General features: G+C 72.3%; 52 protein-coding genes, 1 tRNA gene and 1 pseudogene (2 of these 54 running past the window's edge). 24 read left to right on the forward strand and 30 right to left on the reverse strand.

The annotated features are described in order from the left end of the window. Positions 1 to 287, forward strand: partial view of a sulfite exporter TauE/SafE family protein gene (locus O7605_RS01920; RefSeq protein ID WP_269737616.1) — the end only. It extends 475 nt beyond the left edge of the window; the window shows 287 of its 762 coding nt (coding positions 476-762); its start codon lies off the left edge, out of view; its stop codon occupies positions 285 to 287. 86 nt (positions 288 to 373) lie between these two features. Here O7605_RS01920 and O7605_RS01925 read toward each other — a convergent pair whose 3' ends face one another. The 9 genes and pseudogenes from O7605_RS01925 to O7605_RS01965 form a co-directional block, all read right to left on the reverse strand. Beyond that, positions 374 to 706 carry a transposase gene (locus tag O7605_RS01925; protein ID WP_269737617.1) on the reverse strand — a complete coding sequence of 111 codons (333 nt, stop codon included), beginning with the start codon at positions 704 to 706 and terminating at the stop codon, positions 374 to 376. Between the two features lie 25 nt (positions 707 to 731). Continuing rightward, on the reverse strand, positions 732 to 1,646 hold the full coding sequence (locus tag O7605_RS01930) for an IS3 family transposase (protein WP_332317105.1): 915 nt from the start codon (positions 1,644 to 1,646) through the stop codon (positions 732 to 734). Then, positions 1,619 to 1,918, reverse strand: coding sequence for a transposase (locus tag O7605_RS01935; RefSeq protein WP_269737618.1), 300 nt, complete (start codon positions 1,916 to 1,918; stop codon positions 1,619 to 1,621). Before O7605_RS01935 ends, O7605_RS01930 begins: the two co-directional genes overlap by 28 nt. A 47-nt stretch (positions 1,919 to 1,965) precedes the next feature. Next, a pseudogene (locus O7605_RS01940) lies at positions 1,966 to 2,889 on the reverse strand (ISL3 family transposase); the annotation flags it as partial. A gap of 194 nt (positions 2,890 to 3,083) precedes the next feature. Then, on the reverse strand, positions 3,084 to 4,292 hold the full coding sequence (locus O7605_RS01945) for a bifunctional RNase H/acid phosphatase (RefSeq protein ID WP_269737619.1): 1,209 nt from the start codon (positions 4,290 to 4,292) through the stop codon (positions 3,084 to 3,086). Between the two features lie 3 nt (positions 4,293 to 4,295). Further along, positions 4,296 to 5,033 carry a zinc ribbon domain-containing protein gene (locus tag O7605_RS01950; RefSeq protein ID WP_269737620.1) on the reverse strand — a complete coding sequence of 246 codons (738 nt, stop codon included), beginning with the start codon at positions 5,031 to 5,033 and terminating at the stop codon, positions 4,296 to 4,298. Then, positions 5,023 to 5,925 (reverse strand): Nif3-like dinuclear metal center hexameric protein, encoded by a 903-nt coding sequence (locus tag O7605_RS01955; protein ID WP_269737621.1) that lies wholly within the window; start codon positions 5,923 to 5,925, stop codon positions 5,023 to 5,025. The genes O7605_RS01950 and O7605_RS01955 overlap by 11 nt, the downstream gene beginning before the upstream one ends. A gap of 196 nt (positions 5,926 to 6,121) precedes the next feature. Continuing rightward, positions 6,122 to 6,694, reverse strand: a complete 573-nt coding sequence (locus O7605_RS01960; protein WP_269737622.1) for a flavoprotein — start codon at positions 6,692 to 6,694, stop codon at positions 6,122 to 6,124. A 13-nt stretch (positions 6,695 to 6,707) separates the two neighbouring features. Further along, positions 6,708 to 7,937: a helix-turn-helix domain-containing protein gene (locus O7605_RS01965; protein ID WP_269737623.1), complete on the reverse strand. Its 1,230-nt coding sequence runs from the start codon at positions 7,935 to 7,937 to the stop codon at positions 6,708 to 6,710. Between the two features lie 249 nt (positions 7,938 to 8,186). Between O7605_RS01965 and O7605_RS01970 the strand changes: the two genes are divergently transcribed. Next, positions 8,187 to 8,858 carry a bifunctional DNA primase/polymerase gene (locus O7605_RS01970; protein ID WP_269737624.1) on the forward strand — a complete coding sequence of 224 codons (672 nt, stop codon included), beginning with the start codon at positions 8,187 to 8,189 and terminating at the stop codon, positions 8,856 to 8,858. Between the two features lie 424 nt (positions 8,859 to 9,282). On the opposite strand, the gene O7605_RS01975 is transcribed toward O7605_RS01970, so the two are convergent. Genes O7605_RS01975 through O7605_RS01995 form a run of 5 tightly spaced genes read right to left on the reverse strand, consistent with a single transcriptional unit; the run spans position 9,283 to position 15,521 of the window. After that, the gene (locus O7605_RS01975) at positions 9,283 to 10,008 is read right to left on the reverse strand and encodes an FAD:protein FMN transferase (RefSeq protein ID WP_269738676.1); all 726 of its coding nucleotides are present in this window, start codon (positions 10,006 to 10,008) and stop codon (positions 9,283 to 9,285) included. A gap of 47 nt (positions 10,009 to 10,055) precedes the next feature. Further along, positions 10,056 to 10,664 (reverse strand): FMN-binding protein, encoded by a 609-nt coding sequence (locus O7605_RS01980; protein ID WP_269737625.1) that lies wholly within the window; start codon positions 10,662 to 10,664, stop codon positions 10,056 to 10,058. A 14-nt stretch (positions 10,665 to 10,678) separates the two neighbouring features. Continuing rightward, the gene (locus O7605_RS01985) at positions 10,679 to 12,094 is read right to left on the reverse strand and encodes a ferredoxin reductase family protein (RefSeq protein WP_269737626.1); all 1,416 of its coding nucleotides are present in this window, start codon (positions 12,092 to 12,094) and stop codon (positions 10,679 to 10,681) included. Further along, positions 12,091 to 13,470 carry a DUF1501 domain-containing protein gene (locus O7605_RS01990; RefSeq protein WP_269737627.1) on the reverse strand — a complete coding sequence of 460 codons (1,380 nt, stop codon included), beginning with the start codon at positions 13,468 to 13,470 and terminating at the stop codon, positions 12,091 to 12,093. The genes O7605_RS01985 and O7605_RS01990 overlap by 4 nt, the downstream gene beginning before the upstream one ends. Before the next feature lie 8 nt (positions 13,471 to 13,478). Then, positions 13,479 to 15,521, reverse strand: a complete 2,043-nt coding sequence (locus O7605_RS01995; protein ID WP_269737628.1) for a DUF1800 domain-containing protein — start codon at positions 15,519 to 15,521, stop codon at positions 13,479 to 13,481. A 424-nt stretch (positions 15,522 to 15,945) separates the two neighbouring features. Between O7605_RS01995 and O7605_RS02000 the strand changes: the two genes are divergently transcribed. Then, positions 15,946 to 16,203, forward strand: a complete 258-nt coding sequence (locus tag O7605_RS02000; protein WP_269737629.1) for a DUF3040 domain-containing protein — start codon at positions 15,946 to 15,948, stop codon at positions 16,201 to 16,203. 83 nt (positions 16,204 to 16,286) lie between these two features. Here O7605_RS02000 and O7605_RS02005 read toward each other — a convergent pair whose 3' ends face one another. Both O7605_RS02005 and O7605_RS02010 read right to left on the reverse strand, forming a co-directional pair. Next, positions 16,287 to 17,213 carry an SWIM zinc finger family protein gene (locus O7605_RS02005; RefSeq protein ID WP_269737630.1) on the reverse strand — a complete coding sequence of 309 codons (927 nt, stop codon included), beginning with the start codon at positions 17,211 to 17,213 and terminating at the stop codon, positions 16,287 to 16,289. Beyond that, positions 17,210 to 20,341: a DEAD/DEAH box helicase gene (locus tag O7605_RS02010; RefSeq protein WP_269737631.1), complete on the reverse strand. Its 3,132-nt coding sequence runs from the start codon at positions 20,339 to 20,341 to the stop codon at positions 17,210 to 17,212. Before O7605_RS02010 ends, O7605_RS02005 begins: the two co-directional genes overlap by 4 nt. Positions 20,342 to 20,430: 89 nt before the next feature. On the opposite strand from O7605_RS02010, the gene O7605_RS02015 reads away from it, so the two are divergent. Together O7605_RS02015 and O7605_RS02020 are read left to right on the forward strand one after the other, a co-directional pair. Then, positions 20,431 to 21,300: a carbohydrate kinase family protein gene (locus tag O7605_RS02015; protein WP_269737632.1), complete on the forward strand. Its 870-nt coding sequence runs from the start codon at positions 20,431 to 20,433 to the stop codon at positions 21,298 to 21,300. A 108-nt stretch (positions 21,301 to 21,408) separates the two neighbouring features. Next, a complete protein-coding gene (locus O7605_RS02020) occupies positions 21,409 to 21,615 on the forward strand; it encodes a hypothetical protein (RefSeq protein ID WP_093401294.1) in 207 nt (68 codons plus the stop codon). Positions 21,616 to 21,633: 18 nt separating this feature from the next. Here O7605_RS02020 and O7605_RS02025 read toward each other — a convergent pair whose 3' ends face one another. Beyond that, a complete protein-coding gene (locus O7605_RS02025; RefSeq protein ID WP_269737633.1) occupies positions 21,634 to 22,779 on the reverse strand; it encodes a polysaccharide pyruvyl transferase family protein in 1,146 nt (381 codons plus the stop codon). 372 nt (positions 22,780 to 23,151) lie between these two features. Between O7605_RS02025 and O7605_RS02030 the strand changes: the two genes are divergently transcribed. The 3 genes from O7605_RS02030 (at position 23,152) to O7605_RS02040 (ending at position 25,760) form a co-directional block, all read left to right on the forward strand. After that, positions 23,152 to 23,337, forward strand: coding sequence for a hypothetical protein (locus O7605_RS02030; RefSeq protein ID WP_269737634.1), 186 nt, complete (start codon positions 23,152 to 23,154; stop codon positions 23,335 to 23,337). Beyond that, positions 23,334 to 24,680, forward strand: a complete 1,347-nt coding sequence (locus O7605_RS02035) for a glycosyltransferase (RefSeq protein ID WP_269737635.1) — start codon at positions 23,334 to 23,336, stop codon at positions 24,678 to 24,680. The genes O7605_RS02030 and O7605_RS02035 overlap by 4 nt, the downstream gene beginning before the upstream one ends. Before the next feature lie 141 nt (positions 24,681 to 24,821). Beyond that, positions 24,822 to 25,760, forward strand: coding sequence for a phosphotransferase (locus O7605_RS02040; RefSeq protein ID WP_269737636.1), 939 nt, complete (start codon positions 24,822 to 24,824; stop codon positions 25,758 to 25,760). A gap of 159 nt (positions 25,761 to 25,919) precedes the next feature. Here O7605_RS02040 and O7605_RS02045 read toward each other — a convergent pair whose 3' ends face one another. Further along, positions 25,920 to 26,717 carry an alpha/beta fold hydrolase gene (locus O7605_RS02045; RefSeq protein WP_269737637.1) on the reverse strand — a complete coding sequence of 266 codons (798 nt, stop codon included), beginning with the start codon at positions 26,715 to 26,717 and terminating at the stop codon, positions 25,920 to 25,922. A 144-nt stretch (positions 26,718 to 26,861) separates the two neighbouring features. On the opposite strand from O7605_RS02045, the gene O7605_RS02050 reads away from it, so the two are divergent. Continuing rightward, entirely contained in the window at positions 26,862 to 27,722 is an 861-nt protein-coding gene (locus tag O7605_RS02050; protein WP_269737638.1) for a hypothetical protein, read from the forward strand. Between the two features lie 325 nt (positions 27,723 to 28,047). On the opposite strand, the gene O7605_RS02055 is transcribed toward O7605_RS02050, so the two are convergent. The 6 genes from O7605_RS02055 to O7605_RS02080 form a co-directional block, all read right to left on the reverse strand. Then, the gene (locus O7605_RS02055; protein WP_269737639.1) at positions 28,048 to 28,911 is read right to left on the reverse strand and encodes a hypothetical protein; all 864 of its coding nucleotides are present in this window, start codon (positions 28,909 to 28,911) and stop codon (positions 28,048 to 28,050) included. A gap of 92 nt (positions 28,912 to 29,003) precedes the next feature. Next, positions 29,004 to 29,078, reverse strand: a tRNA-Val gene (locus O7605_RS02060). 86 nt (positions 29,079 to 29,164) lie between these two features. After that, on the reverse strand, positions 29,165 to 29,629 hold the full coding sequence (locus tag O7605_RS02065) for a peroxiredoxin (RefSeq protein ID WP_269737640.1): 465 nt from the start codon (positions 29,627 to 29,629) through the stop codon (positions 29,165 to 29,167). A 53-nt stretch (positions 29,630 to 29,682) separates the two neighbouring features. Next, positions 29,683 to 30,120, reverse strand: coding sequence for a DUF3052 domain-containing protein (locus tag O7605_RS02070; RefSeq protein ID WP_164449321.1), 438 nt, complete (start codon positions 30,118 to 30,120; stop codon positions 29,683 to 29,685). Between the two features lie 109 nt (positions 30,121 to 30,229). Continuing rightward, positions 30,230 to 33,067 carry a thiamine pyrophosphate-dependent enzyme gene (locus O7605_RS02075; RefSeq protein ID WP_269738677.1) on the reverse strand — a complete coding sequence of 946 codons (2,838 nt, stop codon included), beginning with the start codon at positions 33,065 to 33,067 and terminating at the stop codon, positions 30,230 to 30,232. A 37-nt stretch (positions 33,068 to 33,104) separates the two neighbouring features. Continuing rightward, entirely contained in the window at positions 33,105 to 33,596 is a 492-nt protein-coding gene (locus tag O7605_RS02080; protein WP_269737641.1) for a MarR family winged helix-turn-helix transcriptional regulator, read from the reverse strand. A gap of 193 nt (positions 33,597 to 33,789) precedes the next feature. On the opposite strand from O7605_RS02080, the gene O7605_RS02085 reads away from it, so the two are divergent. Further along, entirely contained in the window at positions 33,790 to 35,457 is a 1,668-nt protein-coding gene (locus tag O7605_RS02085; protein ID WP_269737642.1) for an alkaline phosphatase D family protein, read from the forward strand. Between the two features lie 95 nt (positions 35,458 to 35,552). Here the strand turns inward: O7605_RS02085 and O7605_RS02090 are convergent, their stop codons facing one another. Beyond that, the gene (locus O7605_RS02090) at positions 35,553 to 35,957 is read right to left on the reverse strand and encodes a YjbQ family protein (protein ID WP_269737643.1); all 405 of its coding nucleotides are present in this window, start codon (positions 35,955 to 35,957) and stop codon (positions 35,553 to 35,555) included. Between the two features lie 175 nt (positions 35,958 to 36,132). Here O7605_RS02090 and aceE point away from each other — a divergent pair, with 175 nt between their 5' ends. From aceE to O7605_RS02105, 3 genes are all read left to right on the forward strand, one after another. Next, entirely contained in the window at positions 36,133 to 38,877 is a 2,745-nt protein-coding gene (gene aceE / locus O7605_RS02095; protein WP_332317106.1) for a pyruvate dehydrogenase (acetyl-transferring), homodimeric type, read from the forward strand. 297 nt (positions 38,878 to 39,174) lie between these two features. Then, positions 39,175 to 40,464 carry a choice-of-anchor B family protein gene (locus O7605_RS02100; protein WP_269737644.1) on the forward strand — a complete coding sequence of 430 codons (1,290 nt, stop codon included), beginning with the start codon at positions 39,175 to 39,177 and terminating at the stop codon, positions 40,462 to 40,464. After that, entirely contained in the window at positions 40,461 to 41,396 is a 936-nt protein-coding gene (locus tag O7605_RS02105; protein ID WP_269737645.1) for a hypothetical protein, read from the forward strand. Before O7605_RS02100 ends, O7605_RS02105 begins: the two co-directional genes overlap by 4 nt. Before the next feature lie 102 nt (positions 41,397 to 41,498). Here the strand turns inward: O7605_RS02105 and O7605_RS02110 are convergent, their stop codons facing one another. After that, positions 41,499 to 41,945, reverse strand: coding sequence for an SRPBCC family protein (locus tag O7605_RS02110; protein ID WP_093401307.1), 447 nt, complete (start codon positions 41,943 to 41,945; stop codon positions 41,499 to 41,501). Positions 41,946 to 42,130: 185 nt separating this feature from the next. On the opposite strand from O7605_RS02110, the gene O7605_RS02115 reads away from it, so the two are divergent. The 4 genes from O7605_RS02115 (at position 42,131) to O7605_RS02130 (ending at position 47,164) form a co-directional block, all read left to right on the forward strand. Then, entirely contained in the window at positions 42,131 to 43,477 is a 1,347-nt protein-coding gene (locus O7605_RS02115; RefSeq protein ID WP_269737646.1) for a GH1 family beta-glucosidase, read from the forward strand. Continuing rightward, positions 43,474 to 44,745 carry an MFS transporter gene (locus O7605_RS02120; RefSeq protein ID WP_269737647.1) on the forward strand — a complete coding sequence of 424 codons (1,272 nt, stop codon included), beginning with the start codon at positions 43,474 to 43,476 and terminating at the stop codon, positions 44,743 to 44,745. The genes O7605_RS02115 and O7605_RS02120 overlap by 4 nt, the downstream gene beginning before the upstream one ends. A gap of 50 nt (positions 44,746 to 44,795) precedes the next feature. Further along, on the forward strand, positions 44,796 to 46,205 hold the full coding sequence (gene gltX, locus O7605_RS02125) for a glutamate--tRNA ligase (RefSeq protein WP_269737648.1): 1,410 nt from the start codon (positions 44,796 to 44,798) through the stop codon (positions 46,203 to 46,205). A gap of 311 nt (positions 46,206 to 46,516) precedes the next feature. After that, entirely contained in the window at positions 46,517 to 47,164 is a 648-nt protein-coding gene (locus O7605_RS02130; RefSeq protein ID WP_269737649.1) for a hypothetical protein, read from the forward strand. A 66-nt stretch (positions 47,165 to 47,230) separates the two neighbouring features. Here the strand turns inward: O7605_RS02130 and O7605_RS02135 are convergent, their stop codons facing one another. Further along, positions 47,231 to 47,596, reverse strand: a complete 366-nt coding sequence (locus O7605_RS02135) for a hypothetical protein (protein WP_269737650.1) — start codon at positions 47,594 to 47,596, stop codon at positions 47,231 to 47,233. Between the two features lie 71 nt (positions 47,597 to 47,667). Here O7605_RS02135 and O7605_RS02140 point away from each other — a divergent pair, with 71 nt between their 5' ends. From O7605_RS02140 to O7605_RS02165, 6 genes are all read left to right on the forward strand, one after another. Continuing rightward, the gene (locus O7605_RS02140; protein WP_269738679.1) at positions 47,668 to 49,002 is read left to right on the forward strand and encodes a PucR family transcriptional regulator; all 1,335 of its coding nucleotides are present in this window, start codon (positions 47,668 to 47,670) and stop codon (positions 49,000 to 49,002) included. A 78-nt stretch (positions 49,003 to 49,080) separates the two neighbouring features. Beyond that, complete coding sequence (locus O7605_RS02145) at positions 49,081 to 50,061, forward strand: ACP S-malonyltransferase (RefSeq protein ID WP_269737651.1); 981 nt, start codon at positions 49,081 to 49,083, stop codon at positions 50,059 to 50,061. Further along, entirely contained in the window at positions 50,058 to 51,002 is a 945-nt protein-coding gene (locus tag O7605_RS02150; protein WP_269737652.1) for a beta-ketoacyl-ACP synthase III, read from the forward strand. The genes O7605_RS02145 and O7605_RS02150 overlap by 4 nt, the downstream gene beginning before the upstream one ends. A gap of 83 nt (positions 51,003 to 51,085) precedes the next feature. Continuing rightward, the gene (locus O7605_RS02155) at positions 51,086 to 51,325 is read left to right on the forward strand and encodes an acyl carrier protein (protein ID WP_007072348.1); all 240 of its coding nucleotides are present in this window, start codon (positions 51,086 to 51,088) and stop codon (positions 51,323 to 51,325) included. Between the two features lie 2 nt (positions 51,326 to 51,327). Continuing rightward, positions 51,328 to 52,554, forward strand: a complete 1,227-nt coding sequence (gene fabF / locus O7605_RS02160; RefSeq protein ID WP_269737653.1) for a beta-ketoacyl-ACP synthase II — start codon at positions 51,328 to 51,330, stop codon at positions 52,552 to 52,554. 135 nt (positions 52,555 to 52,689) lie between these two features. Next, a complete protein-coding gene (locus O7605_RS02165) occupies positions 52,690 to 53,325 on the forward strand; it encodes a lipoprotein (RefSeq protein WP_269737654.1) in 636 nt (211 codons plus the stop codon). Positions 53,326 to 53,331: 6 nt separating this feature from the next. Here O7605_RS02165 and O7605_RS02170 read toward each other — a convergent pair whose 3' ends face one another. Continuing rightward, the gene (locus tag O7605_RS02170; RefSeq protein ID WP_269737655.1) at positions 53,332 to 55,065 is read right to left on the reverse strand and encodes a glycoside hydrolase family 3 protein; all 1,734 of its coding nucleotides are present in this window, start codon (positions 55,063 to 55,065) and stop codon (positions 53,332 to 53,334) included. A 51-nt stretch (positions 55,066 to 55,116) separates the two neighbouring features. Further along, a complete protein-coding gene (locus O7605_RS02175; RefSeq protein ID WP_164449338.1) occupies positions 55,117 to 55,608 on the reverse strand; it encodes a DUF3145 domain-containing protein in 492 nt (163 codons plus the stop codon). Positions 55,609 to 55,912: 304 nt separating this feature from the next. Here O7605_RS02175 and O7605_RS02180 point away from each other — a divergent pair, with 304 nt between their 5' ends. Then, entirely contained in the window at positions 55,913 to 56,242 is a 330-nt protein-coding gene (locus tag O7605_RS02180) for a hypothetical protein (RefSeq protein WP_269737656.1), read from the forward strand. Positions 56,243 to 56,318: 76 nt separating this feature from the next. Here O7605_RS02180 and O7605_RS02185 read toward each other — a convergent pair whose 3' ends face one another. Further along, a protein-coding gene (locus tag O7605_RS02185) for a carbonic anhydrase (protein ID WP_269737657.1) crosses the window boundary here: on the reverse strand, positions 56,319 to 56,629 show its final stretch. The gene runs 346 nt beyond the window's last position; the window shows 311 of its 657 coding nt (coding positions 347-657); its start codon lies off the right edge, out of view — the gene reads right to left on this strand; its stop codon occupies positions 56,319 to 56,321.

A 56,629-nucleotide genomic window follows, 5' to 3' on the forward strand; every position in this document is an offset into this window, starting at 1 on the left:
TGATGCTTGTCGCCGGGCTGGCCCTGGTGCTGGACGCGACGCTGGCCCGGGTGAGCGCGATCAAGAATTTGCTCTCCGCCGTGATCGGCCTGACCACCGTGGTCGTCTTCGCCGTCGCCGGTCCGGTGAACTGGGCCGGCGTCGCGGTGGTCGCCCCCGCCACGCTCGTCGGCGGTTACGCCGGCGCTCGCCTGGTCCGTCGGCTCCCCTCGGTGATCCTGAAGACCATCATCGTCGTCTTCGGCACCGTGATCGGCACGTACCTCCTCTGGCGCGCCCTCACCTGAACCCGCGATCTTGCATTTCCTGACCCCGCGAACCGGGCATAAGTAACTTCTCGGCGACCAGAAGGCTCTCCGGTCGGGTGTGTGGGTCATGGTCGGCCGGGCAGGGGTAGGTCGTAGCCGCAGAGGTGGAGTCTGACCATGGCGATGAGGGCTTGGGGGTTTTTGAAGCCGAATGCGATGCGGGTCAGTAGTCGGATTTTGGTGTTGGTGGATTCGATGAGTCCGTTGGACAGGCGGTAGGTCAGGGTGTTGGCGATGTCGTCGCGCCAGTAGTGGCGGATGCGGTAGGCCAGTTCCACGAACGGGGTGAGTTGGCTGGTGGTGGCCCAGTCCAGCCAGGCGTCGAGGAGGGTGATGCGGTCGGCGCCTCCGGGGGCGGCGAAGACCTGCCGTAGTTGCTGGTTGAGCAGGTATGTCAATCCCCTGGAATCGTGGAGGGCTCCGTTATGCGGCCTGCGGCTCCAGTGCGCGGGCCGCTGATCGTTCGTAGTCGATGGGGGATCGCCAGTCGCAGACGGAGTGCCGGCGGCGCCGGTTGTAAAAGTCGGTAATCCAGGTGGCAATCTTCAGGCGGGCTTCGGTGCGGGTGCGGAAGTGGCGGCGGTGGACGTACTCGACCTTGATGGTGGAGAAGGTGGCCTCGGCGACGGCGTTGTCGAAGCACGACCCGACCCGGCCCATCGACTGGCGCACCTTCCACCGGGCGCAGGCCCGGGCGAAGTCGGCCGAGCAGTATTCGCTGCCCCTGTCGCTGTGAAAGATCACCCCTTCGACGCTGCCGCCGCGGGTGACGGCGGCCATGTTCAGCGCGGCGACGACCAGCCCGGCGTCGTGGTGGGCGCCCATCGCGTAGCCGAGGATCCGACGGGAGTACAGGTCGATGACGGTGGCGAGGTAGAGCTTGCCCTCGTCGGTGCGGATCTCGGTCATGTCGCCGCACCAGGCGACATCCGGCGCCGGCGCGGTGAACGCCCGCTTGACCAGGTCCGGCGCGGCCGGACGTGTGCCCTGGCGAGTCAGGTTCCGCCGGCGACGCCTGGCCCGGGCGGCCAAGCCCCGCTCGGCCATGAGCTGCGCGATCGTGTTGTCCGACACCTGCCAACCGGACTCACGCAGCTCGATGCCGATGCGCGGGCTGCCGTAGGTGCCGGCCGAGTCGTCGAACACCTTCTGGACCGCGTCCGCCAGCCGGACACGCCGGTCATCGCGGCGCGTCGGCCGCCGGTCACGCCACTTGTAGAACCAGGACTCGGACACCCCCAGGGCCCGACAGGCCACCGCGTGCGGCACGCAATGCTCGGTCCTCTGGGAAGCGATGAACCCGGCCACGCTCACCGGCCCGTCGCTTCCTTGACCCACAGGACCACGGATCGCTTGAGGACATCACGCTCCATCGCCAGCTCCGCGTTCTCCCGCCGCAACCGCGCCAGCTCCGCCCGCTCGTCCTCGGCCAACTGCCCCGCAGCGGCCTCACCGCGCCTCTCGCGGTCCCTCTTCACCCAGTTAGCCAGAGTCCCGCTGTTGACCCCCAGGTCACGAGCAACCTGAGCGATCGACTTACCCGTCTCCCGCACGATGCGCACCGCGCCCGCGCGGAATTCCGGATCGAACTGGCGTCTCGTCTCAGCCATGAACCTCTATCCCTCAAGCTCTGGCCTCCACGCTACGAGGGGAAGGGCAGGTAGGCCCGATACAGCGGCTGGTTGGTGTGTTCGATGGTCGCGAGTTTCGCCTGTTGGGAGGTGGTCAGGTTGGCGGGGTTCTTCCACAGCGCGTAGCGGGCGCCTTTGATGCCCTGGGCCAGGGCCTTCTGTCCTGCCTTGCGGGCGGCGGTGTAGACCTGAGCGCGGACCGCGTCCAGTGCTTTGCCGGCCCACATCACCACGTGGAACGGGTCCAGGCAGATACGGGCCTTCGGGCAGTACCGGCTGACCGCCGAGAAGATCCATTCAGCGCCGTCGGCGGTGACCAGGCTGACCTGGGCGCACCGGTCGGGTCCGAGAAGCTCGAAGAACTGGCTCAGGACGGCACTGTCACGGCCCTCGGCGATCCACAGCAGCCGCCGGGTGTCATGGTCCACGACCACGGTCAGATACTTGTGGCCCCGCCGATAGGACACCTCATCGATACCGATGCGGGTCACCCCGGCGAGGCGGTCCCCGGCCGCGTCGTCGGCGTCAGCGACCACCCGGGTCACGATCTGCCCGACCGTGCGCCATCCCACCCGCACCAGATGACACACCGCGGTCTTCGACATCCGCCGCACCAACCAGCCCACCAGCGCATCGAACTGGCGAGTATGCCCGGCACCGTGCCGCGCCCACGGCACCGCCGCCACCACCACCCCATGCTCACGGCACCGCACCCGGGGCGTATCGGCCTCCAGGAACACCTGCCACACACCCACGTCCAAGCTCCGCCACCGCCGACGCCCACGACCCGCGTCATAACCCGGACACCGCCGCTGACACACCCCGCACCGACCCCGCGCCCGCCGCAACGCACGCACCGACACGACCACCACACCCGCATCGAGACACACCGACTCGACCACCGCCTGCTCGACGCCCAGCAGCCGACCCCATAACCTGACCGAACGCACGCCGTTGCCACCACCTAGAACCGAAGCCTTCAGACAGCTCGGAACCTAGGCCCAGCAACGGCGTGCGCCCGTCAACGACCCACCGACCACCCACACATCAGGCAGAAGAGCCGACCAGAAGTGCAAGATCGGCGGGGCGGGGCGGGGCAGGGCAGGGCGAGGGGGCGAGGCACCACGCGGGAGGGGGAGGCGGGTCAGAGGTCGGAGAGGTGGGCGGTGTCGTTGACGGAGCGGACGGCGACGCCGCCGTCGGGCCAGCGGTCCAGCACCGACACACCGGCCGCGTCGAGGTAGAGGCGGTGCAGGAAGGAGTCGGTGGCGGCGAGCGCGTCGCGCAGCATCAGCTTGATCGGCGAGACGTGCGAGACCACCACGACGGTCTGCCCCGGGTACGCGTCGAGCAGTCGCCGCACCACCCGGGCGCACCGTTCCGCGACCGTGGCGAACGACTCGCCGTCCGGCGGGGCCACCCGGGTGGAGGCGAGCCAGGCGTCGAGTTCGCCGGCCCAGCCCTCGCGTACCTCGGCGAAGGTGCGCCCCTCCCAGGCACCGAAGTCGCATTCGATGAGTTCGTCGTCGCGGCGTACCGGCAGGTCGCCGACGGCGGTGGCGATCGCTTCGGCGGTCGCCACGCAGCGGGACAGCGGTGAGCTGACCACTGCCACGGTGTCCGGCGCGAGCGCGGCCAGCCGCGCGGCGGTGGCCCGCACCTGGGCCTGCCCCTTGCTGCTGAGGGGGATGTCGCCACGCCCGGAGTAGCGGCCCTGCTCGGTGTACTCGGTCTCGCCGTGCCGCACCAGGATGAGCCGGGTGGCGGTGAAGCTGGGCCGGGGCTCCCAGGACACCGGTGCGCTGGTCAGGTCGGCGCCCGGTGCCTCGGCCCGGGCGGCGACCTCGGCGGCACCGCCACCGGCGGGCTCCGGGCCGCCGAGGCGGCGCGGCGGCTCGACCAGGCGGGGTGGCTCGACGGTCGGCGTGGCGACGCCGGAGGCGGCCGCGGCGTCCATCGCGGCGTTGGCGAGGGCGTCGGCGTGGGTGTTGCGGTCCCGGGGGATCCAGCTGAACCGTACGGCAGTGAAGCCGCCGACCAGTTGGGCGGCCTCGGCGGCCAGCGGGCGCAGGCCGGGGTGCTTGATCTGCCAGCGGCCGCACATCTGCTCGACCACCAGCTTGGAGTCCATCCGGACGTCGACCTCGTCGGCACCGAGCTCGGCGGCGGCGGCCAGGCCGGCGATCAGTCCCCGGTACTCGGCGACGTTGTTGGTGGCGGTGCCGATCGCCTCGCTCCGCTCGGCCAGCACTTCGCCGGTGGCGGCGTCGCGCAGCACCGCGCCGTATCCGGCCGGTCCGGGGTTGCCCCGGGATCCACCGTCGGCCTCGACGAGCACCGTCCGGGTGGCCACCGGCTACAGCCCCGACTCGTTGGTGCGGACCATGATCCGGCGACATTCCTCGCAGCGGACCACGTCGTCGGGGTCGGCCTTGCGGATGCGGGCCAGGTCCGCACCGGAGAGCTCAAGCCGGCATCCGCCGCAGCGGCCGGCGGTCAGCAGCGCCGCACCGAGTCCGGTGTCGGTGCGGATCCGGTCGTAGAGCTGCACCAGGTCGGCGGGCAGGTCGTTGGCGAGGGGCTGCCGGGCGGAGCGCTTGAACTCCTCCTCGCGACCGATCTCGGCGAGGCTGTCGTCGCGCCGCTGCTCGGTGGCGGCCCGCCGGTCCCGTACCTCGGCCAGCCGCTGCTCGACGCCGTCCAGCACCGACTGGGCGGTCTCCCGCTGCTCCATCAGCTCCAGCTCGGCGTCCTCCAGGTCGCTCTGCCGGCGGTTGAGGGAGGCCAGCTCGTGCTGGAGCGCCTCCAGTTCACGGGCCGGGCCGGTGCCGGCGGCCAGCCGGTTCTCGTCCTTGGTCTTGCGCGCCCGGACCTGGTCGACGTCCTTCTCCAGCCGGGCGATGTCGCGGTCCAGGTCGTCGACCGCCACCTGGGCGCGGACCCGCTCGTCCTCCAGGGCGGACAACTCCCGGGCGAGGGCCTCCAGTTCGGCCCGCTCGGGCAGGGACCGACGCCGGTGGGCGAGCTGGGCGAGGGCGGTGTCGATCGCCTGGAGATCGAGCAGGCGGCGCTGGACCTGGGGGTCAGCCTTCACGGTCGGGCTCCTTGTCGTCCGCTGCGGGTTCGTCCGGCGTGCGTTCGTCGGGGTGCGGTGCGGCGGCGTGCACGGTCCACGGGTCGGTGTCCAGGTCGGACACCAGGGTCTCGACGCCGGGCGCGGTCCGCAGCAGCGCCGCGAGGTCGTCCAGCCACGGCCGTTCGGTGGCCCAGTGGGTGGCGTCGAGCAACGCCGGCCCCCCGGTGGCGAGGTGTTCGCCGGCCGGGTGGTGGCGCAGATCCGAGGTGAGGTAGGCGTCCACCCCGGCCGCGGTGGCGTCGGCCAGGAAGCTGTCCCCGGCGCCACCGCAGACCGCCAGGGTACGCACCGTGCGGTCCGGGTCGCCCGCGGCACGCACCCCGGCGGCGGTGGCCGGCAGCACGGCGGCGGCCCGGCGGGCCAGTGCGGCCAGGGTCAGCGGCTGCGGAAGCCGGCCGATCCGGCCGGCCCCCCGCCCCTCCCCCTCGGCGGGCGTGCCGGGGCGGGCGGGTCGCAGCGGGCGCAGGTCGAGCAGGCCGAGGCGGGCGGCGAGGGCGTCGGACACACCCGGGGCGGCCACGTCGGCGTTGGTGTGCGCGACGTACAGCGCGACATCGGCCTTGATCAGCTGGTGGACGATGCGGCCCTTGTAGGTGGTCGGCGCCACCGACGACACCCCGCGCAGCAGCAGCGGATGGTGCGCGATGATCATGTCTACACCCGCGTCGAGCGCCTCCGCGACCGTCTCGGGGACCACGTCCACGACGCAGAGGATCCGGCGTACCGGGGCGGACGGCTCACCGAGCACCAGGCCGACCCGGTCCCACTCCTCGGCCCAGACCGGCGGGTAGTGCCGCGCCACCTCGGCCACCACGTCGGCGACGGTCGGCACGGCTGTGGTTGTGCTCACGGCCGGTGAGCTTACCGGCGTCAGCACTTCTACCGGACGTCACCCGGGCACACCACGCCTCGGTCCGGGCCGCGTCGATACCGCTGACCCGGCCACGGGCGAACGCCCGGGCCGGGTCGTGGATGCTTGAGCGGCCGGTCCCGGTTGTCGCGCGGGGCCAGGTCCGGACCGGAGCTGGTCAACTGGGGGCTGCCGCTCAACCGGTCCGGCAGAGCTGGTCACGCACGGCGGTGAGCGGCAGCGCCCAGGGGAAGGTGTGCTGGTGCCGCTCACCGGTGCCCGGCGGATGCAGCGGGTAGACGTCGTCGCCGAAGAGCACGCTCACTCCCCACTCGGAGAGCCGGGTGAGGCCCGCTCGGAAGGCCGGGTGGGCGGCCATCGCCGCGTTCGTGTACGGCACGGCCACCAGCGGTATCCCCCGGCCCTGTGCCTCCACCAGCAGTCCCAGGGCGAGGGTGTCGGCGATGCCGGCCACCCACTTGTTCACGGTGTTGACCGTGGCCGGGCAGACGATCATGGCGTCGGCGGTGGGCAGCACGTCGGGGTCGCCCGGGTTCTTGTAGTGGGTGCGTACCGGGTGGCCGGTCTGCCGGGCCAGTGCGGTGCGATCGACGAACTTGGCACCGTCGGGCGTGGTGATCACGCAGACGTCCCAGCCGTCCTGCTGGGCCAGGTCGACGAGCCGGCCCACGTCTCGGGCCAGTGGCGAGCCACAGGCGATGATGTAGAGCACCTGGCGGTGCCCGTCATGGCGGTGCGAACCGGTCATGCCGGCTCCGAGGTCATACTCCTACTCCCATGTGCTCAGCCAACTCCGCGATCGGAGAAGGCGGCGCACCACGTGTGCGACGAAGCACGTCCGACATCACCTCGTGGGCGATCGGGCGGCAGCGGATCTCGGAGGGCGCCAGGCGGTCACCGCGCAGCAGCATCTCCCCGGCATTGGCGACATCGCCGATCAGGGCGTAGCCCCGGGCCAGGTCCAGCAGGTGATGCGCCCGGCGTTCGGGCAGCATCGCGTCGAACGGTGCCGGCTGGATCCGCAGGCGGTGCACCTCGACGGCCCGCCCGCCGTCGCCGAGCTCGACGGCGGCCGCCGCCCGGTGCAATTCCACGTTCGTCGGCCCGAACGAGGTCCAGTAGTGGTTCTGGTCGCCGCCCAGCTCGATCGCCGCCGCGTGGGCCCCGTCGAGCAGGTCCTCCACGGTGGCGGTGTCGCCGATGCGGGAGGCCGCCATCGCGCCCTGGAGCAGCAGCATCCCGTAGACGGACAGACGCTCGGGACGGCTGTCGTTGCCGCCGCCCGGAGCGAGCTGGTTGGCGATCCGCACGTTCAGCTCCAGCGCCGGCCGGGGTCGACCCATCGCCACCAGCGCGTTGCAGACCCGGGTGGTGGCGACCCCGGCGAGCAGTGGGTCGTCGGCGCGTTGCGCGACGGCGATGGAACGGTCGGCGGCGAGCCAGGAGAGGTCGCACTCGCCCAGCTTGCGCAGCACCGAGGAGGCGAGCTGGTAGACCTGCCCGAGCAGGTGGGCGGCGCGCTGGGCCTGGTCACCGCCGTACGCGGCGTCGGCCGCCTGGGCGTCGCGGAGCAGCTTCGGCAGGGCCCGGGTGAGCATCCCGTAGCGGCCGTACTGGTAGGTCAGCCAGGCGTGGGTCACCGCCTTGCCCATGTCGGCCAGTGGCGGCGGGCTCGGTGCGGCGTCGAAGTACGCGCTTATCGAGTCGTACCGTTCCAGGGCGGCCCGGATCTCCTCGACCTCGAACTGTTCGATGCAGTTGAGCGCGTCGCTGCGTCGCTCCGGGTCCTTGCCGAGCAGCAGTTGCACGTCCATCTGAAGGATGTCGGCGATCTCGTAGAGCACGGAGAACTTGTCCAGTCGCCGGACACCCCGCTCGATCTTGTCGACCCAGCTCTTCGACTTGCCCAACCGGTCGGCGAACACCTGCTGCGACATCTTGCGCCGGCCGCGCCAGTAGGCCACCCGCCGCCCGATGGGTAGCTCGTCCATCTCCCCAGTCCTCCCCTTGCTGGAGCCCTGGCCGGGGCCGGGGGCCGTTCAGTGGGCGCGGCGATCCGTCCGTATCTCAGGTTTCCGCTGGTCGCACAGGAGGTGCGTCAGCCGTCCGGCCGAACCTCGTACTTTTCGTGCAAGTTGCATCGGCCACTTTGTCAAACAGAACGAGGACGGGCTGCGGCAGTGACGGGTCTCGACGTACGAGCTGACGCCAGCCGGGCGCGGCGAGGGGAGATGACACCAATGTGGGGGAATGTCGGACCGCAGGTGGCGCGTCTGTCGCCGTTGGAACGGGTACGACTGCGTCGGGTCGCCGTACGCTACGCCCTGCACGGGTGGGCGGTGACCCCGGGCGCCTGCCTGGCGCGGAGCCGCTTCGTCTGCGGCCGGGCCGGCTGCCCGACGGTCGGCTGCCACCCGGCCCTGGAGGACTGGGAGCACGCGGCCAGCACCGACCCGGCGCGGGTCGCCACCTGGTGGCGGTCCCGGCCGCACGGCCTGCTGCTGCCCACCGGCCGGTCCTTCGACGTGCTGGAGATCCCCGCCCACCTGGGTCGGCTGGTCCTGGACGCGGTGCGCGTCCACCCGGTCGGCCCGGGGGTACGCGGACCGGTGCTGGTCACCCCGACCGGACGGTGGATGTTCCTGGTCCGCCCGGGCGACCCGTTGCGACCGGAACTGGAGCACTGCTTCGACGTGGTCCTGCACGGTCGCGGCTCCTGGGTCGCGGCACCACCGACCCGGCTGCCCGAGGGGCAGGTCCGCTGGGCGGTCGCGCCGGAGCAGGCCCGGTGGCAGCTACCGGATGCCTACCTGGTGCAGAACACGCTTGTCGAGGCGCTGCGTTCGACCGGCGTGACGCTCACCTCGGCCCTCGTCCCCGGCCAGCTGCCACTGCCCCGCCGGGGCCGCTGAGGCGGGTGACCCACGGTGCGACGCGCCGGCAGCGAGACCCGGACGGACCGGCGCTCGTTGAACCCTTCGACGGCGCGCCCGCGCCGGGAGCGGGGATGCGATGTCCACCGGCGGCACCAGGCACCATCCGGGCGGAGCAGAGCCGCCCCGGCGACACCGGCCCGGCCACCGCTGGGCAGCCACCCGTCCCCCGGGCGCCCGGCCGGGCCGTCCGCGACCGACCGGGTCCCGCCCGGCCATCATCCACCGCCCGGCCCGCTGGCCCTGACCCGGAACCAGGTCCCCGTCCCGCCACCGGAGGCACCTCGCCCGAGCAGGTGGGCCGCAGCCGGCCCCGTGGCCGTGGAGCTGGTCGCCGAGCGGCGTGTCGACTGCCGTGACCGTCCCGGACACCCGGCTGCCGCGCGGCGGGGCAGGTCGGTCACTACTGGTCGGTGAGCGGCAGGTTGGTGGAGTGCAGGCACCGGGCGTCGTCGGTGACCACCGCGTGCTGGTACCCGGGCAGCCGATCCAGCCAGCCGATCCCGGCCACGCCCATGGCCACAGCCGCGGTGGCGTACGCGTCGGCCAGCCCGAGATCCTGCCCGACCACCGTCACCGACCGCAGGCCCCGGGCCGGGGTGCCACGGCGCGGATCCCGCACGTGGTGGCCGCGTTCGTAGACACCCGACGTGGCGACCGCGAGGTCCGTCCCACTGAACACCAGACAGACCGCCGACGGATCCCAGGGATGCCGCACACCGATCCGCCACGGCAGCCCGGTCGACGAATGCCCCCGCACCCGGACGTCACCCCCGGCGTTGAGGCAGTGGTTGTCGGCACCGGCCGCACGCAACCGATCCGAGGCCACCTGTACCGCCCAGCCCTTGACGTACCCGGACGGGTCCAGCCCGCCGGTGGCGTACGCGTCGAAGAAGCCGTCGGTGGCGTCCCACAGGTCGGCGCAGCGTTCCAGCACCCGGCGCAGGTCGGCGGACGCCTCGGAGAGCAGCAGCTCGCCCCGGTCGAAGCGGCACACCTCGCTGTCCGGCTGGTACGTGCTGAACCTCGCGTCCACCTCCCGTAGCCAGGCGAACACCTCGTCGGCCAGCGTGGCCAACTCGGTGGCGGGCCGGTCGTCGGCGATGTCCAGACTGACCGGCGTGCCCATGACGTGTTCGACGCGGCGCAGTCCGGGCCGCAGCGAACTCGCGGCGCTCATCGCGCCCGGTCGATCGCAGCCTGCAACGACCGTTGGTAGGACTCGCTGGTCGCGGTCGCCCCGGAGACGGTGTCCAGGTCGGCGCTCTGCCGCTGCACCACGAGTCCCGCGGTGCCGCTGTACCGATCGTCCACCTGGCTGCTGCGCTGGTCGGACTGGGCGGTGCGCTCCGGTAGTTCGAGCGCCTCCGCGTCCACGATGCGGGCACCCTCCAGCGAGATCGCCACCTGCACGTTGCCGAACTCGTTGCCGACCACCGGCCCGACGACCCGACGGACCGAGGGTTGTGGGGCGGCGGTGCTGGGCCGTGCCGCCGGTGGCTTCTTCGAGGCGTCGCTCGACGGGCCGGTACGGCCGGCAGGTGGGCTCGCCGTCCTCCGGCTGGGCTCTGCCGACCTGCTGGCGCGCGGTCGCGGACTGGCCGTCGCGGTCGCCTCGGCCGGTTCGGCGGTCGGCTCGGTTGCCGTCGTCGGCTCCCCGGCGCCGGATGTCGCCGGCGCGGGTACCTCCTGGGCCACCCGGCTGGTGTCCGGTGCCGCCTTGAGCACCACCAGAGCGGTGGTGCTGGCCGCCAGGCCGGTGATTGCGAACAGCGCGCGACGCATGCGGCGATGTCCTCTCATAGTTCAAAGGTGGCGAGGTGGATCTGTCGGCGTGGCACGCCGACCCGGCGGAGCAGTTGCCGGCTCTGCTCGACCAGTCCCGGCGGGCCGCAGAGATAGACGTCCCGCCGGGCCAGGTCCGGCACCAACCGGCGCAGGCCGTCCGTGGTCATCACCTGCCGGGGTCCGGGATCGTCACGCGAGCCGACCACGTACCAGACCTGCACGCCGCGTGCCTGCGCCAGCCAGTCCAGTTCCCGGTGCAGCACCACGTCGGAGGGGGCACGCACCCGGTAGATCAGCGCGGAACCCGGCGGCAACTCCTCCAGCATGGCCCGCAGCGGGGTGATGCCGCTGCCGCCGGCGATCAGCAGGGCCCGCTCGCGGGTGCGGTGCGCCGCGGTGAAGGTGCCCGACGGGCCGACCGCCCAGACCCGGACCCCCGGCTCCAGCTCACGCAGGTCCCGGGTGTGCGCACCGACCACCTTGACGGTCAGGCGCAGCCACCGGCCGTTGGCGGCGGCGGACACCGAGAAGGGATGGGACTGCCACCAACAGCCCCTGGTCAGGAACCGCCAGCGGAAGAACTGGCCGCCGAGCATGGTAAGCCGGTCGAGTCGCTCGCCGGTCAGGTAGATCGACACGGTGTCCGGGTTCTCCGCGACGACGTCGGCCACCCGCAGCCGGTGCCGCAGGTTGAACACCAGCGGGGCGATCACCCGGCCGTACAGCAGCGCGACGACCACCAGCAGGTAGAGGCCGATCCATCCGGTACGCACCGGACCGGGGCGGAACAGCTGGGTGCCGTTGCTGAACTGGTGGGCGAAGCCGAGCAGCAGCACCGCGTACGCGGCCAGGTGGGTGGCGTGCCACAGCTCGTAGGGCAGCGCCCGGCGCACCGCCCGGACACCGGTCAGCCCGATCGTCACCAGCAGGCCGGCGGCGGCGAACGCCGAGACCATGTCCTGGTAGTCGCGCAGCATCACGCCGGCCTGGCTCAGTGGCGACCGGCCTTCCAGCCGGGCGTAGCCGACGAGGATCAGGGACATGTGCGCGAGCACCGCGACCAGCAGGGTGGCCCCGACGTCCCGATGCCAGCGGGCGATCCGCTCGCCACCGGCCACCCGCTCCAGCAGCGGCAGCCGGCTCATCATCAACACCTGCACGAGCAGCAGGTAACCGGCGAGCAGGCCGCTGATCTGACCCGCGGCGGTGAGCATCGCGGTGCTGCCGACCAGGGAGCCGGCCGGCGTGTCCGTCCACCAGGGCAGCACGGCGGCGACCAGCCCGAGCAGGAACAGTCCGACCAGCAGCCGCCGGCCGCCGGCACCACGCCGGGGTACGACCGGCAACGGACTCCCGGTGGTGGGCCGACCGCCGGACCGGGAGTGCGCCGCGGTCCGGCGGTCGGAGTAGAGGTCGGGGTGGGTCACGCGTACAGCTTCATCGGGGCGTACTTCATCCGGGGGAAGATCTTGTCCACCTCCGCGTTGGTCAGCCCGAACCGACCCTGCGCCACCGACCCGTAGACGTTGAACATGTTGTTGTACTCGGGTACGTCACCGGAGTCGAGGGTGTCCAGTCCGTTCCAGGCACCGAGCAGCGAGCCGGCGAGCTTGCGCCCGGACAGGATGGTCACCACGCCGCCGTGGCCGTGGTCGGTACCGCCCCGGTTGGAGGCGACCCGGCGACCGAACTCACTGGAGATCATCACCGTCACGTCGGCGGCCCGGTCACCGAGGTCGGTGAAGAACGCCGCCAGCGCGGTCGCCAGCTCGTTCAACCGCCGGTACAACTGGCCGCCGTTCGTGGTGCCCTGGTTCTCGTGGGTGTCGTAACCGCCCATCCCGACGGTCGCCACCCGTACGTTGGCATCGCCCTTGATCAGTTGGGCGAGTGTCTGGAAGGCGGAGCCGATGCCCCGGTACTCGACGCCCTCGGCCGGCCGGTACGGCTCGGCGGCGAGCCTGCGCGCGGTGGCGAGCGCACCGAGCCCGGCCTGCACCGCGTCCTCCACCGGGTGGTTGATCCCGGTGAACAGGCCCTTGATCGCCTTCTCGGTGGCCTCCCGCTGCCGCTCGCTGCCGGCCAGGCGCAACGAGCCGACGTTGTTGAGCGAGAGTGCGCCGTTGTTGCCGACCAGCGACCGGGGCAGGGTGCTACCGATGCCGACGCTGCGGAAGGCGGTGCCCTTGCCGAGCGCGTCGATCAGGCTGTCGAGCCAGCCCCGTCCGCCGGTCTCGCCGGGCAGGCCGCCGAGGTTGCAGGCGTCCGCGGCCTGGAAGTGGCTGCGGGACAGCCGCTCGTCGGAGACGCCGGGGACGAAGCCCAACTGCCCGGACCGCAGCCACGGCTGCAGCGGCGCGAAGGCGCTGGTGAGCTTGAAGCCTCGACCGAGCGCCAGGGAGTCGTTGGGCAGCAGCAGCTCGGGACGGGCCCGATCGAGCACCGGGTCGTTGTCCGGCGCGATCAGGCTCAGGCCGTCCAGGCCACCGTAGAGGAAGACATGGATCAGCGTGCCCGTCTTGGTCGCCGCGAACGACGCCGAGGTGGTCACGAACTGGGCGGTCGCCAGGGCGGTGGCGGTGGCGGCGGCACCGGCGACGAAGGTACGCCGAGTCACCCCACGACCATCCTGTTGGGCCTCCTCCAGTTCCTCCAGCCGTCGGTAGCGGTCGGCCTCGGCGGCGTTCTCGGCGGCCACCACGTCGGCCTCCGCCCGCAGCAGCGCCTCAGCCGGGTTGTCGGCCAGCCGTCGCACGTCGGGGCAGTCGGGGTGCAGGTTGTACGGGTACACAGTCTTCTCCATCGGATGCCTCACCGGAGGTGGTGCTGGGGGGATGCGAGGATCGCCCGCGCGACGGCGGTGATGGCCCCGTTGAACGTCGCGTCGACCTTCGTACCGGCGGAGACCCCGGCAACGCCGAGGATCAGCGCCCGTTCCCGGTCGGTGAGTCGCTGCCGGATCAGCCGTCGGGCCAGTGCGTCGACGTACGCTCCGGCGGTGGCCGGTGGGGTGGCGACCAGCTTCTCCGCCCGGGTGAAGGTGAACACGGTGCGGTTGGCGGCGAGCAGGTCATGGGCCTCGTTCCAGCCGTTGACCATGGTGCCGACGGAGGTCCACGCGAGGTAGACGTCCGGGTAGCCGTCGGGCGTCGGTTGACCCATCGGGTGGTGACCCAGTTCGCGCAGCTTGTCGTGGATCTGCCGCAGGCCGCGGGCGTACGGGGTCCGCTGGTTGCCGCCGTTGTCGTGGTTGGGCGCGGCCTCGGGTGACACACCGAGCGTGCGGTAGGTGGCCACCAGGTACTCCAGCGGGCGGCGCACCTTCTGGCCCACCGCGGCCCAGAACTCCGACGAGCTGAACAGCGCGAGCAGCACCGGCTTGATCCGGCCCCGGTGGGAGGTGTACGCCTTCGCCAGCCGGTCCACAAGGGACTTGGGTGGGGTGTCCGAGACGAACCGGACGGCGAGGTTCTGCGCCACGTACCGGGCGGTCGAGGGGTGCAGCGCGAGATACGTGAGGTAGGCGTCGATCGCCGCCTCGGCCTTCTCCGGATCGGCGGAGTTGTTGGCGTGGGTGAAGCCCAGGATCTTCACCTTGCCGACGTAGTGCCGCTCCGGGCGGAACACGTAGCTGCCGTCCTTGACGCCCCGGCCGGTCTGCAACAGGGCCGCCTGGCGGACGTCGGCCTCGGTGTAGCCGCCGTCGACGCCCACCGAGTACAGCTCGAGGTTCTCCCGGGCCAGGTTCTCGTTGACCGCGTCGGCACGGGAGTCGACCTGGTTGAGGTAGAGCAGCAGTGCCGGATGCCGGTTGGCGGCCAGGAACATCTCCGGATAGCTGCCGAGCGCGTGCTCCCGGATGACGTCCCGGTCGAACGAGTTGCGGTAGACCTCGCCGCCGTCGAAATCGGCGGCCACGTGCAGGAAGTCGTTCCAGAAGTCGACCATCACCTCGAACAGCTGACGGTCGGACCAGATCTGCCGGGCGATCGTGGCATCCACCATCTCCCGCTCGGGCTGGGCACCACGTTCGTTGAGCTGATCGCGCTGGTCGCGCAACTGCTCCGGCGAGAGCTTGAGAGTGGGCAGCTCGGCGAGCTTCAACTCCGCCTTCGTCGGGGCGATCTTCTCCGGCTCCAGCTGCCAGCGCAGCCAGCCGTCGATGCCGCGCTCCTTGATCTCCGCGAGTACCGCGGCGGTGGGGCCGAAGGTCAGCCGACGGGCCAGGTGCAGCTCCGGGTCCTTGGCGAGCACCGTCTTCACGGTGACCTTGGTCGCCGCTGCGGCGGCGGCCGGACCGGAGAAGGCGCGCCCACCCTTCGGCGCGTTCTTCTTCAGCGCCTCGCCACCACGGGAGCCCATGTAGCTGTCGTTCTGCTCGGTGTACGTGCGTACCGTGCTCGCCTGCTGTCCGCTCGGGCGGGTGGGGGAGCCATCCGTCGGTTTGGCGATGGTGGCGTCGCCGGCGACCGCTGCCTCGTCGCCGAAGAAGGCGCGTACCCGGGGGTTCATCGCGAGCACCGCGCCACCGGCCACGACGGCGGCGCTACCGCCGAGGGTGGCCAACGCTCGACGACGGCCGGACGCACGGCGGGGTTCGTCGGCACCGTCCAGGTCGGGCAGTTCGCCGCCGGGCCGGGCCGGGTCCAGCGGCACGCCGTACCCGTCCGGGCCGATCCACTGCGGTCCGGGGCTCGGGGCCGGCCGCTGGCCCTGGTGAACGTAGGGCTCGGGTCGGTACGGATCGGTTCGATGGGTCGGATCGCCCTGCCGGGGGTGTGGTTGCGGGTACCGGCGCCCGTCCCATCCGCGCTCGTCCTGCCGTCGGTGTGGTGGCACCTGATGGTCGGCCATATACCGTTCCTGTTTTCTAACGTCGACGCACGACCGTGCCTCGGCCTGAGGTGCGGCGACTGATGTCCGAGGGGGTTGCCAGGGGAACGTAGTCACCGGCATCCGGCCTAACAAGGCAGCCGTTCGCGGCGCTCCCGCACACTTAAGACGAGTTTCACCGCGGATGCCGGACCGCCGGTTACCGGCCAGTTGGCCACACACCTCGCGAGCAGGGCTATTTCCTCGGCGACAGCGCCCACCAGCGCCGTTGCCACGCACGCGGGTGCCACGGGTCCGGTTCGGCGGCTTAGTAAAAATTAAGGTCCCGGTAAGGAGCCGTTGTGGCAGCTCGCCAGGGGTGAAAGTAGCACCAGGAAGAGCGCGTGAGCCCGCTCCGCAGCGGGTATTCCGCCGCACCGTTGCTGAACGCGTGAGGGGAAGGCACATGCTCAGCAAAGAGGATCAACGCAGATTCGAGCAGATCACCCGCCACCTGCGGGAGAGCGATCCGGCGTTCTTCGCCCGGCTCGACAATCGGGCCCGCGGTCGCCACGGCCGCTGGCTGCTGTTGCTGACCGTGGTGCTCTGGGCGGCGCTGCCGGCGACCACCGTACTCGCCGGCCGGCTGGCCGGGGCGATCTTCGCGGTGGTGCTGGTGACGAACGCGGCGCTGATGTGGCGGTTCCGTCAACGTTGGCTGTGAGTGCCGCCGGCCGCGTGCCGTCCCGGATCGAGCGACGGCGAGGCGGAAGCCGTTCGGTCCGGGACCGGACGTGACCGGCCGGCCTAGTCGCCGAGTTGGCGGTAGGCGTGACGCAGGCGTTCGACCAGTCCCGGCCCACCGATGGCCGGCGCGGGCGCGCCCAGTTGTCGTAACAGCAGATCCGGCCGGGCCGTCAGGCTCGGTGGGCGGTCCGGCAGTGGCACGGGCGGCAACCAGAACCGGTCCACCGCCTCGGCCAGCGGCGTGACGGGCAGGTCGGCGAGCGCCCGAAGGGCACCGGCGGCGGGCACGTCGACCTCATGGTGCCCGGTCCGTCCGCCGCCGGCGTCCGCCGGCCCGGCGTCCCGGCCGGTGTCGGCCGGGCCGGTCTCCGTCGACGCCTGGTCCTCGACGCGCAGTCGCCGCAGCCGGGCGAGCAGGTCCGCCCGGCTGCGACCACGCCAGTGCAGCAGGGTGAACGGGTCCGCGTCGAACGCCTCGGCGAGCAGGTAGAAGGTGGCGGCGAGGTGTTTGCAGGGCACCGCGACGTCCGGACACGAGCACCGCTGGTCCAGTTCGCCGATCGCCGCCGGAAACAGCGGGGCCTCGGCCGCGATGAACAGTTCCTCCAGTTCGGCCGGTAGGTCACCGGCGAGCAGCCGGGCGCTGAAGAACGCCTGGGCGGCGAGTTCCCGCTCGAGCCGGTCCCACAGCCGGGCCGGAAAGGGCGGCAGCGCGACGCTCACCTGGTACGGCTTGGCGCGCGAACCCTGCACCACCGCGGTCACCACGCCCGGCGCGACGTCGAGGCGGAGCACCTGGCCGGCGCGGGCGTACGACCTGCCCCGGGTCAGCCGGGTGCCGAGCGCGAACGACTCCAGCACCTCCAGGAAGCGGCGGGACCACCAGGAGACCCCGATCGCGCCCCGGGTGCTACGGGCCCGTAGGCCCCCGTCGACCCGGCGCGGCGGGCCGTAGTCGGCGAACCTGCCGCCGTCGTCGGCGCTCACTCGGCCACCGCCCCCGCCTCCAGGGCGAACAGGTCACGAAGCTGGGCGGTGGACAGCTCGGTGACCCACTGCTCGCCGGTGCCGACCACCGAGGCGGCGAGGCCACGCTTGTCGGCGATCAGCGCGGCGACCTTCTCCTCCACCGTGCCGGCACAGACGAACTTGCGGACCTGCACCCGGCGCCGCTGTCCGATCCGGAACGCCCGGTCGGTGGCCTGGTCCTCCACCGCCGGGTTCCACCACCGATCGACGTGCACCACGTGGTTGGCGGCGGTCAGCGTCAGCCCGGTCCCGCCGGCCTTGAGCGACAGCACGAACAACGCCGGCCCGCCGGCGGACTGGAAGCGGGCCACCATCGCGTCCCGGTCGGCCTTGCCGACCCCACCGTGCAGGAACAGCACCTCCCGACCGAACCGGGCCGACAGATGCCCGCGCAGCATCCCACCGAACTCCGCGTACTGGGTGAACAACAGGGCCTTCTCCCCGGCCGCCAGAACCTCGTCGAGGATCTCCTCCAACCGGGCCAGCTTGCCCGACCGACCGTCGAGGGGCGAGCCGTCGCGGAGCAACTGCGCGGGATGGTTGCAGACCTGCTTGAGGCGCGTCATGGTGGCCAGCACCAGCCCGCGCCGCTCGATGCCGGTACTGGCTTCGATTCGAGCCAGCATGTCGTCGACGACCGCCCGGTACAACGCCGCCTGCTCCGTGGTCAGGTTGCAGAAGACCTCCATCTCCAGCTTCTCCGGCAGGTCCGAGATGATCGACGAGTCCGTCTTGAGCCGACGCAGCACGAACGGTCCGGTGATCCGGCGGAGCCGTTCGGCGGTCTCGGTGTCCCCGTGCCGCTCGATCGGCTCGGCGAACCGCTTGCGGAACGTCGCCGCCGGGCCGAGCAGGCCCGGGTTGGCGAACTGCATGATGGACCACAGGTCCGCCAACCGGTTCTCCACCGGCGTGCCGGTGACCGCGATGCGGTGTCGGGCGGGCAGTGCGCGGACCGCCTCGGCCTGCCGGGTGGCGGCGTTCTTGATGGCCTGGGCCTCGTCCACCACCAGCCGGTGCCAGTCGACGCCGGCCAGATCCGCGGCGTCCCGGGCGGCCACCGAATACGTGGTGAGCACCAGGTCCGCGGCGTGCGCGGTGGCGGTGAACTCGGCGCCGCGGGCCCGCTGGGGGCCGTGGTGCACGTGTACCCGCTTGTCCGGGGCGAACCGGGCGGCCTCCCGCTGCCAGTTGCCGACCAGCGACATCGGACAGATCAGCAGGGTCGGACCGGCCTGCGGCGGGTCGGCGGCCAGCAACGCCAGCAGTTGCACCGTCTTGCCCAGCCCCATGTCGTCGGCGAGCACCCCACCGAGCCCCAGCGACTGAAGGAACGCCAGCCAGGCCAACCCCCGCCGTTGGTACGGCCGCAGCGTGCCCTGGAAGGACGGCGGCTCGTCCAACGGGGCGAGCCGGCGGTCCACGGCACCGGCGAGCAGGTCGCCGAGCGCGCCGTCGGCGCTCACCTCCAGCACCGGCAACGCGTCCGGTTGTTCGGCGTCGGACAGGCCGAGCCGCAGCAGGTCGGCCACGGTCAGCTCGCCGGTGGACCGCAGCAGGCGCAGGCCGGCGGCGAGCCGCTTCGGGTCCAGTTCGACCCACTGCCCCCGCAGCCGTACCAGGGGGGTCTTCAGCTCCGCCAGCCGGGTCAGTTCGTCGGAGGTCAACGGCTCGTCGCCGAGGGCCAGTTCCCAGCGGTAGTCGACCAGGGCGTCCAGTCCCACCCGGTCGTCCGGGCCAGTCACCGCGCCGGGCGCGCTGCGGGAGCGGGCCCGCAGCCGGGCACCGAGCCGCGAGGTGGGACGCCGCCACCAGGACGGCAGCAGCACCGTGAAGCCCGCGGCGTGCAGCGTCGGCGCGCCCTCGCGCAGGAACCGGTGCGCCCCCTCGGTGTCCAGCTCCAGCCCTTCCGGTCGGGCGGTGCGCAGCGCCTCGTCCAGTTCCGGCCACAGCCGGCTGGCCCGGCCGAGTTCGGCGAGCAGGATCTCCTGTGGATGGTCGCCGGCCACGGTCACACCGCCGCCGCGCCACACCTGCCCGGCGTCGACGTGCAGCCCCGGCTCGTCGGTGGCGCGCAGTCCGAACTCGATCCGCCACGGGCCGGTGGTCGCGACGACCGCACCGGGGTCGGCCGGCACCACCGTCACCGGTCCGGTCAGCTCGTCGGCCGACGGCTCGACCAGCCGGAAGCTGGCCCGAACGGTGCCACCGGCGGCGTCGCGCTGCCACTGGTCCAGCTCGCTGCGCAGCGTGCGCAGCGCCGCCGCCTCGGCGGTGAACCCGCGCCGGGGGCCGGTCAACGCGCCCAGCCAGGCCGCCACGGCACCGTTCGGTCGCGTCCCCCGGGCCAGCGTCATCGGTGGCAGGACGGCGCGTACGGCCGCGTCGGTGAGCGCGTCGAGCGCGTCGGCGACCAGCAGCCCGGGCACCTCGACCGGCCCGTCGGACGGGTCGGACGCCCGGGTCGCGGACAGTTCCGCCTCGACCACGGCTCGGGCGGCGGGGGGCAGGGCCAGCGCCAGTGACCGGGCCCAGGCGGCGTCCGTGCCGGTCAGCAACGGCCGCCACACCGCCCGGGCGGAGCCCTCGGCGGTCGAGGGCTGGTCGGCGGCCGGGGCCGGATCGGCGAGGCTGGGCAGGACCCGGCCGCGCGTGGCCAGGTCGGTGGCGAAGTCGGCCAGCTCGGCGAGGTGGCGCAGGCTCGCGCCGGGGGCGGCGGCCAGCTTCTCGACGGTACGCAGCACCGACAGCGCGGCGTCCGGGGCGTACGCCAGCACCGGAACCTGCCACCCGGCGAGGGTGACCGGACCACGTACCGGTGCCAGCTCGGTGGTGCGGACCAGTTCCGGCGAGTCCAGCGGCGAGCCGGCGCGGGTGGGCAGGCGCAGCAGCGCCGTGCCGAGGTCGTCCGGTTCGGCGGCGTCGGCCAGCAGCGCGACGAGTGCGCCGTGTCCGGCGGCGAACGGGTGTGGGCGGGCCCGTGGTGCCCGGCCGGGGCGGCGCGGGGCCGCCGGTGGCAGGGTGCTGTCCTCGGCCCAGACCGCGAGACCCCGCCCGGGCAGCCACATCCCATGGACGACCAGCACGCACTCCCCCTCGGACCGGACGGGCCCGCACTACCGCGGCGGCGACCCGGGGCCAGGATAGGCGGCGCCGACCGGCTAGCGTCGGCGCCATGTGCGACCTCCTGGTGATCGGCGGCCTCGGCGTCGACGTGCGGGTGCGGGTGCCCCGGCTGCCGCTGCCGGTGGTCGACTCCGTCACCGTCGGCCCGATCGAGCTGCGGGTCGGCAACACCGGAGCCGGGGTGGTGCTCGCCGCACACGCGCTGGGGCTACGGGTGACGGTGGTCGACACGGTGGGCGTGGACCCGGCCGGTGCCGTCGTGCGGGCCGCGCTGGCCGGCACCGGCGTGCGGACGGTCCTGGCGGACGACCCGGCGGGTACCCGGCGGTCGGTGAACCTGGTCGACCCCGACGGGCGGCGGATGTCGCTGTACGACCCCCGGGACTCGGACGGTCCACCCCCGTTCACGGCGGCCCGGGTGGCGGAGCTGATCCAGGACGCCACCCACGTCCATCTGTCGATCATGGGATGGGTGCGGGAACTGCTGCCCGACCTCGGTGGCCTGCTCAGCGAGGGGGTGGGCAGCTCGACCGACCTGCACGACTGGGACGGGCACAATCCGTACCACCCGCCCTTCGCCGACGTCGCCGAACTGGTGCTGGTCAGCGGTGCGGCGCTCGACGACCGGGCGGCGGCCGTGGCCGGCACGCTGGCGCCGCGCCCGGTGCTGGTGACCCGGGGCGCCGACGGCGCCGACCTGCACCTGGGCGGCGACGTGCGGCGGATCCCGGCGGCCGTGCCGCCCGGCCCGGTGATCGACACCAACGGCGCCGGGGACGCCTTCGCGGCGGGGATCATCGCGGCCCGGTCGCGCGGCGCGACCTGGGCGGAGGCGGCCGGGTACGCGTCCCGGGTCGCCGCCGCGGCCTGCACCCACGACGGCATGGAGTACCCACCGGGCCTGCTGCCCCGCGACTGACCGACGGGTACCCGTCCGAACCGGGCTGCCGGCCCGGGGACCACCGGACCGAGCCGGGACATCGTGCTTCGCCCTGCGGGTCGGCGACGGTCGGGGCAGGATGGGCGCATGGCATCCACGGTTGAGATCCCGCTGGTGGGCGGCACGGCCGACGGTGAGCACGTCACCGTCGAGCTGGACCCGAACGGCCGGCCCCCACTGACCCACCACCACCTGGGGCCGCAAGGGCTGGCGGCAGCGGAGATCTACGAGTTGGAGTCCGTCGACACCGACCGGCAGCAGTGGCGCTACTGCTGGCGGGGACCGGCGGTCTGACCCCGACCCCCGTGCCGGTCAGGCGCCGACCTCGACCAGCGACCGGTTGCGCAGGCTCTCCAGCACCGCCCGGGTGACCTGGGAGGTGCCCCTGGCCTCGTCGCACACCCGCGCCACCCGCTGGGCGGTGACCTCGGCCCGCTGCTCGCGTTCGTCCCACAACTGGTCCACCTCGGCCAGCAGCGGGCCCTCCACCTCGCGTTCCACGCCACGCAACGCCGGCACCCCGAGTCGCTGCGCGAGGTCGAAGACCTTGCCGGCGTACGGCAGGGGCAGGAACGGGGTGCCCATCATCGCCGCGAAGATCAGGAAGTGCAGGCGCATACCGACCGCGAGGTCGAAGTGCTTCATCAGCCCGAGGATCTGCTGCGGTGAGTAGGTGCCGTGCAGGATGCGCCCCCGCTCGGCGGCGATCATGTGCGACAGCACGCCGTGCGAGTGCCGGATGTCGTCGCGTTCCATCGGCACGAACAGCACGTGCGCGTCGATCCGGTGCACCAGGAAGTCACCGATCTGGGCCAGCAGCCGGTGGTATCCGTCCACGTCCAGCCGTTCCGCCGCCCGGCCCGGTTCCCGCACGCTCATCCCGACCAGCCGTTTGCCGGCCGGCACACCCTCCTCGCGGAGGAACTGCGCGGGGAAGTCCTCCGGTTCCAGCAGGAACGCCGGATCGCCGGTGACGGTGATCGGGTTCAGCAGGCCGGCCTCCTCCAGCACCATCCGTGACTCCTGGTCGCGTACGGTCACCTGGACCGCGCCGGCCAGCGTCTCCCGGACCATGCCGGTGTCCACCATCTCGTTGAGCGGCCCGACGCCGACGGCGTACGTCAGCAGCGGCAGACCCCGCTCCTGCGCCACCCGGACCACCCGTAGGTAGCGGCGTGCCTCCTTGTCGTAGAGGATGCCGCCGCCGCCCAGGATGAGCAGGTCGAGCTGGGACAGCACGAGGGCCGAGTCGGTGCGGCTGACCCCCTCCCACGGCACCGCCTCCACGTCCGGGTGGGCGACGGCGGTGTGCGCCGGATTCCGTGAGAACACGATGATCCGCGCGTGCGGCTCCTGCTGACGCAGATCGGTCAGCAGACCGGTGAGGATCGCCTCGTCGCCCAGGTTGCGCCCACCGTACGAGCCGAGCACGCCGATGGTCAGTCCGGCACGCGTCATCCGTCGCTCCTCCCCAGGTGCGTCCGTTCGAGGTTTCCCGCTGCGCCGGTGAACAGTCCTCGCGGTCTGCTCGGCGGCGGTTGACGAATGGGTGCGGCCGGCACCCTGGCCGACCGGACAGACTGCGGCATTCCACGCGGGGCCGCTGTCGACAAGCCGACTACCCCGGCAACGGCCGGCTGCGGCGCGCGTCAGGCGGTCACAGATTAGCTCGATGGGGTGACAGAGCGTGGTTGACCCTGGTTGGCGGCTTTGCGAGGGTGTCGACCGGATCCCGCACCCCGAGCGGCTGATCCACGCGGCGGCCGGGGCACGACTGGGGCTGCACCCTGCCCGCCGCCACAGCCCCCGCAGCCCCGAGCGGAGAACTCGATGTCGTCAGGTAGCACCCTGCCCCGCACCGGACTCGACGTGGTCACCATCGGCGGCACCGCTGGTGTCGGCGTCGTGCAACTGTCGTTGCCGCTCGTCATCGCCGCTGTCGGTGTGCTGATGGTGGTCACCGGTGCCTGCATGATCCGGTTGACGTTCCGACGCGGACGGCCGATCGACGGATGAGCGCGCGCATCGGACCCCGACGGGTGCTGCTCGCGGCGGCGGTCGTGCTGGCCGCCGCGGCAGTGTGGGCGATACACCACGTGTTCGCGGTCTCGGGCGCTCTCGACGGCGCCGGGCACCGCTTCACCTACGTGTACGCGGGCTTGTTCCTGTTGCTGTTGTGGCAGATCGGCGGCGCCTACCTGGAGCGGCCGGCGACGGCGACCGGCCAGGCCCGCGAGTATCTCGACGGGTTGCGGGTGGTGGCGATCGTCCCCGTCTACAACGAGGACCCGGCGGCGCTGCGTGCCTGCCTCGAATCCATGGTCAGGCAGACCCGCACCCCTGACGTCATCTACGTCGTGGACGACGGTTCGACCGACACCGGCGGCTACGACACCGTGCGGCGGTGGTTCATGGCCACCGCCCCCAGGCACGGCATCGCGGTGTCGTGGCATGTCCAGGCCAACGCCGGCAAGCGGCACGCGCAGGCCGTGGCGGTACGCACCACCGGCGACGCGGACATCTACTGGACGGTCGACTCGGACACGGTCTCCGATCCGCGGGCGCTCGACGAGTTGCTGCTGCCATTCGCTGATCCTCGTGTGCAGTCGGTGGCCGGCGTGGTGATGGCCGCGAACGTGGGGTCGTCGTTTCTCGCCCGGATCACCGACCTGTGGTTCGTCACGGGTCAGCTCACCGACCGGTCGTCGTTGTCGGTGTTCGGAGCGGTGTGGGTGAACTCCGGCCCGATCGCCGCCTATCGGGCTGACGTCGTCCGGGACAACCTTGACGGCTACCTGACGGAACGGTTCTTCGGCCGGAACGTGGCCTTCTCGGACGACTCCCTGTTGACGTTGTACGCGATGGTCAGGGGGCGCACCGTGCAGCAGCCGACCGCGTTCGCGTTCGCGTTGATGCCGGACCGGTTCGGCCACCTGTGCCGCATGTACCTGCGGTGGATGCGGGGCAGTTTCATCCGCTCCTGGTGGCGGGTGCGGTACCTGCCGCTGCGGTCGTACGCCTGGTGGGCACATCTGCTGCGCTGGGCGTCGATGGTGGTCGCCACGGTGGTGTTCGTGACCGTCGTGTTCGTGTCCCCGGTGGTCGAACCGACGCTCACGGCACTGCCGTGGCTGTTGTCGGTGACCTTCATCGTCGGGTGGGCGCAGACGTTGCGCTATCTGACGGTCCGCCGGTCTGACGAATCGACCGGCCGCCGGGTGTGGACGTGGCTGCTGGCGCCGGTGGCGGTGGTGTTCGCGGCGGTGGTGTTGCGAGTGATCCGCTGGTACGGGGCGGCAACGTGCTGGCGGACCGGTTGGGGCACCCGGCAGCAGGTGGAGGTCGTGCTGGCGCGCTGACCGCCGTACGCGGGCCGGCGGTCGGCAACCTCACCCCTGCCGACCGCCGGCCCGCACGGCTTACGCCCGGCAGTCCTGGCGGACCCTTCGACGAGGGAAACGCCTTGCCCGCTCGGGTGCCCGCCGGGCAGCGTGAAGGCCATGCGCACGCAGACGAGGAATCGGTTGCGGTGGGCCCAGTTGCCCCCCGATGTCCGATCCGCCGTGGAGGAGATCCTCGGCGACCGGGTGGTCGAAGCGGTGTCGCAGCCCGGCGGATACTCCCCCGGCACCGCCGACCGGGTACGCACCGCCAACGGTCGGCGCGCCTTCGTCAAGGCGGCAAGCCCGGCGCAGAACCCGGACACCCCCGACATGCACCGGGCCGAGGCGCGGATCACCGCCAGGCTGCCCGAGTACGCCCCGACGCCCCGGTTACTCGGCTGTCACGACGACGGCCACTGGGTGGCCCTGGTACTCACCGACGTCGACGGGCGCCACCCGGTCACCCCGTGGCGCACCGACGAACTCGACGCGGTGCTGGACGCCCTGCACCGGATGGCGACGGCACTCACGCCCAGCCCGGTGACGGAAGTACCGGTGATCGCCGAGCGGCTGGCCGACGAGTTCGCCGGCTGGCGGCGGATCGTCGACGACCCGCCACCGGAGATGAACCCGTGGGCCCGGGCCCATCTCGACGAACTCCGCTCCTGGGCGGACCGTGGCCTCGCGTCGCTGACCGGCGACACCCTGTGCCACGTGGATCTCCGCGCGGACAACCTGCTCGTCGACCGGACCGGCCGCGTCACCGTGGTCGACTGGCCCTGGGCGGCCCGCGGCCCGGCCTGGTTGGACACCGCGATGCTGCTGCTCGACGTACGCCTGCAGGGTGGGCACGACACCGAGGCCCTGCTGCGCCGCCTGCCGCTGACCGCCGCAGCCGACCCTGACGCGGTGACCGGCCTCTACGCCGGCCTGGCCGGCTTCTTCACCGACCGGGCCCGCCTGCCCCCGCCGCCGGGCATCCCCACCCTCCGGGAGTTCCAGCACGCACAGGCCGAGGCCCTGCTCACCTGGCTGGCCGAGCGCGCCGACACCTGACGTCGGCCCCGCCGGACCCGCGCCCCGCCCGATCTTCGAGGCAGCAACATCCCCGAAACTGCCGCCTCCAGCGAAAGTGACACCGCAACATCCCTGATGTTGCTGCCGCGTGTCGCGGTGACCCCACACCCGCCAGCGGGGGTGGCGGGGTCGGGGGTGTCAGGTGGGTGGGGTGGAGACGTGGGTGAGGAAGGGGAGAACCGCCGTGGGCAGGGCGGGTGAGTCGACGATGTCGTAGTGGGTGAGTCCGGGCAGGACGGCCAGTCGAGCGGCCGGTCGGTCGGTGCCGTCCCACCCGGCGTCCCGGTGCCCGCCGCCGAGCAGGCCGAAGAACTCCACCATGTGTGCCGGGCGGACCGAGTCGGCGTCGGCGAAGACGAGCATCGTCGGGGTGGTGATCGAGGCGACCTCCGGGGACCAGTCGTAGTCACGACGCAGCAGCTCAGCGGTCCTGGTCCAGAGCAGTGGCCAGTCCTGGGGCCGGGGTGCCACGCGACGGTAGAGCTGCTCGGGCGGGGTGCCGCGCATCCGCTCGGCGGCCGCCTCGTCGGGCTCGGGCATGCCGGCGAGCACCTCGGGAAACCAGCCCTGCCGCCGGCACGGCGCGGAGACCACCACCAGACGACGGAGCAACTGCCGGTGCTGCACCGCCATCCGCAGCCCGACCCCACCGCCGAGGGAGAAGCCGAGCACCTCGGCCTCGGCCAGGCCGAGGTGCACGATCAGCGCCGCCACGTCGTCGGCCATCGACTCGTACCGCAGTGGGCGTCCGGTGTCCGGGGTGCGGCCGTGCCCGGGAAGATCGACGCTGACCACCAGGCGACGCCGCGCCAGCGCCGGCCGGATCGCGGCGAAGGTCTCCACCGTGCCGAACCCGCCGTGCAGCAGCACCAGCGGTCGACCGGCACCCTGCGTCTCGTACCAGAGTCGGACGCCGTCGAGCCGCGCGTAGCCCATCTGACTCCTTCCACGTCCGGGTCGGGACCGACCACGCCGCGTCGAATCCCGTCCGAGCGGACCAGGGCCGAGTGGGTCGACGCCGATACGATCGGTGGGACTCGATCCTCTCGGTAGGTGCCCACCCGGACGAGGTGAGCTGCGGTGGCCGTCGTCGTCGACCTGCTCAACGTCACGATCATCCTGCACGGGCTGCTGAAGGTGACCGCGATCACGAATGCGATCCGCTGGATCAGCGAACGGGGCCGGGACTACCGGCTCGCGTACGACCGGATGCCGCCCGCCGACGACGCGGCCAAGCTTCGCCTGCTGGACGAGTGCGGCGGCACCTTCTTCCCGTTCGGCGCCAAAGATCACCGGATCCGGCGACGGTACCTGCGGTGGCAGCGACGATCCCGGCCGTGGCGGGCGGCGGCCGTCGCGCTGCGGCTCTGGGCCACGGTCTGCTTCACCGCGCCCGGACTGGTCGCGTTGACCGTCCTCAGCACCGCCGGGCCCGCCTTCCTCCTCCCCCGGCCGCCGGGCGCCCGCTGGCTCACTCTCGCCGCCGCACTCGTCGCCGCCGCCATCGTCATCGCGATGTTCTTCGAGGCCCTGACCTGGTATCTGACCGTACGCGGCTACGCCCGCCGGTTCCTCACCACGGGCTTTCACCGGACCCGGGTCGACTCGACCGGGGAGAACCTCGCGGAGTTGCGCGTCTACATCTACCTCGCCGCCTCGATGGTGCTGGCCAACTCCATGCTCTGCCTGACGGCAGCGGTCTCCTTCGGCTCCTTCCGATACCTCGACGGCAGCGCGGTCGGCTACGGTCCCAGCGCCGTCGCCGCGGCCTGCCTGCACACCGCGTCGAGCATGTCCTTCCTGGGCGAGTCGCCCTTCACCACGCACAATTCGGTGGGCAGCCTGATCGGCGTGCTCGACCTCGGGTCGGGCGTGATGCTGATCCTGTTCGGGCTGACGCTGCTGCCCGCGATCCTCAACCTGAGCGGACGAACCGAGTAGAGGGTGTGGTGGGCGCGGCAGGTTTCGCACCTGCGACCGAGCGTGTGCGACGCTCTCGTCACCGAGTCAGTCACCCGGCACTCGATTCTGGTTGCTCCGGGGCCAGCGAGCCCTAGCAGCACGTACGGCTTGAGCGCGCTCGACGAGTTGAGCCGCCAACGCCTCCGCTCGCTCCGGAGACAGTGCCAACCACCCGTGAGGCGCGTCATCGCCTGGACCAGGCAGATCGCGTGTCAGAGTCTCGGGCGGCAGCTCGACGTCCAACCGAACGAAGAAGCCTGTGATGTTGCCGAAGTCGACATGCGCTTCGAGGTATCGCTCATCGTCAAGAGGCACGCCGGCATCGTCGTTGATGACGCACAGGTTGGGAATCACGTTGAGGAGGGCTTGAGGCCGGACTCGGTGGATCTCTGTCAGACGCAGTCCCATAGGAAGCGGCCTTCGCGGAGGTCCGGAGAGAGGAAGCCGTATCCGGTCCCTCCGCCGAAGTTGAGGGCGTAGTGTCATCCGGTCCGTGGCCTTCTCCGCCGTCGAGCTGGAAGTGGAACCGCCAGTCGGCCGGTATCCCCTGGAGGTCGACCTGCCACAGGTGGACCTTGCCCCCGACGTAGCTGTAGGGCGGGAGGGCGCTGTCGTCTGCATCGGCAGCGTCTGGAATGTCCAGCGATACGCCGGTGCGTTCGGCCTCCTGGGCTGCGATCTCCGCGTCCAGGGTTGCCTCGGCGGCCGGATCCGGTGGGACCAGATCCACGGCGAGTTCGACGCCGACGCGCTCGTCCCATGTCATGCCCCGTCGCCACAGGGATGGACCGGTGGCCGTGCCGATCGTGACGATGAAGGGTGGGATGCGTCCGGCGGGCTGAACCAGGAGTGCGTTCTCGCCGGCCTCGGCGTCGAAGGTCTCGGTGGTGCCCTGAGGATCGTCGGTGACGAACAGGTAGGCGAGACTCGTCGGTTCACCGGGGACGGGGATCTGGCCGACGAACATCATCGGTATGCCCAGGCTGCGGGACAACGGCCAGGTGGGCGGCCCGAGCCAGACGGGTTGGCCGCCCAGCTTCGCACGCGGAACGTCGATGGCTGCTGCTGCTGGTCTGAGCCGCATCTGTAGCCGGGGAAGTAGCCAGGCATCGTGAGGGCCGTCGCAGTGCTCCTGAATGGCGACGGGGATCGACGGCAATCCACTCATCAGGCGAGGCTACCGGGGTCGGACGGGCCTACTACCCAGGCCGTCTCCTCCGGGCTGGTTCCTCAGCACCAACTCGGCGTGCTGGTGGTGCGTGGTGGGCGCGGCAGGTTTCGAACCTGCGACCCCTCGCTTGTAAGGCGAGTGCTCTCCCACTGAGCTACGCGCCCGGGACGCCGTACGGCGGACCGGCGGTTGGCAAGCTTACCCTGCCAGCCGCCGGCCCGGACGGACGCCTCGCACCCGACGGGTCGGGTCAGGCCACGGCCTCCGCCAGGGCCTTGCGCCAGCCTTGCTGATCGCGGGCCTCGCCGGGCGGGTTCATCTCGGCGAAGCGGACCACGCCGGCCCGGTCGATGACGAAGGTGCCGCGGTTGGCGATGCCGGCGACGTCGTTGAAGACGCCGTACGCCTGGGCGACCGCGCCGTGCGGCCAGAAGTCCGACAGCAGCGGGAACTCGTAGCCCTCCCGCTCCGCCCAGATCTTGTGGGCGTACACCGAGTCGACGCTGACGGTCAGCACCTGGATCTCGTCGTTGACATACTCGTCGAGGTTGTCCCGCACCTCGGTCAGCTCACCCTGGCACACGCCGGTGAACGCCAGCGGGTAGAAGACCAGCAGGACGGTGCGTCGGCCGCGGAAGTCGGAGAGCCGGACCTGCTGGTTGTTCTGGTCCTTCAACACGAAGTCGGGCGCCTCGACGCCAACCTCGATGGGCATGCGAACTCCTCGGGTGGATTCGGAACGGCCTCGGTCGCTCGCCGTGGGTCGGGTTACTTCTTGCCCTTGGCGCCGCGACGCAGCACGAGTCGGGCACCGCTCCAGTCCTTGCCGGCGTTGACCGTGGAGGTCTGCTGGAGGCCGGCGGTGGGTGCGGACTCGGCGATCTCGCTCGGCTCGACGTGGCCCTCGCGGCCGGCCTTGGGCGTCAGCAGCCACACGACCCCGTTGTCGGCCAGCGGGCCGAGGGCGTCGACGAGCAACTCGAAAAGATCACCGTCGCCGTCCCGGTACCAGACCAGCACCGCGTCGACGACCTCGTCGGTGTCCTCGTCGACCAGATCTCCACAACGGTCGGTCAGGGCGTCCCGGAGATCGGAGTCGACGTCGTCGTCGTAGCCCATCTCCATGACGACCATCCCCGGCTCGATGCCGAACCGGTCCGCCAGGCTGCGTACCCCGTCAGCAGCCTGACCAGCGGTCGCGCTCACTGTCGCGTGCCTCCTCATCTCGTCCGAGCCGGCGTCTGCTCGACGCCGTCAGGCAAAGTCCACACAGTTGTGCCCTCCTGCGCAAGTGGCGCACCGGGTGGAACGAAATTTACCGTGCCAGCAGCGTACGGGCACCCTGGGTGATGGCCTCCTCGGACACCAGGACCTGGCGGGCGGCCGGACCCAGGGGCACAAAAGAGTCAACCGCCGCCACCCGGCGTGCCGCCCCGACATATCCGGCGTCCACCAACGCGGCGATCACTCCCTCGCCCACCCCACCGGACCGGCGGGTCTCGTCCACCACCAGCACCCGACCGGTCGCGGCGGCCTCTCGGATGAGGTCGGCCACCGGCAGCGGCGCGAGCCAGCGCAGATCCACGACCCGGGTACCGATGCCCTCGTCGGCCAGCACCGAGGCGGCCCGCAGGGCCATCCGTACGCCGTTGCCGAAGGTGATGATCGTGACGTCCTCGGCCGAACCGACGCCGTACACCCGGGCCCGCCCCACCGGGACGTGACCACCGGCCCAGGCGGCCGGCTCGGCGTAGGGGGCGAGCCACTCGCCGTCACCGTCGGTGTAGAGATCGCGGGTGTGGTAGAGCGCGATCGGCTCCAGGAACACGCAGACGCTGCCGTCCACCGCCGCGCTGGCCAGGCAGGTCCGCAGCATCGCCGCCGCGTCGTCCGGCCGGGCCGGCACGGCGATCACCAGGCCCGGCACGTCCCGCAGTACGGCCACCGAGTTGTCGTTGTGGAAGTGCCCGCCGAACCCCTCCTGGTACGCCAGCCCGGCCACCCGCACCACCATCGGGTTGCGCCACGCCCCCTGTGAGAAGAACCGCATGGTGGCCGCCTCGCCCCGCAGCTGGTCCTCGGCGTTGTGCAGATACGCCAGGTACTGGATCTCCGGCACCGGCAGCATGCCGGCCAGGCCCGCGCCGAGACCGAGGCCGAGGATCGAGGTCTCGTCGAGCAGCGTGTCGAACACCCGGGCGGCACCGAACCGGTCACGCAGCCCCTTGGTCACCCCGTAGACCCCGCCCTTGGCGGCGACGTCCTCGCCGAAGACCGCCATCTGCGGGTGGTTGAGCAGCCCGTCGGTGAGCGCCGCGTTGAGGCTCTGTGCGAGGGTGAGCGGCCCGGCGAGTTCCGGCGGCTTGCCGCCGAACGCCTCGGCCCGCGCCCCGGCGTCCGGGCCGGCGGCGCGGGCACCCGCGTCCGCGACCGCCAGGGCCACCCGGACCGGGCGGCGCGGTGCCAGTGGGGCGATCACCTCGGCGGCGTCGGCCAGCTTCGGTTCGTCGAGCACCTCCTCGGCGATCCGGCGGACCTGCCAGCCGATCTCGTCGTAGCGGTCCAGCAGTTCCGCTCCGCTGGCCAGTCCGGCGTCGACCAGCCGCCGCGCGGTGGCGACCACCGGGTCCCGGGCCACGTCGGCGGCGATCTCCGCGGCGGGGCGGTACGCGCTCTCGGCGTCCGCACCGGCGTGGCCCATCAGCCGGACCGTGGTCAGGTGCAGCACGGCCGGGCGTCGGTGCCGGCGTACCCAGGCCGCCGCCTCGACCGCCACCTCGTAGGTGCCGACCAGGTCGGTGCCGTCGGCGGCGAAGTACCGGATGCCGGGTTTGGACCGCAGGGCCGTCGCCACCCATCCCTGCGGCGACCGGACGCTGATGCCCAGCCCGTTGTCCTCGCAGATGAAGAGCACCGGGATGCGCAACCCGGTGTGGTCGTACCAGCCGGCGGTGTTGAACGCGGCCGTGGCGCTGGCGTGGTTGATCGAGGCGTCGCCGAACGAACAGACCACGATGGCGTCGGCCGCCCAGGGCGTCGGTTCGGGCTCCGCACCGGTTCGGTTCGCTTCCCCCCGGGCGTCGAGCCGGCGCAGTCGCTCGACCGCGAGACCCATCCCGACCGCGCGGGGCAGGTGCGAGGCGATGGTGGAGGTCGTCGGGACCACCGCGAGATCGGCCCGGCCGAACACCTTGTGCCGGCCACCGGCGATCGGTTCCTGGCTGGAGGCCACCATGCCGCGCAGGACGTCCCGGGCCGCCTCGGCGTACGCCCGGGGCACCGGCCGCTTGACCACCGCCATCCGGACGCTGCCGGGTCCGACGCCGTCGCCCGGCCCGGAGACCGCCATGGTCAGGGTGGCGGGCCTGGGGTCGGCCAGTGGCACTGCCGCCGGTCGGTCTGCGGCCCCGGCTGCCTTTCCCACCGGGTCGACGGCGGGGGCGTCGGCGGCCGCGTCCGTCCGGTCGTTCGCCGCGTCGGACCCGTCGTCGGCCGCGCCCGCACCGCCCGGCGGGTTGGTTCCCGCCGCGTCGGGCCGGTCACCGGGTGCGCTCGCACCGCTCGGCGGGTCGGTTTCCGCCGTGACCGGACCGCTCGCCGGCTGGTCCGGCGCACCGGCGATCTGTCGTTCGCCGGTCTCCGCCCGGTCCGGGAGGGCGGACTGCCGGCCGGAGGCGTCGACCTCGACGGGCTGGCCAGCCTCCGCCGTCTCCGTGGCCGGACCGTCGCCGGCGATCGCCACGGCCGGCGACAGTGTCGGCGGCACGACCGGCGCGGGAGGCACAGCCGGTGTGGGCGGCGTGGACGGGTCGGCCTGGGCGGCGCGGACGCAGTAGAAGGCGCCGGAGCGGTAGTGCAGCAGGGCCGGATCCGTGGGCCGCAGGGCCGCCGCCACCGCGGCGTTGCCCTCGTGACCGGCGGAGCCGATGGTGTAGTAGCCCTCGCCGAAGCTGCGCAGCCAGCGGGCGGCCAGGTCGAGTTGCCGGCTGGTGACCTGGGCGTCGAAGAGGTCCAGGAGTTGGGTACCGGTCAGCGCGCTGCCCTCGGCCACCGGGCGCGTCGGGTCGCCACGATGCGGCGGTGTGGCGAGGGCGGCCAGGCTCTCCCGGAACCGGTCATCGAGATCCTGCGGGGTGGTCACGTCCGACAGCATTACCGACCGGGGCACGCATCGCACAGTCGAGTGCGTTTCACGCCCGCCCGGTCGGGCCACAGTCCTCGGGACAGCCGCCGTCGGAGACCTTCCACACCAGCTCACGCAGCGCGGCGAGTTCCTCGTCGTCGAGCGCGGTCAGCAGCCGCGAGTCGGAGAGCACGAGATGGACCCGATCACGCATCCGCCGCCCGGCGTCGGTCACCACGAGCGTCTTCTGCCGCCGATCGGTCGGGTCGACCCGGCGCTCGACCAGCCCGGCCTGCTCCAGCTTGTCGACCAGGGCGGTGACGTTGGACCGGTCGCAGCGCAGCTGCTCGGCCAGGTCGCGGGCGGGCAGCGGACGGTCCGGGTCGAGTTGGTACAGGGCGCGGGCCACGGCCGGGGTCAGGCCCAGCGCGGCGATGTCGAGATCCTGGTGGTGCCGCAGGGCGGCGGCGACGTGCATGATCCGGCGTACCGCGTCACCGGCCAGCCCGGCGCGGTCGACCGGTTCCCGGCCGACCGGGGCGATGATCGGCCGTGACATGGTCACATCCTAGGTCGGCGGACCCCCGCCGACCTCGTCCGATCGGTGTCGGCGGCCGGAAGGTTCGCCGGATCTGCCGCGCTCGGCCCTTGTTCGGGCAATAGCGGCGGGAAAGGGTTCTTTCTTTCACCCCCGATTCATCGACGGAAGCGAGTCTCCCCGTGGACCACGTACCGACCTGGGGAGGCAAATCGTGTCGTTGTCCCGACGTTCCATCCTGCTCTCCGGCCTGGCGGCGGGCGCGGCCGGTGCCACCGGAATCGCCGGTGGCGCGCTGCCCGCGAGCGCGGCGCCGGCTCCGTCCCGGCCGCCCGGGAGAGCCCTGGCCTACCCGTTCACGCTCGGTGTCGCCTCCGGCGACCCGGACCACGAGGGCTTCGTGCTCTGGACCCGGCTGGCGCCGCAGCCGCTGGCCGAGGACGGTCTCGGCGGCATGCCCGACCGCATGGTGCCGGTCTTCTGGGAACTCGCGGCCGACGAGCGGTTCCGGCACGTCGTGCGGCGGGGAGTCGTCGACGCGCACGCGGCGAGCGCGCACAGCGTGCACGTCGAACTCACCGGCCTGCTGCCCGGCCGGGAGTACTTCTACCGGTTCCGGGTGCAGCGGCACCTGTCGCCGGTCGGGCGGACCCGCACCGCACCCGCACCGTGGAGCCTGCCCGCGACGCTCGCCATGGCCTTCGCCTCCTGCTCGCAGTACGAGCACGGGTACTTCACCGCGTACCGGCGGCTGGCCGAGACCGAACCGGAACTCGTCCTGCACCTGGGCGACTACCAGTACGAGTACGCCCGGGACACCTACACCGCACCCGGTGGGAACCCGCGCGACCACGAGGGTCCGGAGACCCGCACGCTCGCCAACTACCGGCAGCGGCACGCCCAGTACAAGACCGACCCGGACCTTCAGGCCGCCCACGCCGTCGCGCCGTGGGCGGTGGTCTTCGACGACCACGAGGTGGAGAACAACTGGGCCGACGACGTGCCGGAGGCACCCGACCCGGACTTCCCGGCCCGGCGGGCGGCCGCCTTCCGCGCGTACTACGAGAACATGCCGCTACGCCGCACCTCGCTGCCGCGCGGCGTCGACATGCAGCTCTACCGGCGGCTGCACTGGGGCCGGCTGGCCACCTTCCACCTGCTCGACACCCGGCAGTACCGCGACGACCAGGCCTGCGGTGACGGCTACCAGTCGTGCCCGGAGGCGGCCGAGCCGAGCCGCTCCATCCTCGGCGAGCGGCAGGAGGCGTGGCTGCTGGACGGGTTCCGCCGCTCCTCGGCCCGCTGGGACCTCCTCGCCCAGCAGGTCTTCTTCGCCCAGCGGGACCGCGACTCCGGACCACTCACGGTGACCAGCATGGACGCCTGGGACGGTTACCTCGCCTCGCGGGACCGGATCACCCGGGGGTGGCTGGCGGCCGGGGTACGCAACCCGGTCGTGCTCACCGGCGACGTGCACGCGCACTGGGCCAGCGACCTGAAGCTCGACTACGCCGATCCGACCTCACGCACCGTCGGCAGCGAGCTGGTGTGCTCCTCGATCACCTCGGGTGGCGACGGGGCGGACTCGGCGACCGGGACGCACCCGTGGCTGGCCTGGAATCCGCACCTGCGCTTCCACAACAACCTGCGGGGTTACGTCCGGACCACGCTGACCGGGGAACAGCTCACCGCCGACTTCGACGTGCTGCCGTTCGTGAGCAGCCCGGGTGCCCCCGCCCGGACCCGCGCCCGGTTCGTCATCGAGGACCGTGTCCCGGGGCTGCACCTGACCCGGGACGACCCGCCGGCCGCCGCGCGGGCCGCCGGTGCGGACGTCGACGCCGGGCAACGCACCGTGGAGACCGAGACCGTTCGGCCCTGACCGGCCGCTCGGCCGGGAACGCCGCAGCTTCCGCGACCGCGCCGTCTGCCCCGGGGGGCGACGGCGCGGTCCTGCCCGGGACACCGCGGGTGGCGTCAGCCGGAGAGAAAGGAGAACCGGACCTGCCGGGTGGGGTTGTCACCGTTGGTGTCGACCAGGCAGATCGACTGCCAGGTACCCAGGGCCAGCCGCCCACCGAGCACCGGCAGCGTCGCGTACGGGGCGACGAAGGCGGGCAGCACGTGATCGCGACCGTGTCCCGGTGAGCCGTGCCGGTGCCGCCACCGCTCGTCGGTCGGCAGCACGGCGTCCAGCGCGGTGAGCAGGTCGTCGTCCGAGCCTGCCCCGGTCTCGATGATGGCCACGCCGGCGGTGGCGTGCGGCACGAAGACGTGCAGCAGCCCGTCGCCGCAGCCGGCGACGAACTGCTCGGCCTCGGCGGTGATGTCCCGGACGGTCGGCCGGGAACCGGTCCGGACGGTGATCAGTTCGCTGCGCACACCCGCATTCTTCCGCACCGGGCGACGGCCCGCCGCGACCGCCGGGGGACGGCAAAGTTACTGGTTGGTACCTGTGTCGAGCGTCGCCCTTAGGCCGGGTGGACGTGACGGCGAGTGCCACGACGGGGCAGGATGGCGCTAGAGACCTATCCCACACACAACCGAGGGAACGCCTGTGGCTACGGAACGCAAGCGCCCGGTGATCACGGCCGGCCTGCCGAGCCAGCTTCCGGACATCGACCCCGAAGAAACCAGCGAGTGGGTCGAGTCGCTCGACGGTGTCATTGGCGACCGTGGCACCAAGCGAGCCCGCTACGTCATGTTGCGGCTGCTGGAGCGCGCCCGGGAGCGTCAGGTCGGCGTGCCGTCGCTGACCACCACCGACTACATCAACACCATTCCGCCGGAGCGTGAACCGTGGTTCCCCGGCGACGAGCACGTCGAGCGCCGGATCCGGGCGTACGTGCGGTGGAACGCGGCGATGCTGGTGCACCGCGCGCAGCGGCCGGAGATCGGCGTCGGTGGTCACATCTCGACCTACGCCAGCTCGGCCTCGCTGTACGAGGTCGGCTTCAACCACTTCTTCCGGGGCAAGGACCACCCTGGTGGCGGCGACCACATCTTCTACCAGGGGCACGCCTCCCCCGGCATGTACGCGCGGGCGTACCTGGAGGGCCGGCTCAGCGAGAACCAGCTCGACGGCTTCCGGCAGGAGCTGTCCCACCCCGGCGGCGGCCTCCCCTCGTACCCGCACCCCCGGCTGATGCCGGACTTCTGGGAGTTCCCCACGGTCTCCATGGGTCTGGGCGGTCTGAACGCCATCTACCAGGCCCGGTTCAACCGGTACCTGCACCACCGGGGCATCAAGGACACCTCCGACCAGCACGTCTGGGCCTTCCTCGGCGACGGCGAGATGGACGAGCCGGAGACGCTGGGCGCGATCGGGGTGGCCGCCCGCGAGGAGCTGGACAACCTCACCTTCGTCATCAACTGCAACCTGCAGCGGCTGGACGGGCCGGTACGCGGCAACGGCAAGGTCATGCAGGAGCTGGAGGCGTTCTTCCGGGGCGCCGGCTGGAACGTCATCAAGGTGGTCTGGGGGCGGGAGTGGGACCCGCTGCTCGCCGCCGACACCGACGGCGCGCTGGTCAACCTGATGAACACCACGCCCGACGGTGACTACCAGACCTACAAGGCGGAGTCCGGCGCGTACGTACGGGAGCACTTCTTCGGCCGTGACCCGCGCACCCGCAAGATGGTCGAGGGGCTGACCGACGACGAGATCTGGAACCTCAAGCGGGGCGGCCACGACTACCGCAAGCTGTACGCGGCGTACAAGGCGGCGACCGAGCACACCGGCCAGCCGACCGTGATCCTGGCCAAGACGATCAAGGGCTGGACGCTCGGCTCGCACTTCGAGGGCCGCAACGCCACGCACCAGATGAAGAAGCTGACGCTGGAGGACCTGAAGACCTTCCGCGACCGGCTCTACCTCGACATCCCCGATTCGGCGCTGGAGGAGAACCCCTACCTGCCGCCGTACCTGCGGCCGGACGAGAAGTCCGACGAGATGCAGTACCTGCACGAGCGGCGCAAGCAGCTCGGCGGTTACCTGCCCACCCGGCGGACCAGCGCCAAGAAGCTGGCCATCCCCGGCGCGGAGCGCTTCGCCGACGTCAAGCGCGGTTCGGGCAAGCAGAAGGTGGCCACCACGATGGCCTTCGTCCGCCTGCTCAAGGACCTGATGAAGGACAAGGAGTTCGGCCGGCGCTGGGTGCCGATCATCCCCGACGAGGCACGCACCTTCGGCCTGGACTCCATCTTCCCGACCGCCAAGATCTACTCGCCGCACGGCCAGCGGTACACCTCGGTGGACCGGGAGCTGTTCCTGTCGTACAAGGAGTCGACCGCCGGGCAGATTCTGCACGAGGGGATCAACGAGGCCGGTTCGGTCGCCTCGTTCACCGCGGCCGGCACGTCGTACGCCACCCACGACGAGCCGATGATCCCGATGTACATCTTCTACTCGATGTTCGGGTTCCAGCGCACCGGCGACGGCTTCTGGGCCGCCGCGGACCAGATGACCCGGGGCTTCGTGCTCGGCGCCACCGCCGGACGCACCACGCTCAACGGTGAGGGCCTCCAGCACGAGGACGGGCATTCCCTGCTGCTGGCCGCCACCAACCCGGCGGTCGTCGCGTACGACCCGGCGTTCGCGTTCGAGATCGCGCACATCATGGAGAACGGCCTGCACCGGATGTACGGCGAGGAGCAGGAGAACGTCTTCTACTACCTCACCGTCTACAACGAGCCGATCCACCAGCCGGCGGAGCCCGACGGCGTGGACGTCGAGGGCATCGTCAAGGGCATCCACCGCTACTCCCCCGCTCCGTCGCTGGACGGGGACGCCCCCCGGGCGAACCTGCTGGCCTCCGGCACCGGCATGCAGTGGGCGCTCAAGGCACAGCAGTTGCTGGCGCAGGACTGGGGGGTGGCCGCCGACGTCTGGTCGGTGACCTCCTGGACGGAGCTGCGCCGGGACGCCGTGGAGTGCGAGGAGTACAACCTCCTGCACCCGGGCGCCGAGCAGCGGGTGCCGTACATCCAGCGCAAGCTGGCCGACGCCGACGGCCCGAAGGTCGCCGTCAGCGACTGGATGCGCGCGGTGCCGGACCTGATCTCCCGCTGGGTGCCGGGTGACTGGACCTCGCTGGGCACCGACGGGTTCGGGTTGTCCGACACCCGGCACGCGCTGCGGCGGCACTTCCACGTCGACGCCGAGTCGGTCGCGGTCGCGACGTTGCGGCAGCTCGCGCTGCGCGGGGCGGTGCCGGCCCACGTGCCGGCCGAGGCGGCCAAGAAGTACGCCATCGACGACGTCAACGCCGCCCCGGTCGGTGAGACCGGCGGCGACAGCTGAACCAGGGGAAGGTCTCCCATCGAGGGGCCCGGCACGGTGTCACGCCGCGCCGGGCCCTTCCGCATGCGCCGCCGGAGCCCGGCGCGGTGGGCCCCGCGCCGCGGCGGTGCGCAGATATGACCCATCCGGTATCGATGAGCATCTGTTTCGTGTAACACAACGCATCCACAATTGCCGATAGGTGTTTCAGCGGTACCCGGGGACACCAGGCCGGCCGGTGGACCTACCCCCGTCGCGCCCGTCCACCGCCGGCCGGGACGTCACCGCCGCCTCGGCGCGCGACGGGAGGGAGCGTTCATGCGAATCGTCCGGATCGGCCTCACCCTGGCCGTCGGCGCCCTGGTGGTGTCGATGCTCCCGGCAGGCTCGCCCTCGGTGGCACACGACCCGGCCACCCCGGCCGGACGCGCGTCGGCCCAGGAGTTCATGGCCCAGCGCGAACCCACTCAGCAACTCGTCGCGGCCGCCGCCGCGACCTGCACCAACGGCCAGGCGTCGGGCTACCCCTGCCGCAACGTGGACCTGCTGTCGTTCCTGCCGCTGTCCAGCATCGGCGGCAGCCAGGCCAACGACATCTGGGGCTGGACCGATCCGCAGACCGGCAAGGAGTACGCGCTCGTCGGCCGGCGCAACGGCACCTCGTTCGTGGACGTGTCCAACCCGACCGCTCCGGTCTACCTGGGCAACCTGCCCGCGTACCAGAACCGCACCGCGATCTGGCGGGACATCAAGGTCTACCGGGACCACGCGTACGTGGTGGCGGACGTCTCCGGGCACGGCATGCAGGTGTTCGACCTGACCCGGCTCCGCGGCGTCACCGCGCCGCAGACCTGGACGGCCAACACGCACTACAGCCGGTTCGGCAACTCGCACAACATCGCCATCAACGAGCAGACCGGGTACGCGTACGCGGTCGGCACCAACACGTGCAGCGGCGGCCTGCACATGATCGACATCCGTACCCCGAAGTCCCCGGGGTACGCCGGCTGTGTCAGCAACGACGGCTACACCCACGACACCCAGTGCGTCGTCTACCGGGGTCCGGACACCACCTACACCGGGCGGGAGATCTGCGTCAGCTCGAACGAGGACACGGTGACCGTGGTCGACGTGACCACCAAGTCGGCGCCCCGGCAGCTGTCCCGCATCGGCTACAGCGGGCGGGCGTACACCCACCAGGGCTGGTTCACCGACAACCAGCGGTACTTCCTGCTGGACGACGAGCTGGACGAGACCCGGCGCGGGGTGCGGACGCAGACCTACATCTGGGATCTGGCCGACCTCGACGCACCTCGGCACATCGGCACCTACAGCGCCCCGTCCGGGGTGCAGGCCACCGATCACAACCAGTACGTCAAGGGCAGCTACAGCTACCAGGCCAACTACCGCGCCGGGTTGCGCATCCTGGACCTGCGTAACGTGGCCAGCGGTCAGGCCACCGAGGCCGGGTACTTCGACATCTACCCGTCCAGCAACAGCGCCTCGATGAACGGGGCGTGGAGCACCTATCCGTACTACCCGAGCGGCATCGTGGTGGTCAGCGGCATCGAGCAGGGGCTGTTCGTCCTCCAGCCCCGCTTGTCATGACCAGCATCGACCATCGGCCGGCGACGGCCGCCGGCCAGGTCGAGGGGGCGTCCCACCCGGGGCGCCCCCGCCCCGACCTGTCGCCGGCGGCACCGGCGGGCGGCACGGCGTGGCGGTACGCCGCCGCCGCGCTGGTGCTCGGCCTGACCCTGGCCGTCGGCTTCTTCGCCGGTCGCGCCGGCACGCCGGCCTCCGCGCCGGCGCCCCGGGCCGCGTCCACCGCGCACCTCGGCCACGGCCCGGGCGGACTGGAGGTGTCCCGCGACGGCTGGACGCTGGCCCTGGACACCCCGAGCCTGGCCGCCGGCCGGCCGGGCGAACTGGCCTTCCGGATCACCGACGCGGCCGGCGCGGCGCTCACCACGTTCCAGGAGAACCACGAGCGCCGGATGCACCTGATCCTGGTCGGTCGGGACCTCTCCGGCTACCAGCACGTGCATCCGGAGATGTCGGCCGACGGCACCTGGCGGGTCACGGTCACGCCGGCCGGGCCCGGCCCGCTGCGGGCCATCGCGGACTTCTGGCCGCAGGGTGCGCCCGCGGGCGTCACGCTCGGCGTCGACGTGCCGGTCCCCGGGCGGTACGCCGCCGGCCCGCTGGCACCACCGGAGGAGACGATCCTGGTGGACGGCTACACGGTCACCCTCGACGGTGGATTACGGGCGGGCGAGTCCAACCAGGTGCTCGTCTGGCTCGGCCACGACGGGCGGCCGGTCGACGACCTGCAACGGCACCTGGGCGCGTACGGGCACCTGGTGGCGCTGCGCCAGGGCGACCTGGCGTACCTGCACGTGCACCCGGCGGCGGCCAGCCAGCCCAGTTCCGTGGTGGCGTTCGGTGTCACCGTGCCGTCGGCCGGCACCTACCGGCTGTTCTTCGAGTTCCGGCACCTCGACGAGGTACGCGTCGCCGCGTTCACCGTGGTCGTGTGAGTCGACCCCACGCCGGGACTCCGACGAGCGGTGGCGGCCCGGGTGCCTCTGGAGGGGGCACCGGGGCCGCCACCTTCGCGGGTGACGCCGGGACGCGGCCCGTCAGCCGACGGCGGCCAGGTCGGTCAGCCGGGCCAGCGAGTCCTCCAGGTCGGCGCCGACCCGACGCAGGCCGAGCCGGAGCAGGGCGGCCTTGACCGGGCCGGCCGGCCAGCGCACGACGATGAGCCGTACCACCGTGCCACCCTCCTGTTCGTCGGGTGTGAGCTGGACGTATATCTCGGTGCGCGCCTCCGCTCGGGCACCGGCGCCCTTGGCGCGTTCGCGCCAGCCGATCAGGGTCGGCTCCTGATAGGCGATCACTTCAGCCTCATGCGCGGCTCCGCGTCCGGCCTGGACCAGCTGCCGCCGACCGAAGCCCTCCCCCGAGAGGACCTCGGCCGCACGGACCCCGGCCAGCCAGGCCGGCAACTGCTCGGCCCGCTGCACCACGTCCCAGACCGCTTCCACCGGCGCCGCCACGTGCGCGCTGCGTTCCACGAGGATCATTTCCGTCTTCCTCCAGTGAGGACATCCCACGATATTCGGCACTCTATGCGCAAAAACGGACGTATATGGACGGGTTCGTAAAAGACACGCCGAAAGGTATTGCCCCTGGCCGCTCGGCGGCCTATGGCGCACGGTCCCGCCGCCCCCTAGAGTTCCGAGCACGTTTCGCGTTTATCGGAGGGCGTATGTCGACCGCACCGATACCCGAGTTCCCCACCGGCTTCCGTTGGGGTGTCTCCACGTCCGCGTACCAGATCGAGGGCGCCGCCGGCACCGACGGACGGGGACCGTCCATCTGGGACACCTTCGCCCACACGCCCGGCCGGATCCTCGACGGCAGCACCGGCGACGTGGCCTGCGACCACTACCACCGGTACGCCGAGGACGTCGCCCTGATGGCCGGGCTGGGCGTCGGCGCGTACCGCTTCTCGGTCGCCTGGCCCCGGGTGCTGCCCGGCGGCACCGGTGCGGTCAACCCCGCGGGGCTGGATTTCTACGAGCGGCTGGTCGACGACCTGCTCGCGCACGGCATCGATCCGGTCGCCACCCTCTTCCACTGGGACCTGCCCCAGCCGCTGGAGGACGCCGGGGGCTGGCTGAACCGGGACACCGCGCACCGCTTCGCCGAGTACGCCGACCTGGTGGCCGCCCGCCTCGGCGACCGGGTGCGGCTCTGGATCACCCTCAACGAACCGTTCATCCACATGAGCCTCGGGCACGCCACCGGTGTCCACGCCCCCGGTCGGATGCTGCTCTTCGACGCCTTCCCGGTCGCCCACCACCAGCTGCTCGGCCACGGCCTCGCGGTCGCCGCGCTGCGCGCCCGCAGCACCAGCCCGGTGGCCATCGCCAACAACTACTCCCCGGTGCGCGTCGTCGGCGCCGACCCGACCGACGCCGCCGCGGCGGCGACCTACGACGCCCTGCACAACCACCTCTTCACCGACCCGCTGCTCGGTCGCGGGTACCCGGGGCAGCTGGGCTTCGACACCGCCGTGGTCCGCGACGGCGACCTGGAGGTGATCGCCGCGCCGATCGACGTGCTCGGCGTCAACTACTACAACCCCACCGCGGTACGCGCCCCCGAGGAGGGCTCGCCGTTGCCCTTCGAGCTGGTGCCGCTCACCGGCTATCCGCGTACCGCATTCGACTGGCCGGTGGTCCCGGACGGACTGCGCGAGCTGCTCGGCGGGCTGCGGGACCGCTACGGCGCGGCGCTGCCGCCGATCCAGGTCACCGAGAGCGGCTGCGCCTACGACGACGCGCCCGACGCCGACGGGCAGGTGGCCGACCCGGACCGGATCGCCTACCTGGACGGTCACCTGCGGGCCGTCCGCGCCGCCATCGACGACGGGGTCGACGTGACCGGCTACTTCGTCTGGTCGCTGCTGGACAACTGGGAGTGGGCCGAGGGCTTCACCAAGCGATTCGGCCTGGTGCACGTGGACTTCGAGACCGGGCGGCGCACGCCCAAGTCGTCGTACGCCTGGCTGCGTGAGGTGATCGCGGCCAACCGGCGGGAGTCCCGGTGACCACCGTCGACCCCACCCCGGCCTCGCTGCCGGCCGCGCTCGCCGAGCCGACCGTGCCGGTCCGGCGCGGATGGGTCGCGCTGCTGTTCGCCGCCAACCTCGGCGTCTGGATGGCCTTCTTCACCCCGATCCAGGTGCTGCTGCCGCAGCAGATCGGGCGGATCGCACCGACGGACAAGGAGACCATGCTGGCCGTGGTCACCGGGTTCGGCGCCCTCGCGGCGGTGCTCGCCAACCCGCTCGCCGGCGCCCTGTCGGACCGCACCTGCCTGCGCCTGGGCCGGTGGGAGTTCGGCCGCCGGCACGTCTGGACCCTCGGCGGCGCGGTGCTCGGCGCGCTGGCCCTGGTGCTGCTCGCCCAGGCGCGTACCGTCCTCGCGGTGACCGTCGGCTGGGTGGCCGCGCAGGTCTGCTTCAACGCGATGCTGGCCAGCCTGACCGCCGCGGTGCCGGACCGCGTTCCGGTCGCCCAGCGGGGTGGCGTCTCCGGCTGGGTCGGCATCCCGCAGGCGCTGGGGCTGGTCCTCGGCGTCGTGCTGGTCACCGTCCTGGTCACCGGCAACACCGCCGGTTACCTGGCCGTGGCCGCCGCCGTCCTGCTGCTCGCCCTGCCGTTCGCCCTGCGCACGGTCGACGATCCGCTGCCCCGCACCCACCGGCCGGCGCTGCGCGGCCTGCTCGCCGGGATGTGGGTCTCACCGCGCCGGTACCCGGACTTCGGCTGGGCCTGGATCACCCGGTTCCTGGTCCAGCTGGGCAACGCCTTCGGCACGCTCTACCTGCTCTACTTCCTCACCGACGAGGTCCGCGTCGCCGACCCCGAGGGCGGGCTGCTGGTGCTGATCCTGCTCTACACCGCCGGGTTGATGGCCACCACGGTCATCGCCGGCCGGCTCTCGGACCGCTCCGGCCGGCGGAAGGTGTTCGTGATCGCCGCGGGCGTGGTGATGGCGGTGGCCGCGCTGCTGCTGGCCGCCGCGCCCACCTGGCCGGTGGCGGTGGTCGCCGCGCTGGTCCTCGGCGCCGGCTACGGGGTGTACCTGTCGGTCGACGCCGCGCTGATCACCCAGGTGCTGCCGAGAGCCACCGACCGGGCCAAGGACCTCGGTGTGATCAACATTGCCAACTCGGCACCGCAGGTGCTCGGTCCGGCAGTCTCCGCCCCGATCGTGGTGCACCTGGGCGGATACCCGGCGCTGTACGCGACCACCGCGGCGGTGACCCTGCTCGGTAGCGTCCTGGTCCTGAAGATCCGCTCGGTGCCCTGAGGCACACCCCTTGGCCCAATGCGGTAGCGCGTCGCCGTAGGCTGGAGGTCGTGACGGTACGTGTGCGCTTCGCCCCCTCCCCGACCGGGATGTTCCACGTCGGCGGTGCCCGCTCGGCACTCCAGAACTGGATCTACGCCAGGCAGCAGGGCGGAGTGTTCGTGCTGCGCATCGAGGACACCGACGCGGCCCGTAACAAGCCGGAGTGGACCGAGGGCATCCTCTCCGCGCTGGACTGGATCGGCATCGAACGGGGCAGTTACGAGGGGCCCTACTTCCAGTCCTCGTACGCCGGTGAGCACCGGGACGCCGCGCGCCGGTTGTACGAGGCGGGTCGGGCGTACTACTGCGACTGCACCCGCGAGGCGGTGCAGGCCCGCACCGGCAACCAGTACACCGGCTACGACGGCTACTGCCGCGACCGGGCGCTGCCGCCGGGCGACGGCCGGGCGCTGCGCTTCCGCACCCCCGACGAGGGTGCCACGGTGGTCACCGACCTCATCCGGGGCGAGCCGACCTTCGAGAACAAGCTCATCGAGGACTTCGTCATCGCCCGGGGTGACGGCTCCGCGGTCTTCCTGCTGGCAAACGTCGTCGACGACTTGACGATGGGCATCACCCACGTGATCCGGGCCGAGGAGCACCTGCCCAACACCCCGAAGCAGCAGCTGCTCTGGGACGCGCTCGGGGTGAAGCCGCCGATCTGGGCGCACGTGCCGGTGGTGGTCAACGAGAAGCGACAGAAGCTCTCCAAGCGCCGCGACAAGGTCGCCCTGGAGGCGTACCGGGACGAGGGTTATCTCGCCGCGGCGATGCGCAACTATCTGATGCTGCTCGGCTGGGCACCCTCCGGTGACCGGGAGATCGTGCCCTGGTCGGTCATCGAGGACGAGTTCCGGCTGGCCGAGGTCAACCCCTCACCGGCGTTCTTCGACGAGAAGAAGCTGCGCGCGTTCAACGGCGAGTACATCCGGGCGCTGCCCGTGGCCGAGTTCGTCGAGGCGTGCCAGCCCTGGCTGACCGGCACCGGCACCATCGCGCCGCCGCCCTGGCAGCCGGCCGAGTTCGACCCCGCCGTGTTCGCCTCGGTGGCCCCGCTGGCACAGACCCGCATCGCGGTGCTCAGCGAGATCGTGCCCAACGTCGACTTCCTCTTCGTCGACTCGCCGCTGATCGACGAGGCGGCCTGGACGAAGGCGATGAAGGAGGGGTCGGCGGAGCTGCTCGATGCCGCCATCGCGGCCTTCGAGGCGGTCGAGTCCTGGGACGCGGAGACGCTCAAGGCCACGCTGGAGGCGGTCGGCGCGGAGCGCGGGCTCAAGCTCGGCAAGGCCCAGGCGCCGGTACGCGTGGCAGTCACCGGCCGTACCGTCGGCCTGCCGCTGTTCGAGTCGCTGGAGGTGCTCGGCCGCGAACGCGCCCTGACGCGGATGCGCGCGGCCCGGGTCCGCCTGGTCTGACTCGGGGGTGGACGGCGCCGCCGGTATCGATAACGACACGCCGAACAGCCCTGCCCAGGACCACGACACCCGCGTTATCCTGCCCCCAACATGGCCTCCGCAAAGGTAAAATCCGCCCGCTGCTTCGCGGCTGGCCGTTGAGCGAGTCGCAATCGCAGACAGTTCCAATTAGTGTTCCATCAGCTGCAACCGATCGGCGTTCCGCGGAGTCTTTGAGTGGGTACCTGTCTTGCGGGCAGGGTCACCACCGTCAGCCTGCCAACGTGTGACCCCTGCAGCACGGCCACCATCGAACGGGGCGAGGAGGCGGCATGGTCCGACGGATGAGGCGACTGACCGGAGCGACGGTGGGTGCGGTGGCGGCGCTGCTGCTGTCGCTCACCTCCGCCACGACGGCCGGGGCGGCACCGAAGACACCGCCGGCCGGCGTGGACATCACCGGGCACGGGCTCGGCGAGCCGCTGCGGTTGCGAGCCGACACCCACCCCGCGCATGTCGTCGCCGTCATCGAGCAGGTGAATCACCGGGGCCTGGTCCGCCAGTCCGGTGGCCCGAAGAAGGCCGACCTCGGTCCGAAGTACACGGTCCTGGTGCTGGCCGGCGACGCTCCGAAGCAGACCTACGACCTGTACCCGAAGGCGGTCGGCGGGCCGCGCGTCTACCGCCCCGCCAAGCAGCCCGACCGTAAGGTCAGCGCAGCCTGGTATCTCGGCCGGGTGAGCATGTCCGAGACGCTGCGAACCGCCGGTGTGCCGCTGGAGCGGACCTACGAGGCGGTCAGCGGGGGCGTCGGCGGAGGTGAACGCATCATCCCCGAGGAAGCGCTCAACCCCGCGCAGGACATCAACGAGGCGTTCAGCGATCTGCGCCGCCTGCTCCTGCTCAACGTCGCGGTGGTAATGGTGATCACCGTCGGGCTCGCCGGGATCGCGCTACTGATCCGCCGCCGTACCCACTGAGCCACGGCGCGGCCGCGGTCGGTGCGGCCGACCACGTCGCCGGCCGGGCCGGCCCGGTCCCTCCGCTCAGCACCAACGACCGGGCGGGCGTTGCCGCCGCAGGCTGCGGTGCGCCGGACGGACCGGACCGTGTCGGTGCGCCCCGGCCCAACCGGGCAGGTCACTGCGACACCCGTCGGCCGCCGAATCGGTCGGCCCGGCGTTGGCCGGCTCGACGCCGCGCTGGCGGGGCACCGGCGGCTCGGCACCGAGCTGCCGGTTGGCCGCGGGGTCGTCCTCCAGACGTTCCGGCACGCGACCGGCGACCGGCTCGGCCGGATGCGCCAGGCCCGGCGGCCGGCGGTGGTGCTTGGCGAGGGCCGGCTGCTCGTGCGGGCCGGGTCGGCACGGCTCCCCCTGGGCACAGCCGTGGTCGGCCTCCCCGTACGCCATCGGCGTCTCCTCACGCTCGCCCTCACCCGCCGGCGCCCACCCGACGTGCCCTGTCACCGTACTGGCCGGTTCTGACCGGCCGCGCAGCGCGTACCGGTCGACCGTCGGGGCCGACGCCTGCCGTCGAGGTCCAGCTCAGCGCATGTCAGGCTAAGCGGGTGAGCGAGTCGGGCGGTACGGACCTGTCGGCCACGCTGCGCCGGATCGAGCGGGCGGCCGGCGCACTGGCCACCGCCAGCGTGGTCCGGATGGACGAGACCCTGCCCTGGTTCCGGGAACTGCCGGCCGACCAGCGCTCCTGGGTGATGCTGGTGGCCCAGGCCGGTGCCCGCTCCCTGGTCCAGTGGCTGCGCTCCGGCGGCGGGGCCGCCGAGGGCACCCAGGAGGTTTCCGACGAGGTGTTCGCCACCGCGCCGCAGGCGCTGGCCCGCTCGATCACCCTCCAGCAGACCGTCGCCCTGATCAAGGTCACCATCGACGTCGTCGAGGAGCAGGTCGGCGACCTCGCCGCCCCCGGTGAGGAGCCGCAACTGCGGGAGGCGGTGCTGCGGTACTCCCGGGAGATCGCCTTCGCCGCCGCCCGGGTCTACGCCCGGGCCGCCGAATCGCGCGGTTCCTGGGACGCCCGGTTGCAGGCCCTGCTGGTGGACGCGCTGCTGCGCGGCGACTCGCCGGACGTGCTGGCCAGCCGGGCCGCCGCGCTGGGCTGGACGGACGCGCCGCCGGTGGCGGTGGCGGTCGGTCACTCCCCCGGCGGCGAGGTCGCCGCGGTCCTGCACACCGTCTACCGGCAGGCCCGCCGGATCGGGGTGGAGGTGATCGGCGGGGTGCACGGCGACCGGCTGGTCATCGTGCTCGGCGGGGCGGCGGACCCGGTCGCGGCCACCGGCAAGCTGCTCACCGCCTTCGGCGACGGGCCGGTGGTGGTCGGTCCGGCGGTGCCGAGCCTGGACGAGGCGACCGAGTCGGCGCGGGCGGCGTTGGCCGGATACCGTGCCGCCCCGGCGTGGCCGGCGGCACCACGCCCGGTGCACGCCGGTGACCTGCTGCCCGAGCGGGCCCTGGCCGGCGACGCCGAGGCCCGCCGGCGGCTGCGCCACGACGTGTACGCGGTACTGGTCCGCGCCGGTGGTGAACTGCTGGAGACGTTGGACGCCTTCTTCGCCGCCGGTGGCACGCTGGAGAGCGCCGCCCGGGCGCTGTACGTGCACCCGAACACCGTGCGCTACCGGCTGCGGCGGATCTCCGAGGTGACCGGGTTCAGCCCGCTGGCGCCCCGGGACGCGTTCGCGCTGCGGGTCGCGCTGACCGTCGGCCGGCTCGACCCGGTGGTACCGACCCAGACATTGGCCCCACCAGTCAGTAAAAGATCACAGCATGGTGATGACCAGCGTCAGTCTTTGTAGGATCCCTCCAACTGTCCTAGTGCGGTTTGGTGCCAGCCGGCACAGCGCAACCCATGGGTATCCAGGAGAGTCATAGACGTGCTCGCCGTACTCTGCCCCGGCCAGGGTTCCCAGAAACCCGGCTTTCTGACCCCCTGGCTCGACCTGCCCGACGCCGAGTCCCGACTGCGCTCGTGGTCCGAGCTGGCCGGCGTCGACCTGGTGCACCTGGGCACCGCCGCCGACGCCGACGAGATCCGGGACACCGCCCGCACCCAGCCGCTGCTGGTCGCCGCCGCGCTGCTCGCCGCCGAGCACCTGCCGATGCGCCAGGTCGCGGTGACCGCGGGACACAGCGTCGGTGAACTCGGCGCGGCGGCGCTGGCCGGGGCGCTGCCGGCGGAGGCGGCGATCACGCTCGCCGGCGTACGCGGCCGGGAGATGGCCGCCGCCTGCGCGCTGGAGCCGACCGGCATGGCCGCAGTGCTCGGTGGCGACCCGGACGAGGTGCTCGCCGCGATCAGCGCGCACGGGCTGCACGCCGCCAACCGCAACGGCAAGGGCCAGGTCGTCGCCGCCGGCGCGCTCGACGGGCTGGAGAAGCTGGCCGCCGAGCCCCCGCAGCGGGTCCGGGTCGTCCGGTTGCAGGTGGCCGGCGCCTTCCACACCCCGTACATGGCTCCGGCGGAGACGGCGCTGGCCGCGGTAGCCACCGGGACCACCCCGAACGATCCGGACCGCATCCTGCTGTCCAACCTCGACGGGATGGCCGTCGACACCGGCCGGGAGCTGCTCGACCGACTGGTCCGGCAGGTCACCGCCCCGGTCCGCTGGGACCTCTGCATGGCCACTCTCAACCGCCTCGGGGTGACCGGCGTGATCGAGCTGCCGCCCGCCGGCACGCTCGCCGGCCTGGTCAAGCGGGAACTCGCCGGTGCGAACGCACCGGAGATCGTCACCGTGAAGACCCCGGACGACCTGCCCGCCGCCCGGGATCTCATCGCCCGGCACGGCACGGTCGACGAAACCAGTACGCACATGTCTCGCGACGACAACCACGCTGGGGAGGCCTCGTCATGACGGGCAGCCGGATCCTGTCCCTCGGGCACTACCAGCCGTCCCGGGTGGTGACCAACGACGAGATCGCCCAGCTGGTGGAGACCAACGACGAGTGGATCCGCGACCGGGTCGGCATCGCGACCCGTCGGATCGCCGGTGACGAGACGGTCGCCGACATGGCCGCGGCCGCCGCCGACAAGGCGCTGGCGAACTCCGGCCTGACCGCCGCCGACATCGACCTGGTCGTGGTCGCCACCTGCACCTCGATCGACCGCAGCCCGAACGTGGCCTGCCGGGTCGCCGCCAAGCTGGGGATAAACGCCCCGGGCGCGTACGACGTCAACACCGCCTGCTCCGGCTTCGCGTACGCGCTGGGCACGGTAGACCACGCGATCCGTGCCGGTGCGTCCCGCAACGCCCTGGTGATCGGCGCGGAGAAGCTGTCCGACTTCACCGACTGGACCGACCGCTCCACCTGCATCATCTTCGGCGACGGCGCGGGCGCGGCCGTGGTCACCGCCGCCGCGGAGGACGAGCCGGCGGGGGTCGGCCCGGTGGTCTGGGGCTCGGTGCCGGAGCGCGGCGACGCGGTGCGCATCGAGGGCTGGCGGCCGTACGTCGCCCAGGAGGGGCAGACGGTGTTCCGCTGGGCCACCACGGCGCTGGCGCCGCTGGCCCGGCAGGCGTGCGAACGGGCCGGTGTCGACCCGTCGGAGCTGGCCGCCTTCGTACCGCACCAGGCCAACGCACGCATCATCGACGGCATCGCGAAGCGGCTGAACATCGGCCAGGCGATCATCGCCAAGGACATCGTCGAGTCCGGCAACACCTCCGCGGCCAGCATCCCGTTGGCCCTGTCCAAGCTGGTGGAGCGCCGCGAGGTGCCCTCCGGCGCCCCGGTGCTGTTGTTCGGCTTCGGCGGCGGCCTCACCTACGCCGGTCAGGTCGTCCGCTGCCCCTGATACCCCCACGGCGCGCGACGCCGAGGAGCGACGGGCGGCGTCGCCGCCCCGTCGAGAGAACCCGATGAGAGGAACCCACCGCAATGACCCGTGACGAGATCACCGCCGGCCTCGCCGAGATCCTCGAAGAGGTTGCCGGGGTGAACCCGGACGACGTGGCCGAGGGGAAGTCCTTCACCGACGACCTGGACGTCGACTCGCTCTCCATGGTGGAGGTCGTGGTCGCCGCCGAGGAGAAGTTCGGCGTCAAGATCCCCGACAACGAGGTGCAGAACCTCAAGACCGTCGGGGACGCCGTCAGCTACATCGAGGCGCAGTCCTGATCATGAGTCGCATCGACGTCGTCGTCACCGGGCTCGGCGCGACCACCCCGCTGGGCGGGGACGTCGCGTCGACCTGGGACGCCATGCTCGCCGGCCGCTCCGGGGTGAGTCCGCTCGCCCAGGAGTGGTCCGCGCAACTGCCGGTCCGGATCGCCGCCCAGCTCGCGGTCGATCCGGCCGGTCTGCTGGACCGGGTGAAGCTGCGCCGGCTGGACCGCTCCGAGGCGATCGCCCTGATCGCCGCCCACCAGGCCTGGTCGGACGCCGGCCTAGCCGACTCCGGGCTCGACCCGGAGCGGCTCGGCGTCAGCGTCGGCTCGGGCATCGGCGGGGCGCTGACCCTGCTCGCCCAGGACGACGTGCTGGAGGCGTCCGGTCCACGGCGGGTCTCCCCGCACACCATCCCGATGCTGATGCCGAACGGCCCGGCCGCCTGGGTCGGCCTGGAGTTGGGTGCCCGCGCCGGGGTGCATTCCGTGGCCAGTGCCTGCGCGACCGGCGCGGAGGCGATCGCGCTCGGCCTGGACATGATCCGTGCCGGCCGTGCCGACGTGGTGGTGGCCGGCGGCACCGAGGCGGTGATTCACCCGCTGCCCATCGCCGGTTTCTCCTCGATGCGCGCGATGTCGACCCGCAACGACGAGCCGGAGCGGGCCTCCCGCCCGTGGGACAAGGGCCGGGACGGCTTCGTGCTCGGCGAGGGCGCCGGCGTCATCGTGCTGGAGCGTGCCGACCACGCGACCGCCCGGGGCGCTCGGGTGTACGCGCGGCTCGCCGGCGCGGGCATCACCTCCGACGGCTTCGACATCGTCCAGCCGCACCCGGAGGGTGCGGGCGCGATCCGGGCGATCGCGAAGGCGATCACCGACGCGGACGTGGCGAAGTCCGACATCGTCCACGTGAACGCGCACGCCACCTCGACCCCGGTGGGCGACATCGCGGAGATCACGGCGTTGCGAGCCGCGCTGGGCGACCACCCGGTGCTCACCGCCACCAAGTCCATGTCCGGTCACCTGCTCGGCGCGGCCGGGGCGCTGGAGTCGATCGCCACGATCCTGGCGATCCGGGACGGCGTGGTGCCGCCGACGATCAACCTGGACGACCCGGACGACGGCCTGACCCTGGATGTGGCGGCCAACAAGGCACGGCACATGGAGGTGCCCGCCGCGCTCAACAACTCGTTCGGCTTCGGTGGCCACAACGTGGCGCTGGTCTTCACCCGACCCTGAGCCGACTCGGGTGTCGGGAAACGCCGTGACCTGCGGCGTTTTCCGACACTCCAGGACCGCTGGCCCGACGACTTGACGCCCGCTCGCCACACCGCTTTGCTGGCTCCCTTGTCGATCGATGACGGGGGTTGGTACGTGGGACGACTGACGATCGCGGCGGCGGCGACGCTGACCATCGGGCTGCTCGGTGGCTGCGGCGGCACCGGGGAGGATGCCGGCGGCGCGACCGGCGAGCCGTGGTACGACGAGGTGGTCGCCGCGGCGGCCGTGGACACGGTCGGTGGTGGCGCGCCCTGCCCGCTGCCGGTCACCTTCGGGCTGGCCGACGGCTGGGCCGCCGAGCCGATCGAGACTCCGGCGGCCACCGACGAGTTGGGTGACATCGTGGCGGAGGCGCTGACCCGTCGTGGCGGTTCGACAGTGCGCTGCGAGCTGGACGGTCGTGCCGTGGTGCCGGGTTTCCTGCGGGTCTGGACGGCCGACGACGCGGGCACGCCGGCCCGGCAGGCGCTGGAGGCGTTCGTCACCGCCGAGCCGGAGTCGAGCGGGCCGCAGTACCGGCAGACCCGCACCGGCGACCTCGACGTGGTGGAGGCGACCTGGCTCAGCCGGCGGGCGCTCACCGACTCCGACGTGCGGGAGTGGGCGCTGGCCGTGACGGTGGCCGACCGGACGGTGCTCGTCGAGGCGAGCAGCACCAGCCTCGGTGAGCCGGTCGACGTGCTGCCGGCGTACCGGCTGGCCCGCGACACCCTCGTCGCGGCGCCCTGACCGGGGTCAGTCCGCGCAGGTGGTGGTGGGCAGTCCGGGCACCTTGACCGGCGAGCGGCCCGCCGGGCGGGCCTTTCCGGCGAGCACGTCGGCGAGCGCGGTCATCGAGGCCCGGCTGGACGAGTAGGTGGCCAGCAGGGTGGCCGATTTTGCCTTGGCCAGCACGTACGGGGTGTCCATGGCGACGGTGACGGCCGCGCCGGTCCGCAGGTCCTGCGCGCCGTCGCCGTAGCCGACCAGATGCACCACGGTGCCGCCCTCGGGCACCACCTTCACGCCGGCCTCGGTCAGCGCCCTGGTCAGCGCCGCCCGGGTGTGCGCCCGCCCACCCGACGAGGTGACGGTGACCGGACCACGGACGCCGGCCGTGCCGCACCGGCCACGCAGCACGGTCACCGCCCCGGCGGCCAACGCCCCGGCCGCCTCGCGGTGTGCCGGTGCACCCAGCGTGGACAACGCCGGTGTCGGTGGGTCGCCCAGGGTGAACTTCATGGTCAGTACGCGGGTGGCCGCCTCGACCAGCCGGCCGCGGGGCAGCGTGCCGTCGCGCAGCGCGGTCAGCAGCCCCTCGTACGCCTGCCCGACGTGCGGGGGCATGAGGATCAGGTCGTTGCCGGCCTTCAGCGCCCGCACCGCCGCCTCGCCCGGCGGGAAGCGACGGGCCGGCGCCATGTTCATCCCGTCGGTGATCACCACACCCTGGAAGCCGAGTTCCCCGCGCAGCACCTCGGTGAGCAGCTTGTACGAGAAGGTGGCGGCCACGCCCGGGTCGATCGAGCGCACGTCGAGGTGGGCCGACATCACGGCCAGCGCGCCGGCCTCGATGCCGGCGGAGAACGGCGGCCACGCCTCGGCCGCCAGCTCGCCCCGGGACTGCGGGAGCCGGGGCAGGTCCGTGTGGGAGTCGACGGCGCTGTGCCCGTGCCCCGGGAAGTGCTTGAGCGTGGCGGCCACCCCGGCGGACTGCAGCCCGCGTACCGCGCCGCCGACCTGGTCGGCCGCCCGCTGGGGATCCGAACCGAAGGACCGGGATCCGATCACCGCGCTGCGGGTCACCAGCACGTCGGCGACCGGCGCGAAGTCGACGTTGATGCCCATCGCGGTCAGTTCGGTGCCGGCGGCACGCCAGGCTGCCTCGGTCAGGTCCGGGTCACCGGCGGCGCCGGCGCCGAGCGCGCTGGGCAGCATGGTGACCCCGTCGGTGATCCGGGTGACCACGCCGTACTCCTGGTCGGTGCCGATCAGGAGGGGCGCCGCGCCGGCGGGCAGCCGCCCGGCGGCCTCGCGCAATCCGGTGGTCAGGTTGCGGACCTGCTTCGGATTGTCGACGTTGGTGGTCTCCTGGTTGCCCTGGGTGGGGTCGTCCGCGCTGAAACCCACCAGGATCAGCCCACCGAGGCGGTACTTCGCGATCATCTCGGCGGGCGTGTCCACCCCGGCCAGCGCCCGGTTGCCGGCCGCCGAACCGGCCGACACCTTCGTCGCGTGGTCGCCGTAGGCGTACGGCATCAGCACCTGGCCGACCAGGTCCTCGTCGGCGAGTTCGCCGACCAGGGTCGCGGCCAGGGTGGCCGGATCCTCGGGCGGGGCGCTCGACGGCGGCGCGGGCGGCGGGACCGGGGTCGAGGCGGGGCCCGCCGAGGGACGTTGACCGGCCCCGGAGCAGCCGGCGACGAGCAGCGCGGTCGCCAGGCCGAGCGCGGTGGCGACGCGCCGAGGGGTAGTCGACACGCGGACCATCCCACCAGTTCACCGCGTACCGGGCAACTTGACCTCTGGCCGCGCCCCCGGTCAGCCCACCCGGGTGAGCAGGGTCACCGGTGCACCGTCCCCGGCGTGACGGTACGGCTCCAGTTCGGCGTCCCACGCGGTGCCGAGTGCCTTGTCGAGGGCGTGCGCCAGGGCCTCCGGCGCCCGCGCGCCCGCCATGATGCTGCGCAGCCGGTCCTCGCCGAGCTGGATGTCCCCGGCGGCGCCCACGGTCGCCCGGAACAGTCCCCGGCCCGGCACGTGCATGAAGCGCTCACCGTCGACGCCCGGACTGGGCTCCTCGGTGACCTCGAAACGGATCATGGGCCACTGCCGGAGGGCAGCGGCCAGTTCGGCGCCCGTTCCCGGGCGACCGGACCACCCGCACTCGGCCCGGCGGGCGCCGGGGTCGACGGGCTGGGCCGTCCACTGCAGGTTGACCGGCGCGGCGAGGACGCGCGCGATCGCCCACTCGACGTGCGAGCACACGGCGAGCGGGGTCGAGTGGACGTATACGACGCCACGCGTTGGCACGGTGACCTCCCGGAGTGCGAGGTGCGTCTTCCCCTACGACCTCGCCCGATCCGGGCTTGTGGAACACATGATGACTGCTGTGACGGATGGTACGCCAGGGAATCGGAAAATCCGCCGCCCGGAATACCCGGACAGGTGACCGGGGTTCCACCTCGTGACGCCGCGATGACCAGCCGGCATCGTGGGTCGTGTACAGTTCCATCGGCGGCCTGTGCCGCGTAAGCCTCCGCGGGTCTCGCCTTGACGGCGCCCGCACCAGCCCCCGGACGTTCCGTCCTCCGTACGTCTTGCAAGGAGTACCTCCGTGGCGAGCAACACCTCTAAGACCGCGCGCGCGTCAGTCCGGGCCGGCCAGGCTGGCCAGGGTGGCGCCCTCAGCGTGCTGGGCGAGTTCAAGTACCTCATCCCGCTCAACGGCGGCAAGCACGCCTACGTGCGGAACCTCACCAACGGCAAGACGGCGCACCTGCGCACCGACTCCGAGGCTTTCGTCGAGGAGATCCGGGTGCTGGCCGCCGCCGGGCACGCCGCCAAGATCCGCGCTGAGCTGAACGGTCTCAACGCCGCCCACCCGGGCGACGGCTGGGACGCCACCGAGAAGCGTCTGGTCGAGGCCGGCGTCTTCGAGGCCTGATCGGCCGAGGGCGCGCCGCGCCCGCCCGTACCACCTGTGCACGCCCGTCGGGTCACCCCGGCGGGCGTGCACCGTCTCATGGCCGTTCCGGCGGGTCCAGCAGGGCCACCTCGCCGGTGGCGAGGTCGTAGACGGCTCCGGTGACGGCGAGCCGGCCGGCGGCGACCGGCGGCGTCAGCCTCGGGTCGGCGCGCAGCGCGGCCACGGTACGGACCACGTGCCGGCGGACGGCGAGCGGTAGCAGGTTCTTCTCGTCCAACCCCACCTCGGTGACCGCCGGCACGATCCGGTCGACCAGATGGGCGAGCGCGCCGGCCGGACGCCGACCGGTGCGCAGGGAGTCGATGGTCGCCTGCACCGCGCCGCACCGCTCGTGACCCAGCACCA

Source organism: Verrucosispora sp. WMMA2121 (assembly GCF_027460185.1).
Taxonomy (GTDB): Bacteria; Actinomycetota; Actinomycetes; order Mycobacteriales; family Micromonosporaceae; genus Micromonospora; species Micromonospora palythoicola.

Bases quoted from the DNA above. Each gene is read 5' to 3' on its own strand.
- O7605_RS02080 (WP_269737641.1), bottom strand. From the start codon at position 33,596: ATGTCACGGCCGATCATCGCCCCGGTCGGCCGGGAACCGGTCGACCGC.
- O7605_RS02170 (WP_269737655.1), bottom strand. From the start codon at position 55,065: ATGGTCCGCGTGTCGACTACCCCTCGGCGCGTCGCCACCGCGCTCGGC.
- O7605_RS02110 (WP_093401307.1), bottom strand. From the start codon at position 41,945: ATGATCCTCGTGGAACGCAGCGCGCACGTGGCGGCGCCGGTGGAAGCG.
- O7605_RS01935 (WP_269737618.1), bottom strand. From the start codon at position 1,918: ATGGCTGAGACGAGACGCCAGTTCGATCCGGAATTCCGCGCGGGCGCG.
- O7605_RS02075 (WP_269738677.1), bottom strand. From the start codon at position 33,067: ATGCTGTCGGACGTGACCACCCCGCAGGATCTCGATGACCGGTTCCGG.
- O7605_RS01995 (WP_269737628.1), bottom strand. From the start codon at position 15,521: ATGGCCGACCATCAGGTGCCACCACACCGACGGCAGGACGAGCGCGGA.
- O7605_RS01980 (WP_269737625.1), bottom strand. From the start codon at position 10,664: ATGCGTCGCGCGCTGTTCGCAATCACCGGCCTGGCGGCCAGCACCACC.
- O7605_RS02105 (WP_269737645.1), top strand. From the start codon at position 40,461: ATGACCAGCATCGACCATCGGCCGGCGACGGCCGCCGGCCAGGTCGAG.
- O7605_RS02055 (WP_269737639.1), bottom strand. From the start codon at position 28,911: ATGAGTGGATTGCCGTCGATCCCCGTCGCCATTCAGGAGCACTGCGAC.
- O7605_RS02135 (WP_269737650.1), bottom strand. From the start codon at position 47,596: ATGGCGTACGGGGAGGCCGACCACGGCTGTGCCCAGGGGGAGCCGTGC.
- O7605_RS02100 (WP_269737644.1), top strand. From the start codon at position 39,175: ATGCGAATCGTCCGGATCGGCCTCACCCTGGCCGTCGGCGCCCTGGTG.
- O7605_RS02045 (WP_269737637.1), bottom strand. From the start codon at position 26,717: ATGGGCTACGCGCGGCTCGACGGCGTCCGACTCTGGTACGAGACGCAG.
- O7605_RS02025 (WP_269737633.1), bottom strand. From the start codon at position 22,779: ATGACGCGTGCCGGACTGACCATCGGCGTGCTCGGCTCGTACGGTGGG.
- O7605_RS02150 (WP_269737652.1), top strand. From the start codon at position 50,058: ATGACGGGCAGCCGGATCCTGTCCCTCGGGCACTACCAGCCGTCCCGG.
- O7605_RS01970 (WP_269737624.1), top strand. From the start codon at position 8,187: ATGTGGGGGAATGTCGGACCGCAGGTGGCGCGTCTGTCGCCGTTGGAA.
- O7605_RS02000 (WP_269737629.1), top strand. From the start codon at position 15,946: ATGCTCAGCAAAGAGGATCAACGCAGATTCGAGCAGATCACCCGCCAC.
- O7605_RS01990 (WP_269737627.1), bottom strand. From the start codon at position 13,470: ATGGAGAAGACTGTGTACCCGTACAACCTGCACCCCGACTGCCCCGAC.
- O7605_RS02155 (WP_007072348.1), top strand. From the start codon at position 51,086: ATGACCCGTGACGAGATCACCGCCGGCCTCGCCGAGATCCTCGAAGAG.
- O7605_RS02015 (WP_269737632.1), top strand. From the start codon at position 20,431: ATGTGCGACCTCCTGGTGATCGGCGGCCTCGGCGTCGACGTGCGGGTG.
- fabF (WP_269737653.1), top strand. From the start codon at position 51,328: ATGAGTCGCATCGACGTCGTCGTCACCGGGCTCGGCGCGACCACCCCG.
- O7605_RS01975 (WP_269738676.1), bottom strand. From the start codon at position 10,008: ATGGGCACGCCGGTCAGTCTGGACATCGCCGACGACCGGCCCGCCACC.
- O7605_RS02065 (WP_269737640.1), bottom strand. From the start codon at position 29,629: ATGCCCATCGAGGTTGGCGTCGAGGCGCCCGACTTCGTGTTGAAGGAC.
- O7605_RS02030 (WP_269737634.1), top strand. From the start codon at position 23,152: ATGTCGTCAGGTAGCACCCTGCCCCGCACCGGACTCGACGTGGTCACC.
- O7605_RS02130 (WP_269737649.1), top strand. From the start codon at position 46,517: ATGGTCCGACGGATGAGGCGACTGACCGGAGCGACGGTGGGTGCGGTG.
- O7605_RS02020 (WP_093401294.1), top strand. From the start codon at position 21,409: ATGGCATCCACGGTTGAGATCCCGCTGGTGGGCGGCACGGCCGACGGT.
- O7605_RS02035 (WP_269737635.1), top strand. From the start codon at position 23,334: ATGAGCGCGCGCATCGGACCCCGACGGGTGCTGCTCGCGGCGGCGGTC.
- O7605_RS01960 (WP_269737622.1), bottom strand. From the start codon at position 6,694: ATGACCGGTTCGCACCGCCATGACGGGCACCGCCAGGTGCTCTACATC.
- O7605_RS02040 (WP_269737636.1), top strand. From the start codon at position 24,822: ATGCGCACGCAGACGAGGAATCGGTTGCGGTGGGCCCAGTTGCCCCCC.
- O7605_RS01965 (WP_269737623.1), bottom strand. From the start codon at position 7,937: ATGGACGAGCTACCCATCGGGCGGCGGGTGGCCTACTGGCGCGGCCGG.
- O7605_RS02115 (WP_269737646.1), top strand. From the start codon at position 42,131: ATGTCGACCGCACCGATACCCGAGTTCCCCACCGGCTTCCGTTGGGGT.